General features: G+C 40.4%; 45 protein-coding genes, 2 rRNA genes and 1 riboswitch (2 of these 48 cut by a window edge). Of the genes, 42 read left to right on the top strand and 5 right to left on the bottom strand.

From position 1 onward, the window contains the following. On the top strand, positions 1-2,476 hold the 3' portion of the coding sequence (locus tag IGI79_RS13100) for a QWxxN domain (protein ID WP_438846053.1). It extends 5,426 nt beyond the left edge of the window; 2,476 of the gene's 7,902 nt are visible here — the last part of the coding sequence; its start codon lies beyond the left edge, outside the window; its stop codon occupies positions 2,474-2,476. A 308-nt stretch (positions 2,477-2,784) separates the two neighbouring features. On the opposite strand, the gene proC is transcribed toward IGI79_RS13100, so the two are convergent. Then, complete coding sequence (gene proC, locus IGI79_RS13095) at positions 2,785-3,579, bottom strand: pyrroline-5-carboxylate reductase (protein ID WP_019722362.1); 795 nt, start codon at positions 3,577-3,579, stop codon at positions 2,785-2,787. Between the two features lie 432 nt (positions 3,580-4,011). Between proC and mprF the strand changes: the two genes are divergently transcribed. From mprF to thiT, 9 genes are all read left to right on the top strand, one after another. Next, on the top strand, positions 4,012-6,582 hold the full coding sequence (gene mprF / locus IGI79_RS13090; protein WP_104775976.1) for a bifunctional lysylphosphatidylglycerol flippase/synthetase MprF: 2,571 nt from the start codon (positions 4,012-4,014) through the stop codon (positions 6,580-6,582). A 112-nt stretch (positions 6,583-6,694) separates the two neighbouring features. After that, positions 6,695-7,543: a 4-(cytidine 5'-diphospho)-2-C-methyl-D-erythritol kinase gene (ispE, locus tag IGI79_RS13085; RefSeq protein ID WP_438846052.1), complete on the top strand. Its 849-nt coding sequence runs from the start codon at positions 6,695-6,697 to the stop codon at positions 7,541-7,543. Positions 7,544-8,077: 534 nt separating this feature from the next. Continuing rightward, positions 8,078-9,016, top strand: a complete 939-nt coding sequence (locus IGI79_RS13080) for a metal ABC transporter substrate-binding protein (RefSeq protein WP_104775974.1) — start codon at positions 8,078-8,080, stop codon at positions 9,014-9,016. 18 nt (positions 9,017-9,034) lie between these two features. Beyond that, positions 9,035-9,715: a metal ABC transporter ATP-binding protein gene (locus IGI79_RS13075; RefSeq protein WP_010734086.1), complete on the top strand. Its 681-nt coding sequence runs from the start codon at positions 9,035-9,037 to the stop codon at positions 9,713-9,715. Further along, entirely contained in the window at positions 9,688-10,509 is an 822-nt protein-coding gene (locus tag IGI79_RS13070) for a metal ABC transporter permease (RefSeq protein WP_019722358.1), read from the top strand. The genes IGI79_RS13075 and IGI79_RS13070 overlap by 28 nt, the downstream gene beginning before the upstream one ends. A 175-nt stretch (positions 10,510-10,684) precedes the next feature. Further along, entirely contained in the window at positions 10,685-11,503 is an 819-nt protein-coding gene (gene purR, locus IGI79_RS13065) for a pur operon repressor (protein ID WP_010734088.1), read from the top strand. Positions 11,504-11,659: 156 nt separating this feature from the next. Next, entirely contained in the window at positions 11,660-13,033 is a 1,374-nt protein-coding gene (gene glmU, locus IGI79_RS13060; RefSeq protein WP_065095615.1) for a bifunctional UDP-N-acetylglucosamine diphosphorylase/glucosamine-1-phosphate N-acetyltransferase GlmU, read from the top strand. 89 nt (positions 13,034-13,122) lie between these two features. After that, positions 13,123-14,091: a ribose-phosphate diphosphokinase gene (locus IGI79_RS13055; protein ID WP_019722356.1), complete on the top strand. Its 969-nt coding sequence runs from the start codon at positions 13,123-13,125 to the stop codon at positions 14,089-14,091. 23 nt (positions 14,092-14,114) lie between these two features. Continuing rightward, positions 14,115-14,217: riboswitch (TPP riboswitch) on the top strand. Between the two features lie 83 nt (positions 14,218-14,300). Then, entirely contained in the window at positions 14,301-14,885 is a 585-nt protein-coding gene (thiT, locus tag IGI79_RS13050) for an energy-coupled thiamine transporter ThiT (protein ID WP_010734091.1), read from the top strand. Between the two features lie 54 nt (positions 14,886-14,939). Here the strand turns inward: thiT and IGI79_RS13045 are convergent, their stop codons facing one another. Continuing rightward, on the bottom strand, positions 14,940-15,716 hold the full coding sequence (locus tag IGI79_RS13045; protein WP_010734092.1) for a hypothetical protein: 777 nt from the start codon (positions 15,714-15,716) through the stop codon (positions 14,940-14,942). A 232-nt stretch (positions 15,717-15,948) separates the two neighbouring features. Between IGI79_RS13045 and IGI79_RS13040 the strand changes: the two genes are divergently transcribed. From IGI79_RS13040 to IGI79_RS12960, 17 genes are all read left to right on the top strand, one after another. Then, positions 15,949-17,640: a patatin-like phospholipase family protein gene (locus IGI79_RS13040; protein WP_438846051.1), complete on the top strand. Its 1,692-nt coding sequence runs from the start codon at positions 15,949-15,951 to the stop codon at positions 17,638-17,640. Further along, on the top strand, positions 17,610-17,828 hold the full coding sequence (locus IGI79_RS13035) for a YdbC family protein (RefSeq protein WP_019722353.1): 219 nt from the start codon (positions 17,610-17,612) through the stop codon (positions 17,826-17,828). Before IGI79_RS13040 ends, IGI79_RS13035 begins: the two co-directional genes overlap by 31 nt. Positions 17,829-17,846: 18 nt before the next feature. After that, positions 17,847-18,737 (top strand): YicC/YloC family endoribonuclease, encoded by an 891-nt coding sequence (locus tag IGI79_RS13030; RefSeq protein ID WP_019722352.1) that lies wholly within the window; start codon positions 17,847-17,849, stop codon positions 18,735-18,737. A 257-nt stretch (positions 18,738-18,994) separates the two neighbouring features. Continuing rightward, positions 18,995-19,609, top strand: a complete 615-nt coding sequence (gmk, locus tag IGI79_RS13025) for a guanylate kinase (RefSeq protein ID WP_153830575.1) — start codon at positions 18,995-18,997, stop codon at positions 19,607-19,609. A 4-nt stretch (positions 19,610-19,613) separates the two neighbouring features. Next, on the top strand, positions 19,614-19,919 hold the full coding sequence (gene rpoZ, locus IGI79_RS13020) for a DNA-directed RNA polymerase subunit omega (protein WP_010734097.1): 306 nt from the start codon (positions 19,614-19,616) through the stop codon (positions 19,917-19,919). A gap of 190 nt (positions 19,920-20,109) precedes the next feature. Further along, on the top strand, positions 20,110-22,518 hold the full coding sequence (priA, locus tag IGI79_RS13015; protein WP_438846050.1) for a primosomal protein N': 2,409 nt from the start codon (positions 20,110-20,112) through the stop codon (positions 22,516-22,518). A 13-nt stretch (positions 22,519-22,531) separates the two neighbouring features. Next, on the top strand, positions 22,532-23,023 hold the full coding sequence (gene def / locus IGI79_RS13010) for a peptide deformylase (RefSeq protein WP_019722350.1): 492 nt from the start codon (positions 22,532-22,534) through the stop codon (positions 23,021-23,023). Further along, positions 23,016-23,960 (top strand): methionyl-tRNA formyltransferase, encoded by a 945-nt coding sequence (gene fmt / locus IGI79_RS13005; RefSeq protein ID WP_438846049.1) that lies wholly within the window; start codon positions 23,016-23,018, stop codon positions 23,958-23,960. The genes def and fmt overlap by 8 nt, the downstream gene beginning before the upstream one ends. Next, positions 23,960-25,318 (top strand): 16S rRNA (cytosine(967)-C(5))-methyltransferase RsmB, encoded by a 1,359-nt coding sequence (rsmB, locus tag IGI79_RS13000; RefSeq protein ID WP_065095609.1) that lies wholly within the window; start codon positions 23,960-23,962, stop codon positions 25,316-25,318. Before fmt ends, rsmB begins: the two co-directional genes overlap by 1 nt. A gap of 12 nt (positions 25,319-25,330) precedes the next feature. Further along, positions 25,331-26,071, top strand: coding sequence for a Stp1/IreP family PP2C-type Ser/Thr phosphatase (locus tag IGI79_RS12995; RefSeq protein ID WP_010734102.1), 741 nt, complete (start codon positions 25,331-25,333; stop codon positions 26,069-26,071). Next, complete coding sequence (gene pknB / locus IGI79_RS12990) at positions 26,068-28,116, top strand: Stk1 family PASTA domain-containing Ser/Thr kinase (RefSeq protein WP_071866548.1); 2,049 nt, start codon at positions 26,068-26,070, stop codon at positions 28,114-28,116. The genes IGI79_RS12995 and pknB overlap by 4 nt, the downstream gene beginning before the upstream one ends. A 149-nt stretch (positions 28,117-28,265) precedes the next feature. Continuing rightward, complete coding sequence (rsgA, locus tag IGI79_RS12985; RefSeq protein ID WP_195273632.1) at positions 28,266-29,165, top strand: ribosome small subunit-dependent GTPase A; 900 nt, start codon at positions 28,266-28,268, stop codon at positions 29,163-29,165. A gap of 12 nt (positions 29,166-29,177) precedes the next feature. Beyond that, on the top strand, positions 29,178-29,828 hold the full coding sequence (gene rpe / locus IGI79_RS12980) for a ribulose-phosphate 3-epimerase (protein ID WP_195273575.1): 651 nt from the start codon (positions 29,178-29,180) through the stop codon (positions 29,826-29,828). Then, complete coding sequence (locus IGI79_RS12975) at positions 29,828-30,466, top strand: thiamine diphosphokinase (RefSeq protein WP_019722344.1); 639 nt, start codon at positions 29,828-29,830, stop codon at positions 30,464-30,466. Before rpe ends, IGI79_RS12975 begins: the two co-directional genes overlap by 1 nt. A gap of 159 nt (positions 30,467-30,625) precedes the next feature. Continuing rightward, positions 30,626-31,480 carry a rod shape-determining protein MreC gene (gene mreC, locus IGI79_RS12970; RefSeq protein ID WP_010734107.1) on the top strand — a complete coding sequence of 285 codons (855 nt, stop codon included), beginning with the start codon at positions 30,626-30,628 and terminating at the stop codon, positions 31,478-31,480. Between the two features lie 3 nt (positions 31,481-31,483). Further along, complete coding sequence (mreD, locus tag IGI79_RS12965) at positions 31,484-32,008, top strand: rod shape-determining protein MreD (RefSeq protein ID WP_065096081.1); 525 nt, start codon at positions 31,484-31,486, stop codon at positions 32,006-32,008. Between the two features lie 362 nt (positions 32,009-32,370). Further along, positions 32,371-33,861: a C40 family peptidase gene (locus IGI79_RS12960; protein ID WP_438846048.1), complete on the top strand. Its 1,491-nt coding sequence runs from the start codon at positions 32,371-32,373 to the stop codon at positions 33,859-33,861. 123 nt (positions 33,862-33,984) lie between these two features. Here the strand turns inward: IGI79_RS12960 and IGI79_RS12955 are convergent, their stop codons facing one another. Continuing rightward, positions 33,985-35,784 carry a M3 family oligoendopeptidase gene (locus tag IGI79_RS12955; RefSeq protein ID WP_438846047.1) on the bottom strand — a complete coding sequence of 600 codons (1,800 nt, stop codon included), beginning with the start codon at positions 35,782-35,784 and terminating at the stop codon, positions 33,985-33,987. Positions 35,785-35,906: 122 nt separating this feature from the next. Between IGI79_RS12955 and IGI79_RS12950 the strand changes: the two genes are divergently transcribed. Further along, entirely contained in the window at positions 35,907-36,413 is a 507-nt protein-coding gene (locus IGI79_RS12950; RefSeq protein ID WP_019722340.1) for a VanZ family protein, read from the top strand. A gap of 48 nt (positions 36,414-36,461) precedes the next feature. Here the strand turns inward: IGI79_RS12950 and IGI79_RS12945 are convergent, their stop codons facing one another. Continuing rightward, positions 36,462-37,862: a L,D-transpeptidase family protein gene (locus IGI79_RS12945; RefSeq protein WP_062806046.1), complete on the bottom strand. Its 1,401-nt coding sequence runs from the start codon at positions 37,860-37,862 to the stop codon at positions 36,462-36,464. Between the two features lie 296 nt (positions 37,863-38,158). Beyond that, positions 38,159-39,133, bottom strand: coding sequence for an L-lactate dehydrogenase (locus IGI79_RS12940; RefSeq protein WP_019722338.1), 975 nt, complete (start codon positions 39,131-39,133; stop codon positions 38,159-38,161). Between the two features lie 346 nt (positions 39,134-39,479). Here IGI79_RS12940 and pth point away from each other — a divergent pair, with 346 nt between their 5' ends. The 14 genes from pth to IGI79_RS12870 all read left to right on the top strand — a co-directional run. Beyond that, positions 39,480-40,040 carry an aminoacyl-tRNA hydrolase gene (gene pth / locus IGI79_RS12935; protein ID WP_010734115.1) on the top strand — a complete coding sequence of 187 codons (561 nt, stop codon included), beginning with the start codon at positions 39,480-39,482 and terminating at the stop codon, positions 40,038-40,040. 17 nt (positions 40,041-40,057) lie between these two features. Next, the gene (gene mfd, locus IGI79_RS12930; RefSeq protein WP_438846046.1) at positions 40,058-43,579 is read left to right on the top strand and encodes a transcription-repair coupling factor; all 3,522 of its coding nucleotides are present in this window, start codon (positions 40,058-40,060) and stop codon (positions 43,577-43,579) included. Positions 43,580-43,594: 15 nt separating this feature from the next. Further along, positions 43,595-45,193, top strand: a complete 1,599-nt coding sequence (locus IGI79_RS12925) for a putative polysaccharide biosynthesis protein (RefSeq protein ID WP_023520496.1) — start codon at positions 43,595-43,597, stop codon at positions 45,191-45,193. A gap of 9 nt (positions 45,194-45,202) precedes the next feature. Next, positions 45,203-45,478, top strand: coding sequence for an RNA-binding S4 domain-containing protein (locus IGI79_RS12920; protein WP_019722335.1), 276 nt, complete (start codon positions 45,203-45,205; stop codon positions 45,476-45,478). A gap of 63 nt (positions 45,479-45,541) precedes the next feature. Continuing rightward, entirely contained in the window at positions 45,542-45,967 is a 426-nt protein-coding gene (locus IGI79_RS12915; RefSeq protein ID WP_010734119.1) for an FtsB family cell division protein, read from the top strand. A 45-nt stretch (positions 45,968-46,012) separates the two neighbouring features. After that, a complete protein-coding gene (locus tag IGI79_RS12910; RefSeq protein WP_010734120.1) occupies positions 46,013-46,483 on the top strand; it encodes a S1 domain-containing RNA-binding protein in 471 nt (156 codons plus the stop codon). A 78-nt stretch (positions 46,484-46,561) separates the two neighbouring features. Further along, a complete protein-coding gene (tilS, locus tag IGI79_RS12905; RefSeq protein ID WP_065096075.1) occupies positions 46,562-47,992 on the top strand; it encodes a tRNA lysidine(34) synthetase TilS in 1,431 nt (476 codons plus the stop codon). After that, complete coding sequence (gene hpt / locus IGI79_RS12900) at positions 47,992-48,537, top strand: hypoxanthine phosphoribosyltransferase (RefSeq protein WP_010734122.1); 546 nt, start codon at positions 47,992-47,994, stop codon at positions 48,535-48,537. Before tilS ends, hpt begins: the two co-directional genes overlap by 1 nt. Positions 48,538-48,627: 90 nt before the next feature. Further along, positions 48,628-50,724: an ATP-dependent zinc metalloprotease FtsH gene (ftsH, locus tag IGI79_RS12895; protein ID WP_438846045.1), complete on the top strand. Its 2,097-nt coding sequence runs from the start codon at positions 48,628-48,630 to the stop codon at positions 50,722-50,724. Between the two features lie 152 nt (positions 50,725-50,876). Continuing rightward, positions 50,877-51,764, top strand: coding sequence for an Hsp33 family molecular chaperone HslO (gene hslO / locus IGI79_RS12890; RefSeq protein WP_271553418.1), 888 nt, complete (start codon positions 50,877-50,879; stop codon positions 51,762-51,764). Next, entirely contained in the window at positions 51,765-52,763 is a 999-nt protein-coding gene (gene dusB, locus IGI79_RS12885; RefSeq protein WP_104871691.1) for a tRNA dihydrouridine synthase DusB, read from the top strand. 115 nt (positions 52,764-52,878) lie between these two features. Continuing rightward, positions 52,879-54,375, top strand: a complete 1,497-nt coding sequence (gene lysS, locus IGI79_RS12880; protein WP_104871690.1) for a lysine--tRNA ligase — start codon at positions 52,879-52,881, stop codon at positions 54,373-54,375. A 914-nt stretch (positions 54,376-55,289) separates the two neighbouring features. Then, positions 55,290-56,850 (top strand): 16S ribosomal RNA (locus tag IGI79_RS12875). 344 nt (positions 56,851-57,194) lie between these two features. Beyond that, positions 57,195-57,671, top strand: a 23S ribosomal RNA gene (locus tag IGI79_RS12870) (it continues 2,438 nt past the right edge of the window). The 16S and 23S rRNA genes sit together here, the layout of an rRNA operon.

The raw sequence follows: 57,671 nt of genomic DNA, 5'->3' as shown, positions 1-57,671 counted from the left end.
CAGACACAAATATTTGATTAATCGAGTTTCAATGAAGATTCCTAACAGAGACGTAGCTGTAGAAGAACTAAATTTAAATCCTAAAGCTTATGGGGAGGCAACTACTTTAACGGTTACTGGGGAAGGAGATTTTCGCCATACCCTCATTGAAATGAATAAGAAACTAGTGCCTGTTAGAATCAGTACAATTGAGAACCATGGTGTCCGTTATGATGTATATGATCGAGGAGCGCTACATCCGGTAAACTTTAATGGGGTAGAGTGGTATTTTGAAGCAGAAACTAGTCCAAGTGTTTCGCTAGCAGTACGTGAAAAGGTAGGAAAGGAACTAGATCAGTATGAGTCATTACTGACTCCGACTACGCTATCGCCACCGGATGAGAATGGTTTGATGTGGAATTCTGCTGGGCGATCTTATATCAGAATCAAAGAACAATACCTTCCATTAGTTCTGTTGGACAAAGAAACGAATCGTTACCATTTGGTGAAAAAAAATTTCCTTTCACCAATGACCGTGTTACGTTTGGACACAAATAATGGTGTTTTTCGTTTTGAAACGTCTTTAGAGAAATCACATGAAAAATATCCAGGGACTGTCCAACATCATGGACCTAATTCTTCACAAGCAGGTACATCTAAAAAAGAGAATGTAGGTTCAGTTCCTGGAGGGGCAGTTACGCAGAGGCGTGAGAATTCATGGTATCCGCCGTATAATACCCTTCCAGTATCCCCCAATCGATGGTGGGGTTGGTATAGCATGCTGAATGCAATCGAGTATTCGCCGTTACATGGGATTTCAAGGTTAGAAGATGAATCAGTTCCGATTAAACCGTTGGATAATTTTGTCTCAGAACCACAAAGAATTGTCTTTATTGACGAGGAGAAAGCACAAAAATCGATTGCTGATGCTATCACCAAAGTATTGTCTTTGCAACCAGGGGATCAGTTTCGCGTTTTTTCCGGTTTAGATATAAGTAAAGTGCCGGAATCACTTAGACCGTTTATAGAGAAACTCCCACAAGAATTCGAGAACGCCACAGAAAATTTCAGAATCGTCAAAGATGTGTGTTTAGAATTACTAAAAGTAGATAAAATCGCAGAAACAGCCGAAGGTCAATACTTAATAAAATTCCTTGATATACCACCTTCTTTTCAACAAGAGAAGATTTTAAAGGAATCAGTAGAGAGGCTCCTTTCGATCGCAACAAAAGGCGAACAATTTTTGCGTCAAACAGCAGACTGGGGATTTGAAAATATTTGGATCGTTTCGACTGATTTTGTTCTAGATGAGAAGACACATGCCTATTATTCCATTAGTAATGATGATCCGAAAGCTTATGCCTTTGTATTGAAAGAAGATGCCGAGTGTCGCATCATTATTGTAGCGGATGCCTTCCATAAAAGACCAGAGATTTTACCAGGAATCCAAATGACAGCACCCCCAGAGATAACGATTACGCATGAAACCACACACATTGTTTCAGGAACATATGATGTTGTTAAATATGGGCTAACGCCTATTGGATTTTTGCCGAGTGGTCAAAATGTGAAAGATGATTTTCTTGCACGATACGCAGAATATTTTGAACATCCTAATTTTGATCAATTTGTTACAGCGGTAGCAAAACATCAAAATGCCCCTCGGTTATCTAAAAAAACTGTTATCAAAGCATTTCAAAAAGACCCTTTATTATTTACTAACTTCAAATTGACGGATGCTCAATTGCTTGCAACGATTATAAGAGATTTTGCCAATCAAAATGGGTTCTATAACCAACCGCGTGTCAAAAGAGAAACAAAGGAAGAGGGACTGGGAGATGGCAAGCTATTCACTGTGTTAGCAATGATGGAAACAGGTAATTTCTTTGTTTTAGAACAAACTAAAGATTTAGAAAAAAAGCAAGAATTGTCTGAAATGACGCCGTCAGGAGCTACTCAAACAAGGGATGAAGTAGCGGATTTTGCAAAGATTATAAGTCAAGGCAAAAAGATTAATAAAGCGACCAATGCGACAGCAACTTACCAGAATTCCAACGATGATTTTTCAATTGTACCACCAGATAAAAATTTAGAAAGGAAACAAGCAGTACCAAAAATGCCGGCAGAAGCATCTACTCAAAAAAGAGATAAAGCGGCAGATTTTGCAAGGATCATGAGAGGGGTTGAGCATAAAAATCAGTCCCACGGTCAACCCCGCGTCAAAAGAGAGATAAAAGAAGAAGGATTGGGAGATGGTAAGCTGTTTAGTGGTGCAACGACGATGAAAACAGGTGGTTTTTTAGTGATTGAACAAGATAAACGTTTAGAAAAGAAACAAGCAATACCAAAAATGTCGACAGAAGCACCTGCTCAAACAAGAGATGGAGCGGTAGATTTTGCAAAGATCATAAGTCATGGCAAAAAGGTTAGTAAAGAGACCAACGCGACAATCACTTACCAGCAGTCTATCGTGAAGGGAAAACAGGTTAGTCTGTAAAACGAACAGTAAAGGGCACTAGCCAAAAAAAGATAGCACAGAGATAAAGTATAATTTTACTACTGTAAGTATCAGCTAAAATATGAAGAATGACCTCTTCGATCACTAAGACAGTAAGCATAAAAATGTGCAGTCTTATTTTCGAAGAGGTTATTTCTGTTCTAAATGTTTATTGGGAGTAAGAGTGTATTTCTCTTGCTTTAGATACTAAGAAAAGTAGATGATAAAGAAGAATCGTTTAACTGTTATAGTGACATTCGTCACCCAACTATAGAAGAGGGACAATGAATGTCAATAGTTTGAAAATTCTACAACATCTCTAAATCTTTTTCGATCGTTTTGGTAATCCCTGTGATGATCGCGGGGATAAACCCAGCTTCTTCTAATGCGACGACACCAGCAACTGTCGTTCCGCCTGGAGAAGATACTTGATCAACTAATTCCCAAGGGTTTTCATCGCTTGCTAGAAACTTTTGACAGGAACCTAAAATCGCTTTGGCTGCAATTTCTGTTGCTGTTTTTTTAGGTAGTCCATGTAAAACACCTGCACGTCCCATTGCATCAATCAACATATAAATAAAAGCAGGGGAGCTTCCAGCTAATCCGATAAATGTACTGAAATCATCTTCTGCTAAAGGATAAACACTACCAATCGCTTCAAAGATTTGTGTCGCTTGTGTCAACTGTTCATTTGTTGCTGCTTGGTTTTTGCAGATTGCAGAAACACCCGCGCCAACACTTACGTTGACATTGGGCATCACACGAATGATAGCAGCTTCTGGATCAAGTGCTTGTTCTAGTGTTGCAAGCGATTTTCCTGAAGCAATTGAGATAAACAACTGTTGTTTACGATGGTCGCGTAATTCATTTAACACCTGTTCGATGATTTTTGGTTTCACTGCCAAAACAACGATTTCTGCTTTTTCAGCAATCTCTTGATTGGTTTGACAAGCATTGACCCCAACTTTACCAGCAAAGCGTTGGGCATTTTCATAATGACCGCTTGAAACAAAAATATCTTCTTTAGCCACTAGATTATTTGCTAAGATACCGTGAATAATTGCTTGTGCCATATTTCCTGTACCGATAAATCCGATTTTCATATAATCCTCTCCTTTGATTTTTAGCATAGCTTTCTTTCTCATAATCTGCAAGTCGAGAGACGAACCAAATTTCCAGCTTACTACTCAGGTCAAAGCGCTTCTTTCACGACCTTGATAAACGGTGTTCAAGGAGCAACACTTCGGACATAAGCCAAAAAAATCAAAAATGAAACAACCATTTTCAATTTTTATGTCTTATGCCTTTGTGCTGAACGCCCCTTTCACAACCATGATAAACGGTGTTCAAGAAGCTGACCTTCAACACTAAGCTGAAAAATCAAAAAATATGAGGAGCTATTTTCCGATTTCCCAGCTTACTGCTCAGGTCAAAGCGCTTCTTTCACAACCTAATGCCCAAAGTGGAAAAATCAATGTAAATAAGATAACATGAATGTATATGTTTAGAAAGTCTACAGGTGAGGAAGGGTGCCGGTGAAAAATAAATTACAGATCATGATCCAGTGGGTGAAAGCACACCAGTTGATTTTAAAACTGATTTTCTTTGGATCGATCCTTGTTTTTGTGGCAAATCAAGTCGCAAACATTGCCCATGGAATGAGTTGGCAAGATGTCTGGCACACGATGGAACAACAAAGTCATGTCACGTTAGCATGGATGATTTTAGCAGGTTTGATTGGTGTGATGCCGATGTTACTTTATGATTGGGTAACGATTCGAGTATTGGAAAAACAAGGCAAGCCCAAAATGAGTCGTAAAGACTTTTTGTTATCTGCATGGATCACGAATACGATCAATAACTTGGCAGGATTCGGAGGGATTGTCGGAGCAAGCTTGCGCGCCAGTTTTTATGGCAAGCACACGAATCGAAAGATGGTGTTGGCGACAGTATCTAAGGTTGCTTTGTTTCTATTGACTGGTCTTTCTATTTGGTCATTAGTGACATTCATCAATGTATTCTTTCTTCAAACAGATAGTGTATTTCGCAGTTATTGGATTTGGTTATTTGGTGGTAGCTTTTTGGCACCGCTTATCTTTTTGTTTGCATACTTGAAACGTAAAACACTATTTGTAGAATTTTATCCCAAAGGCTTGCTTGGCTTATTCCTAGCTTCCTTTGGACAATGGACCGGTGCCTTAGTAGTTTTTTTGTTGATTGGGCGCTTGATGGCTGTAGATATTTCTGTATGGTCCTTGTACCCTATGTTTATCATTGCCACATTGATTGGGATGTTGACGATGGTACCAGGTGGTGTAGGCACATTTGATGTGCTGATGATCTTAGGAATGAGTCAACTTGGCGTGCGGCAAGATGTTGCACTTGTTTGGTTGCTTTATTATCGTTTGTTCTATTATGTTCTACCATTTCTTTCAGGGATTGTTTTATTTTTGACACACACAGGTGTCAAAATCAATCGATTTTTAGATAATATTCCCCGACTATTTTTTCAAAAAATTGCTCATTTGGTGTTAGTGTGTGCCGTTTATTTTGCGGGAATCATGATGGTCTTACTTTCAACGATCACGAATCTTTCGACTGTCAGTCGCTTGTTTCAAATACTCTTACCCTTTTCGTTTGATTTTTTAGATCAGTCATTGAATCTGCTGGTTGGGTTCTTATTGTTAGGACTAGCTAGAGCTTTAGCGATGAAAGTCAAAAAAGCATTTATTCCTACGATTGCTTTACTCGCTTTTGGCATCATCAATACTGTGATGCGCACCTTATCATGGGAATTGATTGTTGTATACCTTTTGATTTTATTAGCGGTGTGGTTATCCCGAAAAGAGTTTTATCGTGAAAAGTTCGTCTATTCTTGGGGAGCAATCATATTTGATGCGTGTTTGTTTGGCTTTTTATTTATTGTTTATGCAATCGCAGGCTATCACCGTGGAAGTTTTTGGGTAGGTGATTTAACTGCGAATCGCTTTATTCTCTTTCCATCTGAGGATGTTTGGTTTTCAGGACTGATTGGTTTAGGGATCTCATTACTTGCGTTAGTTGCATTGTACCAATATTTAGCTTCAGAGACAGGGTTTGGTGAACCTCTGGATCAAATGCGTTTAAATCGCCTTTTGGCTGCCTATGGTGGAACGGCAGCTAGTCATTATCTGCACTTACCTGGATATACTTATTTTTATTATCAGGAAAATGATCAAGATAAAGTAGTGTTTGGTTACCAAATCAAAGGGAATAAATGTTTTGTTCTTGGTGATCCGATTGGTGATCCAACGAAGATACGTACAGCTACGCATGAGTTTTTGAAAAAAGCCGATTGTTTTGGCTATGAGTTAGCTTTTTATAAAGTATCCGAAAGTTATGTCGTCATGCTTCACGAAGCGGGTTTTCACTTTGCAAAAGTTGGCGAAGCAGCAATTACTGATCTTTCTTCAGATGGGCTACACTGGCGCACAAAGCAGATCGAATTGCAACGTTTGACGAATGAGGGCTACCATTTTACCTGGTATGACCAATTACCTGAAGAGTTGCTCGAACCGATCCAAGAAGTTTCGCAAAAATGGTTGGATGGTTCTCGTGAGAAGCATTTCTCTGTTGGTTATTTTGAGAAAGAGTATCTCTTGATGAGTGGTATTGGTATTGTTCGGAAAGAGCAGAAAATCGTTGGGTTTATTACATCTCAACCAATCAATGACCGCCAAGCGGGGTATGATTTATTGCGGTATCTACCGAACCAGCCGAATAGTCTAGGTGATTACTTACTTGCAAATCTACTGGATGTCTATCGCAAAAATGGGTATGCAGAAGCAAATCTGGGACTGGCTCCACTTGCAAATGTCGGAGAAACTGATTTCTCGTTCTTACAAGAAAAAGTGATGAGGATCATCTTTAATTACGGGAATTTCTTTTACTCATTCCAATTAGCTTACGAAGAAAAACAACGGTATGTTACTCATTGGGAGGGCCGTTATTTTGCGTATATGAAAGGAAGTAGTTTTACTTTAGCCACATGGCAGCTTTTCTTATTGATTGGCAAAGGGAAAGAAAAAGGAACAAGTCTAGCAGAAGAAGTTCTGACAGAATTGTAAAAATGATTGTAAAGCTGTGAGGAAAGTGTTTACGCATGTTGGTGGAAGCTATACTTTTATTTTCCCCTATGATAGAATACTTTCGACTTAGACTTTTCGAATGGGTGAGAGGATGGAATTGATTGAAAAAGCACCAGCGAAGATAAACTTAGGGTTGGATGTGTTATATAAAAGACCAGATGGGTATCATGAGTTGGAAATGGTGATGTCAAGTGTAGATTTAGCTGATCACTTGTTCTTTGAAGAGCTATCGGAAAATCGGATCATTGTTGAAACGAATAAAGCATTTTTGCCGGTAGATCAGCGTAACAATGTGTATCAAGCAGCTTTGTTGTTGAAAAAGAAATATCAAATCAAAAAAGGCGTAAAAATCGTTGTGAAAAAAAATATTCCTGTCGCTGCTGGCCTAGGTGGTGGAAGTACAGATTGTGCTGCCGCGTTGCGTGGAATCAATCGGTTATGGGAGTTAGGCTGTAGCTTAGAAGAACTAGCAGAGATCGGCTTGGAAGTGGGGACAGATGTTCCTTACTGTGTTTATGGCCAAACAGCTTACGTAGGCGGAAAGGGAGAAATCGTCCAATTGTTGCCAGCGATGCCCTCTTGCTGGATCATTTTGGTAAAACCTAAAATGAGTGTTTCGACACGAACTGTTTTTCGAGAAATCGATACGCAAAAAATCCAACATCAAGATATTCCTGGGTTGGCTGATGCGCTTCGACAACAAGATTATCAAAAAATGTTGACGAAAATGGGGAATAGTCTTGAAGATGTGACAGGAAAACGCCATCCGGTCATTTATCAAATCAAAGAGCGAATGATCAAATATGGTGCAGACGCGGCCCTGATGAGTGGTAGTGGACCAACTGTTTTTGCCCTTTGTCAACACTATTCCAGAGCCCAACGCGTCTACAATGGATTAAAAGGTTTTTGTGAGGAAGTTTATCTTGTCCGAACGCTATAAATGGATGAAAGAGACATGATGTCATGACGGAAGCAGTCAGCTTCGAAAAATAAGCGGTAAAAGAGGTCGGAATAGAATTGTTTAGCCTCGAGAAATAAGGCGCCATCCACGAAAATTGTTTTTCAAATTTTTGTGGATGGCGCCTTATTTTCGAAGAGGTTACTTCTGTTTCTGCTGTTTATTCAGTTTTAGGAGATGTGAGAGGACTAACATTCCAGACATCTTTCCCGCTGATTTCGTTTTAGAAGATGAAGGATCGTTACCTTCTTTTTTGTTATCAATCTCAACCAATCGTTCATTGTTCTCGGGACATAAAATAATAGTGTGGGACAGCCACTTTTTGACCAAAGTTGAAAGAAAACGATTACGTTCGTTGTTGATATGACGGGCAATTCATTTGTTTTCCGATTTACATGGTAAGTTTGCATTTAAATCAGAAAATCAGGTTAAACTATTGACTGTTTTTTTTTAATTTGGTACATTAATCCTCGTTGATAAATCGTAATATTACGATTTGTTTTGAAAGGAGCATATATGAAGAAATATTTATTAGCCGCATCTTTAGCAATAGGAGCTTTCCTATTTACAGCGTGTGGACAGACAACCCAAGAATCGGCACAAGATGAGTTGAACGTTGTCGCAACGTTTTACCCGATGTATGAATTTACGAAAGAAGTCGTTGGTGATACTGGGAAGGTCGAATTATTGATCCCCGCAGGAACGGAACCCCATGATTTTGAGCCAAGTGCCAAACAAAGTGCAACCATTGCGGATGCAGATGTTTTTGTTTATAACAGCTCAGATATGGAATTTTTTGTTGACTCATTGAAAGATACGGTCGATACCGATCAAACGTTGATGATCGAAGCCGCTAAGGGGATTGAACGTCTAGAGTCACAAGAAGAGCATGAAGAAGAGCACGAAGAATCAGAAGGACATCAGCATGATCATGCCTATGACCCTCATGTTTGGTTAGATCCAACATTAGCGATCCAAGAAGTACAGACGATTGCTACAGAGCTCGGCAAGAAATATCCAGATAAGAAAGATACATTTGACCAAAATGCCGCAGCTTATATCAAAAAATTAGAAGCATTGGATCAGAATTATACAGAAGCATTAAAAGGTGCAACCAATCGAACGTTTGTGACGCAACATGCTGCCTTTGCTTATTTAGCAAATCGCTATGACCTAAAACAAGTAGCCATCTCAGGAGTTTCACCGGATCAAGAGCCTACGCCTAGTCGATTGGCTGAATTGAAAGATTTTGTCGATCAAAATAAAATCGAAGTCATCTATTTTGAAGAAAATGCGTCATCTAAAGTAGCTGAAACATTATCAAAAGAAACAGGCGTAAAACTGGAAGTACTCAACCCCCTTGAGAGTTTGACGAATGAACAAATCGAAGCGGGTGAAACCTACATTTCTACCATGGAGAAAAACCTAGAGGCATTAAAAGAAAGCATAAAGTAAAGGAAGGGAGTCCTCTATGTGCGTTATATCGAAATAGCTGATCTTACTTTCTATTATGATGAAGAACCTGTGTTAGAAGGTGTTTCTTATCATGTAGATGCCGGTGAATTTGTGATTTTGACTGGTGAAAACGGGGCGGCAAAATCTACATTGATCAAAGCTTCTTTGGGGTTATTGAAACCCTCTAAAGGGACCATCAAAATTGCAGGAAAAAATCAGGACGGAGACAAATTAAGTATCGGGTACATTCCCCAACAAGTTTCTTCCTTTAATGCGGGTTTTCCTAGTACAGTCTTAGAATTAGTACGTTCTGGCAGATATCCGAGAGGTCGTTGGTTCAAACGGTTAAGCGAAAAAGACCATGAGCATGTCAAGCGTGCCTTAGAATCTGTTGGTATGTGGGATATGCGTCATCGCCGGATCGGTGAGCTGTCTGGTGGTCAAAAGCAACGAATCAGTTTAGCACGTATTTTTGCGACTGATCCAGATTTATTTGTACTTGATGAACCAACTACTGGAATGGATGAAGAATCACGAAATGAATTTTATCGTTTATTGCGCCATAGCGCACACGACCATGGGAAAGCTGTATTGATGATCACTCATGATCACGAAGACATCAAACAATATGCGGATCGACAAATCCGTTTAGTGAGAAAGGAGGATTCTCAATGGCGTTGCTTTCATATGAATTCATGAGGCGGGCATTTCTTGCTGCGATCTTTATTGCAGGAATCGCACCGATGTTAGGAGTATTCTTAGTGATACGTCGGCAATCGTTGATGGCAGATACACTTTCTCATGTTTCTTTAGCAGGGGTAGCCTTAGGATTTTTCCTCAATCTCAATCCAACGATGACCACAATGGTGGTAGTCGTTATCGCTGCAATCATTTTAGAATACCTACGTTCGATGTATCGTACGTATTCAGAGATTTCCATTGCGATCTTAATGGCAGGAGGACTTGCGCTTGCATTAGTTTTGATGAATTTGAGTGGGGGTAATTCTGCCACGAGCATCCAATCTTATTTATTTGGATCGATTGTGACGATCACTTGGCCACAAGTTCTATTCCTAGGTATTTTGTTTGCAGTGATCGGTCTTTTGTTTTTCTTATTCAAACGTCCGATGTACGTGTTGACCTTTGATGAAGACACCGCTCATGTCGATGGACTGCCGGTTCGTTGGATGTCAATGATGTTCAATATTATTACTGGGGTAGCAATCGCTGTCATGATTCCGATAGCAGGCGCGTTGCTGATTTCTGCTATTATGGTTTTACCAGCAGCAATCGGGATGCGTTTAGGGAAAAGCTTCAATATCGTCATATTGATCAGTATCATCGTTGGTTTTATTGGTATGCTTTCTGGGTTAACTAGTTCGTTCTACTTGGATACACCGCCAGGGGCAACTATCACATTAGTATTTATCTTTTTATTCTTATTAGTCAACTTGAGTAAACGTATTTTATTAGGAATTAGAAGGAAAAAATAGACCACTATTTTTAAAACAGGTAGTTATTTGAGACAAACAAATGTCTTAAATAGTTACCTGTTTTTTTATAAATACCGAACTATTTTCTTAATTTTGGATAAAATGCTCGAATTTTCCCGAAAAAACTTATATAATGAAACACGATAAAATTTGTTGGAAAAAGGAGCTGGAATTTTTGAAAGTACGTCGCAGTGAGCGTCTTGTCGATATGACACAGTATTTATTAGATCATCCGCATGAATTGATTTCATTAACAAGCTTTGCCGAACGTTATGAATCTGCTAAATCTTCGATCAGTGAAGATTTGGGAATCATCAAAAAAACATTTAAAGAAAGAGGTTACGGAACGCTTGAAACAATCCCTGGTGCAGCCGGAGGTGTTCTATTCATTCCGGAGATTTCCTACGAAGAAGCAAAGAAATATGTTGAATCGCTAGCTGAGCGCTTGTCTGAACAAGACCGTTTACTCCCTGGAGGCTATGTTTACTTATCTGATCTATTAGGAGAACCTGAGCTATTACGTCAAGTAGGGAAAATCATTGCCTCAAAATATTTAGGAGAAAAAATCGATGCTGTAATGACTGTAGCCACAAAAGGGGTGCCAATCGCTCAAGCCGTTTCCTATTACTTGAACGCACCGTTTGTCATCGTTCGTCGTGACTCTAAGATCACAGAAGGTTCTACAGTGAGTGTGAACTATGTTTCAGGTTCATCTGAACGGATCGAAAAAATGGAACTATCAAAAAGAAGTTTGAAACGTGGTTCTCGCGTGCTTGTCGTCGATGACTTTATGAAAGGCGGCGGAACAGTGAACGGAATGAAGAGCTTGATTGAAGAATTTGAATCTGAGCTTGTCGGTATCACTGTGTTTGCGGAGTCAAAATTCAACGGACATCGCGCAATCAATGACTACACGTCGCTACTTTACGTCAAAGATGTGGATACAAAAACGAAAAATATCACTGTAGTACCAGGCAACTATTTCGAAGAATAAAACAACGAACATAGCGGTGCTATGGAAAAAGAAGAGGCGATGGATGATGTCTCTTCTTTTTTGTGTGGTCTAATTGCTAAAATGAACGTTTAGTTGAAAAAAAAGAGCGACTGGGCTAAACTAAAAATAATAAATCGTAATTTAGGAGTGACACATTTGGATGCACGTTATGCAATCATATTAGCCGCGGGTAAAGGTACTCGCATGAAATCAAAACTATACAAGGTCCTACACCCTGTTTCTGGGAAACCGATGGTCGAACATATCATCAACCGTGTAAGTGAGACAAACCCTGATCAAATCGTGACGATCGTTGGTCACGGTGCAGAGAAAGTCAAAGCTCAGCTAGGTGAGCGCAGCGAGTATGCGCTACAGGCTGAACAACTTGGGACGGGTCATGCGGTACTACAAGCAGCCTCATTTTTAGCAGGTAAGGAAGGCACGACGTTAGTCATCAGTGGTGACACCCCTTTATTGACAACTGAGACGTTGAACAACTTGTTTGAATACCATCAAGGGAAAAATGCAAGTGCTACGATTTTGACTGCACAAGCAGAAGATCCGACAGGTTATGGCAGAATCATTCGTGACCATGTAGGAATCGTTGAAAAAATCGTTGAGCAAAAAGACGCTTCGCCAGAAGAAGCGTTAGTTCAAGAAATCAATACAGGAACTTACTGTTTCGATAACAAAGCGTTATTTGAAGCATTAAATAAAGTAGGAACAGACAATGCACAAGGCGAGTATTATTTAACAGACATCGTTGAGATCCTAAAAGATGCTGGAAATCCAGTTGCTGCGTATCAGACGGAAGATTTCGATGAGTGTATGGGTGTCAATGATCGTATGGCACTAGCAAAAGCAAACGAGTTGATGCGCCAAAGAATCAACAAAAAACATATGGTCAATGGCGTTAGCTTTGTTGATCCTGCAACTACGTATATTGATGCAGATGTTGTGATTGGTTCAGATACAGTGATCGAAGCGGGCGTTCAGATCCAAGGAGAAACAGAAATTGGTGAAGATTGTTTTATTGGTGCACATTCACGTATTGTTGATAGCAAGATCGGTGACCAAGTAGTCATCGAAAACTCAGTGATCGAACACAGTGTGGTCAAAAGTAAAGCAGATGTAGGACCGTATGCCCATTTACGTCCAAAAGCAGAAATTGCAGAAGGCGTCCATATCGGCAACTTTGTAGAAGTGAAAAATGCAAAAATAGGCAAAAACACAAAAGTTGGTCACTTGACGTATGTCGGGGATGCAACACTAGGTGAAGAAATCAATGTGGGGTGTGGTGTCGTCTTTGTCAATTATGACGGAAAAGCAAAACATCATACAACAGTCGGTGACCATAGTTTTATTGGGTCAAATGCGAATCTTGTGGCGCCAGTAGACGTGGCAGAGAATACATGTATCGCTGCTGGTTCGACAATCACTAACGATGTTCCTGAACATGCGATGGCAATCGCACGCGCTAGACAAGTCAATAAAGAAGGATACGCGAAGAAACTCCCATATTCAAATTGATACTTTTTGCAAAATCACTTGATTTATTCGGCAAATATGACTAGTATTTATTAGGTAGTAGAGTTGTGAAAAAGAAAGCGGAGGTCCTCATGTCCAAACATTACTTTGATCCAAGATTAAAAATATTTGCATTAAACTCAAATCGTCCATTGGCAGAAAAAATTGCTGCAGCTGTTGGGGTTGAATTAGGAAAATCATCGGTCACTCAATTTAGTGATGGTGAGATCCAAGTCAATATCGAAGAAAGTATCCGTGGTTCACACGTATACGTTATTCAATCAACAAGTAGTCCGGTAAATGATAACCTGATGGAACTGTTGATCATGATCGATGCATTGAAGCGTGCAAGTGCCAAAACGATCAACGTTGTAATGCCGTATTACGGCTACGCACGTCAAGACCGTAAAGCGCGCGCGCGTGAACCAATCACTGCAAAATTAGTGGCAAATATGATCCAAAAAGCTGGAGCAACAAGAATGTTGACACTTGACTTGCACGCAGTCCAAATCCAAGGTTTCTTTGATATTCCGGTCGACCATTTGATGGGCGCACCACTGATTGCGAATTACTTCTTAGAAAAAGGGATTCAAGGCGATGATGTTGTCGTTGTTTCACCTGACCATGGTGGTGTTACTCGTGCACGTAAATTGGCTGAATTTTTAAAAGCACCAATTGCAATCATCGATAAACGCCGTCCAAAAGCAAACGTGGCAGAAGTGATGAATATCATTGGTCAAGTAGAAGGCAAAACGTGTGTCTTGATCGATGACATGATCGATACAGCTGGAACGATCACATTGGCTGCTAATGCCTTGAAAGAAGCTGGAGCAGTGAGCGTTTATGCTTCATGTACACATCCTGTGTTGTCAGGACCTGCTTTACAAAGAATCGAAGACTCTGCAATCGAGCGCTTAGTTGTAACGGATTCAATCTATTTGCCAGAAGATCGCAAAATTGATAAGATTGACGAAGTAAGCGTTGGTGGCTTGATGGGTGACGCAATCAAACGTATCCATGAAAACAAACCAGTTAGTCCTTTGTTTGAAACAAAAAGATAAAGGAAAATAAAAACTAAATAATTACAATCACAAAGGGGAGTCCATTTTGGGCTGAGACTGAATATATTCTAAACCCTTCGTACCTGTTTCGGTTATGCGAGCGTAGGAATTGTGAATGAATAGCTAGTGTGAAAGCACGAAGCTGTTTGTAAAAAAACAAACTTGCTTCCTCCTTTGTGATGTCCAATTATAAAGGAGGAAGCTTTTTTATGAATAAGAATCATCGTGTCTGGATCGAGGGAACGATCGTCGCAGCATTATCTTTAGTGTTGTCGATGATTCCTCTACAAATAGGTAGTAGTTTTGAAATCTCACTCGGGCAAATCCCTTTAACTTTATTTGCCTTGAGAAGGGGTTGGAAAGCTGGTATGGGATCGGCTTTTCTATGGGGAATCCTTCATTTTCCCATGGGGACTGTCTATTACTTGAGTGTCATCCAAGTGTTGATCGAGTATCCGATCGCGTTTACGTTTGCTGGCGTTGCAGGAATTTTTTCGCAAAGAATGCAACAGAGTTATCTGCAAGGCAATCGTAAGAAAATGGCCTCAACGATTATTTTAGCGACATTCGTTGGTGTGACTGCCAGATATTTCTGGCATTTTGTCGCTGGGGTTGCTTTTTGGGGAAGTTTCGCACTATGGGGAATGAATCCATGGTTGTTCTCTTTAGTCATGAATGGCGCTAGTGGGTTAGCTACGGGGATTGTTACAACTATTGTCCTATTAGGTATTGAACAGACCGTTCCTTCTTTATTTGTAGGCGAAGGGTTGCAGGTACGTAAAAGTAAAAATTAAAAAAAAGCGTAAAGGCAGCTGACCTTTACGCTTTTTTAGTGGAGTTGACTGTCATTATACAAATGTGTTGTAGACAAAATCAGAAACGTTGCCGTCTAGTTGCCAACGTTGTTGAGTGGCATGATAGACGAGAACAGCTACCGGTTTTTCTTCCAAGTAACGTGTTCCTTTTAATTTCCAAACGTAATCTTCAATGACATAAATCGGGATCTCATACTTGTCATCGACCAAACCTGCTTGATCAAACGAAAAAATGATTCCTTCTTGCATCAAATTACGCATCTTTTTCAGTATCTCCACACTGATTTTTTCAACAGGGATCTCTTTTCGAAAGAATGATTTTTTTTCGTTGATTTTTCCCGCCAAGATCGTGCTTAACTTGTTGGCAAAAATCCGATAAAATTCATCTAAATAACGATAATAGGTTCTACCTAGATGATCGCTCAAATCAAAATAAACAAAGTTATTTTGTAATTTATAGAAAAAAGGTGAATGGAGATGTGTTTTCATATGACCAAAATAAAGCAACTCTGAGATTTCTAAAGGGCTTAATTCTTTTAACATCGTCAAATCCGTAAAATCGATCCATTTAAGATCCGTACTGTTGTTACGGCTGCGAACGGTTTGGAAAAATCTTTGGATATTCTCAGTTCCACGAATGACCTTCAAGCCTGTGTGTGATTCATATTCTCCAGCAGATGCGGAAGGGTCCAACAAAAGTAGATTTTGAGGAAAATGCACGATGCTATTTGAAAAATCATTGATCGTCAGCCCTTTGGTCAAAACGGCGTTACTAGTTGTATCGATATGTACATATACTGAATCACTCATCATGCTCCTCCTCCCCTGTATCTCATCCCTTTCATTTTACAACATTTACTGAAAAAAAGCTTGTTTCTTTTATTTTAAAATTCGATTACAAAGCAACTTTTTTTTATGAATAAACGATGAACATAGAGTAAAAATTTATATATATATAACACTGCTATCAGATGACTATTCACCCCCACCCTTTTTTTCTGATTACTGATATAATAAAAGAAAAAGAGAATCCGAGGTGTCTATGAAAGTTCAAAAAGTCTATTGGTCGGAACGTTATCAGCAGAATCGAGTGCAGCAGGCAAAACAACTTTTTAGTTTTTTTACTACACATCAAGAAAGCCGGCAACATTTTTGGCAACAGGCAAAAAAACAACAGGCATGGAAGATCGTATCGAAAAGACTGAACATTTACTTTACTGCAGAAATAACGAATGAAAAATTGATCTATACCAACGTGTTGATTGAAGAAGAATATTGGCAGTGGTCCGATATTTTCCTATTGCTAGAAAGTACGGTTCGTTATTTTTTCAAAAAATACGGACTCGTCCGCTTTGATCATTCAATCTCACCGAACATGATCGACCTTTTCCACCGAAGTGGTTATTTGGGAACGCAATCGTTTGAGAAGGAAATATCCTATCATACCGGTCTTGTCTTAGGCGGAGGAGGGGCGCATGGTGCTTATCAAATAGGTGTTTGGAAAGCATTGAAAGAAGAAAATCTAGAGATTTCACTCGTTACTGGTACTTCTGTAGGTGCGCTAAATGGGGCTTTGGTCGTTCAGGATCAACTAGCACAAGCCATTGACTTGTGGCAGGAACTGTCAACCAATCAAGTATTGGCTTTACCAGAGGTTGCCTTATCAGAAGATTTGAGGCAACGTTATATCCAAGAAGCCAGCTTGATGACACGTCGTGCAGTAGTCGAAGGAGGAACCTCGATTGCACCGTTGGAAGCATTACTAGAGCAATACCTAGATGCGGAAAAAATCAAATGTACAGAAAAACCGCAACTCTATACAATCGCAACTAAAATCCCAGAATTTCAAGAAACAGTTACAAGGATCCAAGCATTAGCACCAACAGAAATCGCCGATTGGGTCCTCGCCTCTGCTTCTTTTTATCCTGCCATGGCTTATCGTCAGATCGACGGATCAAAATATGTTGATGGGGGCTATCGAAATAACGTGCCAGTAGATGTTGCTATCCAACAAGGTGCAACCGAAGTCTTGATTGTCGATGTCCAAGGACCTGGGGTGGCAAAAAAATACAAGGAACCTGATGCTTTGGTGACCTGGAAATGTTGTTCAAACTGGTCTTTAGGTGGTTTCTTAGTTTTTGAGCGACAAAGAAACCAATTGAACATCCAATTAGGTTATTTAGAGGCTAAAAAATGTTTAGGGATCTATCAAGGAAACTGGTATACGTTTGAAACAGCAAAGCCAGCTGAACGTTATTGGCGACGTTTCTTACGTTTCTTAGTCGAAACACTTGATTTAGACGTATCCTTTTTTTACAAAGAAAAATTCTGGCGGGACTTGCGTAATGTATATAAAGACAGGGTCACAAGTGAAACATGCGGATTGGCGATGCTTGAGCTACTAGCGAGACAAAAATTGATCTTACCGAATAAAGTGTATACCGTCGAAGAGATCTTGCCGATCATTTGCCAAGAAAGTAAAATCGATGAAGCATTTTTAAAAAAGGTTGGTCAATTAAATGCCAGCGAATGGTTGAAGTTTCGAAAACTGGAACGAAATGCTAAAATACACGTAATGAAGGAACACGCGATCTACCAATACGTGAAAGAAAAAAAGAATGATCGCTTACAACGACAACTCAATGCAGATACAGTAGAAACTTTGATGTATCTCTATCTTTATCATCTAAAGGAGGAACAAAAATGGCACAAGAATTCTCATATGAGATCGTAGAAGAAATTGCAGTTTTATCTGAAAACAATAAGGGATGGCGCAAAGAATTGAACTTAGTGAGTTGGAATGGCAGACCACCAAAATTTGACTTGCGGGATTGGGCACCGGACCATGAAAAAATGGGTAAGGGACTAACATTAACGAACGAAGAGTTTGAAGAGTTACAAAAAGCAATTAAAAATATGTAAAAGAAAGGACTCTGTCGCATGAAGAGCATGACTGGCTTTGGCAATGCCATCCGCGAAAAAAAGAACTATCAACTTGAAATCGAGATCAAAAGCGTCAATCAACGGTTTTTAGATATCCAGATACGTAGCCCTAAAGTATTAGGCTTTGTTGAGAATGAATTGAGACAATTGATCAAAACGAAGTTAAGTCGAGGACGTGTCGATGTCTTTATTAATTTAACATACTTGGGTGAACAAGATAAAAAAGTGACGATCAATTGGCAACTGATCGATACGCTCTATACACAGATGACTACCGGTATTAAAGAAAGGTATGGCGAAGCGAACGCATTGTCGATCGGTAAACTGATCGAACGTTTTGCACTAAACGAAGAGTTTGTGACAATTGCTGAAGCAACGGAAGAGGATCAAGACTTACTTGCACAATTAGCGAAAGAAACGATGCAAACAGCACTTCGTTCAATCGAAGAAAGTCGGAGTATAGAAGGCCAAGCCTTGGCGAACGTATTACTTCAACAAACCGCAGAATTAAAACAAAATATTGCTGGATTAGCTAACTTTGTCGAGATTTATGAGCAAGAATTTCAGACGAGATACCAAGAAAAATTAGAAGCTTTTCTTGGTGCAGAAGTTGAGCGAGATCGTTTATTGACCGAAATAGCGATTCTTTTAGAGCGTGGCGATATCCATGAAGAAATCGACCGTTTAATCATCCATACGCAGAAATTGGAAGAGCTACTTGAAGCAGATTACCCCATCGGTAGAGAACTAGATTTCCTTTTACAAGAGATGAATCGCGAAATCAATACGATCGGCTCAAAATCAAGCGCGATCGAAATCAAGAACCATGTCGTTCAGTCCAAAACGATTTTAGAAAAAATCCGTGAGCAAATCCAAAATATTGAATAAGTGTCCAGCCTGTCTAATTGATGCCCTGTCCGTTAGGCAGGCTTATTTCCGAAGAGGTTACTCCTGTTCCCGCCGTTTATTCGTTTTTTAGGTATCCAACAAAAGTGATTTTTACTTTTGTCTCGGACTCTTTAGTGGGAAGTAGACTAGCTTTTTCTAGGTTTTCTAGCTATAATAAAAAAATAGCCTTGAAAGTTGCAAGAAAAAAGTGCAAAATAAGCAATAGTATAAAAAAGACTAGTTGAAAGGACGTCGTCATGTCAGAGCGTGGATTATTAATCGTGTTGTCTGGTCCATCCGGTGTGGGAAAAGGCACAGTGCGAAAAGCAATTTTTGAGAGTGAGGATAATGATTTCCAATATTCGATTTCGATGACGACACGCAAGATGCGTGAAGGAGAAGTTGAAGGAGTCGACTACTATTTCCGAAGCCACGAAGAATTTGAACAAATGATCGCTAAAGGCGAAATGTTGGAATATGCAGAATATGTCGGGAATTATTATGGTACACCACTATCGTATGTCAACAAAACCTTAGACGAAGGAAAAGACGTTTTTCTTGAAATTGAAGTCCAAGGTGCACAACAAGTAAAAGAAAAAGTACCTGACGGCGTATTTATTTTCCTGACGCCCCCAGATTTAGCAGAATTGAAATCACGAATCGTTGGGCGTGGGACAGATGCAGATGAAGTAATCGAAGAACGAATGAAAGTCGCTAAGGAAGAAATTGAGATGATGGCACTGTATGACTATGCTGTTGTCAATGATGAAGTTCCATTAGCGGTCAACCGAATCAAAGATATTATTGCAAGTGAACATTTCCGTGTCGATCGTGTCATCGGAAAATATATCAAAATGTTAAAGGAGATGTAGTCTTATGATGTTAAAACCTTCAATCGACTCATTATTAGATCGCGTGAATTCAAAATATTCTCTAGTGATCTTAGCAAGTAAACGCGCACATGAATTAGACGCAAAAGCACAACCAACAATGGATTCATTTGATTCTGTCAAAAGTGTTGGACAAGCTTTAGAAGAAATCGAAGCAGGAAATGTGATCAGTGATCCACATCCTGAATTAAAACGTGAACGTCTACGTATGGAAGACGAAGAACGTCGTGCGCAAAAAGACCGTGCACAACAAGAATTAGAGTCTCGTATCCGTGACGAGCAAAAACTATAAAATCAACTCACTATTCAGCTTATGGATAGCAAAAGATTTGAGCTTGGGAAATGTTCCTAGGCTCTTTTTTTTCCTGCGTTAATTTTTTGTTAGGATTTGGCAGAAAGTAAGACAAAACAAGGAATCTCTAGTAAAATAGGCAAGAGCCATTTTGTGTTTAAAACCAAGATGAAGAAAGGAGAAGGAGTCCATGACTGTTATTGCGGATGTGATTGTCGATGTACCAACTATGCAAACCGACCAAGCATTCACCTACTTGGTTCCTTCTGAAATGGAAGCGGCTATCCAAGTCGGTATGCGTGTAGCGATACCATTTGGAAACGGCAATCGCCAAGTCCAAGGCTTTGTGATGGCGTTGACAGCCAACGAGCAACCTCTAAAAAAAGAATTAAAGCCAATCCTTCAATTACTTGACCTGGCACCTGTTGTCAATCAAGAGTTGATGAGGTTAGCAGACTATATGAAAACCATTACGTATGCTTTTAAAATCACCTGTTTACAAACGATGCTACCAAGTGTCATGAAAGCAGAATACGATAAGCTCATTTACCCAGTGACCGATGAACCAGAAGTCGTTGCATTTTTCGCAGGTAGACAAGAGATTTCTTGGAAGGAAGCGGAAGAAACTGGGATCTTACCGCAATTGATCCGTTGGCGTAAAAACAAGCTAGTTGATATCCGTTACGAAGTCCATACAAAAAACAAAGTGAAAACGATCCGTGTCGTTCACTCTCTTTTGTCAAAAGGACAACTCGATGAAGCTTGGGGCACCTTGAGGCAAAATGCGAAAAAACAAAAAGAATTACTTCTTTATTTGTCAGAAATGGAAAAACCAATGCCTATTGCTTATTTCAAAGAAAAAGGAGTCAGTTCTGCCGTATTGAATCATGGTAGAGATAAAGGGTGGTTGCGTATCGAAGAAGTCGAAAGTTATCGTGACCCTTATAAAGATCGGGTATTTGAACGAACGACTGCCTTACAATTGAATGAAGAACAGCAATCGGCGGTTCAGCAGATCATTGAAGCCTGTCATCAGGAAAAAAATGAAACCTTTTTACTTGAAGGAATTACTGGTAGTGGGAAAACGGAAGTCTACCTTCAAGCCATTGCTGATGTATTGGCAGAGAAGAAGACAGCAATCATGTTGGTTCCTGAAATCGCATTGACCCCTCAGATGGTCGAACGTTTTAAAGGGCGCTTTGGAGAATCCGTCGCAGTTTTACATAGTGGCTTATCTCAAGGTGAGAAATATGATGAATGGCGTAAAATCGAGCGCAATGAAGCGCAGGTCGTCGTCGGTGCACGTTCAGCGATCTTTGCCCCACTAGAGAACATTGGGTTGATCATCATTGATGAAGAGCATGAATCGAGCTATAAGCAAGATGAAGCCCCGCGTTACCATGCCAGAGATTTAGCTATATGGCGTGGGAATTACCATCATTGCCCGATCGTTTTGGGGAGCGCGACACCTTCCCTCGAATCAAGAGCCCGTGCACAAAAAGGGGTCTATCGCATGTTGCATTTGAGTCAGCGTGCGAAAATGAGTGCGCAATTACCGGAGATCGAAGTCGTCGATATGCGTGAAGAATTCGAAAAGAATCAGACATCGACGTTCTCTCAATTATTACAAGAAAAAATCCAAGATCGATTAGAAAAAAAAGAACAGACAGTTCTTCTATTGAATCGACGAGGGTATTCTTCCTTTGTGATGTGCCGAGATTGTGGCTTTGTCTTGCCTTGCCCAAATTGCGATATCTCATTGACTCTCCATATGGATTCTCGCTCGATGCGTTGCCATTATTGTGGACATGAAGAAGCGATCCCGCATCGTTGTCCAAATTGTGGGGAAAACAAGATCCGGTATTATGGAACGGGAACACAAAAAGTGGAAGAAGAGTTAAAAGCACTTTATCCTCAAGCAAGAATCTTGCGGATGGATGTGGATACCACCAGAAAAAAAGGCGCGCATGAACGAATCTTACAAAAATTTGGGGACAAACAAGCGGATATTCTACTAGGAACGCAGATGATCGCAAAAGGGTTAGATTTTCCTGATGTGACCTTAGTCGGCGTCCTAAATGCAGACACTTCGTTGAACCTGCCAGATTTTCGTTCTAGTGAACATACCTTCCAATTATTGACACAAGTCTCCGGAAGGGCAGGAAGAGCCGAAAAAGCTGGGGAAGTCGTGATCCAAACATTTAATCCGAATCACTATGCGGTAACTTTAGCAAAGGAACAAAATTATGAACGCTTTTATCAACAAGAAATGAATGTACGCCATCGTGGAGGCTATCCGCCTTATTACTTCACTGTGAAAATCACGACGAGTCATCCAGAAGAACAAGTCGCAGCCAAAAAAATCTTTCAGATCGCCAGTCATTTAAAACAAGTATTAGGAACGAACAGCCTTCTGTTAGGTCCGGTACCTAGCACCGTTTTACGTGTGAAAAATCGCTATTACTATCAGCTGATCATCAAATATAAACATGAACCAGAACTGCCTAACGTCCTGAAAGAAATTTTGGATCAAAGTCAAAAAGAACAGCGACAAAATCTATTTGTTGCGATCGACAACGAGCCGCTACATTTTATTTAAGAAAGGAAACACTATGCGTTATCCAATAATGATCCACCCAAATAAAAAATTGAATCGAAAAGCCCAACCAATCGATATGATCACTGATGAGACCATCGTCTTGTTAGATAACTTGTATGAAACAATGGTGGCAAATGACGGCGTCGGCATCGCCGCGCCGCAAGTCGGCAAAAATCAACGGATCGCTATTGTTGAAGTCGATGAAGGGGATAAGTTTGAACTCATCAATCCTGAGATCATCGAGGCAAAAGGAGAAAGCATCGATGTGGAAGGTTGCTTAAGTATTCCGCATGTCTACGGTACAGTCAAACGTGCAGATGAAGTAACAGTTCGATATTATGATCGTGACGGAGAGGAAATCGAAGTTACCGCGTTTGGCTATCTTGCACGTGCCTTTCAACATGAGATCGATCACTTAGATGGGATTTTATTTATCGATAAAATGATCGAACAAATCCCCGAAGAAAAACTCGAAGAATACATGGAGGAACATTTAGATGACTAAAATCGTATTTATGGGAACCCCAGCATTTTCAGTTCCTGTACTAGAAGGGCTGATCGACCAAGGGTATGAGATCGTCGCTGTCGTGACACAACCTGATCGACCAGTGGGAAGAAAAAAAATCATTACCCCAACACCTGTGAAAGTAGCGGCGTTGAAGTACGATCTTCTTGTGCTACAGCCAGAAAAAATCACGGGTTCTCCAGAAATGCAAACAATCATTGATTTGCAACCAGATGTGCTGGTAACAGCAGCGTTTGGTCAATTCTTACCGGAGAAACTATTGCAAGTTCCAACACATGGAGCAATCAATGTTCATGCCTCTTTACTACCAAAATATCGTGGCGGTGCGCCAGTCCATTATTCCATTATCAACGGGGAAAAAGAGACAGGTGTAACGATCATGGAGATGATCAAGAAAATGGATGCGGGTGGTATTTTCTCACAAGCAAGCCTACCAATCACTAAACAAGATGATGTCGGAACGATGTTTGAAAAACTTAGTCTGTTAGGAAAAGAATTATTGCTTGAAACACTACCAAAAATCATTTCTGGTGAATTGACACCTACGCCTCAAAATGAGGACAAAGCAACGTTTTCACCGAATATCACACGTGAACAAGAAGCAATCAATTGGGAAAAAACAGCAGAAGAAATCGACTGCCAAGTTCGTGGCATGCGTCCATGGCCCATTGCTTTTACAACCTATGAAGGAACACGCTGGAAGCTTTGGGCAGTAGATGTGTTGGCAGATGAGACGACATCTGAAACACCAGGGACTATCATCCATAAAGATAAAAAACAATTATGGGTAGCTTGTGGGGAACAGACGGTATTATCGATCAAAGAACTACAACCTGCCGGTAAAGCAAAACAACTAATACAAGAATTCCTAAATGGCAGTGGACAACAAGTCGCTGTAGGACAGCAGGTGAAATAATGGCGAAAATACCAAAAAAAATGAAACGTTCGGTTCGCTTTATGGCGTTGATGACATTAGAGCGTGTCAACAAAGGTGGAGCATACTCCAATCTATTGTTGAATGAGATGATCAACCAAGGCGATCTTAACCAAAAAGATATCGGTCTGTTTACAGAACTAGTGTATGGAACGATCAGTCGCCATCGTTTGATTGCATTTTATGTTGCGCCATTGATTGCAAATGCAAAAAAAGTGGATGACTGGGTCAAAACTTTGCTGTATTTGTCTGTCTATCAACTCGAATTTTTAGATAAAGTACCTGATCATGCAATTTTGAATGAAGCAGTAGAAATTGCAAAAATCAAAGGTAACCCCGGCACAGGGAAATTTGTGAATGGCGTATTAAGAAATTATTTACGTCAAGGAAAACCTGATCTGGAAACTATCACAGATGAAGTCGAACGTTTAGCCGTTAAATTAAGTCTGCCGAATTGGCTGACACAGCGCTTGATTGACCAAATCGGCTACGAGGAAACAGAAAAGTTAGGTCTTTCATTGTATCAACCAAGTCATGTGAGTGGCCGTATTGATACCCGTAAACTTTCGCGTGAACAAGCACTGGATCAATTGAAAGAAGAAGGTCTAGATGTAAAAGCAAGTCCAATAAGCCCATATGGTGTGATTGCTGAAAAGGGCAGACTTGCCTCTACGACACTTTTTCACGATGGCTTGATGACGATCCAAGATGAAAGCTCGATGCTTGTTGCACCAGCGATGCAGATTGAGCCAGAACATCATGTACTAGATGCCTGCGCTGCCCCTGGTGGCAAAACGACCCATATCGCCACGTTCCTTGATCCAACTTGTGGAGGAGAAGTCGTGGCTCTAGATGTCCATGACCACAAAGTAAAACTAGTGGAAGAGAACGCTCGCCGATTAGGAGTTGCCAACGCAGTGTTCGCACAAAAAATGGATGCACGTGAAGTCAAAGAACAGTTTGAAGCAGAACAATTTGACCGTATTTTAGTAGATGCTCCATGTTCCGGTTTTGGCTTGTTACGCCGAAAACCAGATATTCGTTATAAAAATAATGAAAAAGAATTAGCCAATTTACCGGCTATCCAACTAGCTATTTTGGAAAGTGTGGCTACGGCTCTTAAACCTTCAGGAATATTGACCTACAGTACTTGTACGATTTTGAAAGAAGAGAATCAAGAAGTTGTTTCAGCGTTTTTACAACGACATCCTGATTTTGAGAAGATTGATGTTTTAGTTGATCCTGTGCTACAATCATCAATCAAGGATAAGATGTTGACGTTGTATCCACATCAATCTTATACAGATGGCTTTTTCATTTGTTGTTTGCGCAAAAAGTAATGAGGTGAAAGTATGCAGATTGAATATCAATCAGATGTAGGAAGAAGACGTAATACGAATCAAGATTATGTCAGTGTATTTGAAAACCAAGTCGGTCTCACGCTGGCGGTTTTAGCAGATGGCATGGGTGGGCACCGCGCAGGCGATATTGCTAGTCAAATGGCCGTCACAAATTTAGGGAAAGCCTGGGAAGAGCAAGCGTTACTTGATGACGAAAAAATCGCGCAGTGGTTTATCCAAGCGATCCAAGAAGAAAACCGCGCGATTCATCAATTAGGACAAGAACAGCTTGAATATAACGGAATGGGAACAACGATCGTAGCAGCTGCCCTATCAGAGGAACGTTTCACGATTGCCAATGTTGGCGATAGTCGTGCGTATTTGCTTCGCGATAATCGGATCATTCGCTTGACGGAAGACCATTCTTTAGTAAATGAATTAGTCAAATCTGGTGAAATCAGCGAAGAAATGGCCGTCAATCATCCACGTAAGAATATCTTGACTCGATCTGTCGGCATGCCAGGATCATTAGAAGTCGATGTTGCAACGTATCTTTGGCAACTCCAAGATCGTTTGCTTCTATGTTCGGATGGTTTGACGAATATGCTGTCAGAAGAAACGATCGGTACGATCATCAATCAAGAAGGATCATTATCAGAAAAAGTAACGCAATTAGTGGATCAAGCAAATGAAGCTGGCGGAGCAGATAATATCAGCGTTCTTCTTATTGAATACAAGGAGGATGTTGCATGATTGAGCCAGGAAGAAAATTAAATGGTCGTTACCAAATTACCGGTAACATCGGTAGTGGCGGTATGGCAAATGTCTTTTTAGCCCATGACTTGATTTTAGATCGAGATGTTGCAATCAAAGTCCTACGCTTTGATTTCCAAAATGATCAAACGGCGATCCGTCGTTTTCAACGAGAAGCATTAGCGGCAACCGAATTAGTTCATCCAAATATCGTCAGTGTTTATGATGTCGGTGAAGAAGATAACATGCAGTACTTAGTTATGGAATATGTAAAGGGAATGGATTTAAAACGTTATATCCAAACGCACTATCCGATTCCTTATGAAACAGCAGTAAACATCATGCAACAAATCTTGTCTGCGATTTCTTTAGCACATAGCCATCAAATCATCCACCGAGATCTAAAACCACAAAATGTCTTGATCGATAATGAAGGTGTTGTGAAAATCACCGATTTTGGTATTGCGATTGCTTTATCGGAAACATCGATCACCCAAACGAATACGATGCTTGGTTCGGTTCACTACCTTTCACCAGAACAAGCAAGAGGTAGTATGGCGACAAAACAATCAGATATCTATGCGTTAGGGATCATTTTATACGAAATGCTGACAGGGAGCGTTCCTTTTGATGGGGAATCAGCTGTCACCATTGCACTGAAACATTTTCAGGATGACTTGCCTTCAATCAAAGAGTTAGATCCAGGGGCACCTCAGTCATTGGAGAATGTGGTCTTGAAAGCAACAGCCAAAGAACCTGTCGACCGGTATAAAACGGCAGAAGAAATGGCAGATGACCTAGCAACGGTGTTGTCGTTAGAACGAGCAAACGAAGAAAAATGGCAACCCCAGGCGATGGACAACGAAACAAGAGTATTGACACCACTGACGGCAGAAACACCGATGCCAGATTCCTTTAAGTCAATGCCTCTTCCCGAAGAGAAACCAGCGGAAGAATTACCAGATCCCGAAGAAACAATGCCAGATGTAAAGACTAAAAAAAGAAAAAAATGGTGGATCATTTTGCTGGTCTTGCTTGCTTTGTTAGGAATTGGGACAGCGATTTTATTTGCTTCAGGTGGACGAGGAGAAGTAACGGTTCCCGATGTTTCGGGTCAATCCGAAGCTTCAGCAAGAGAAGCTTTGACACAAGCAAAATTAAAGGTAGCAACGAACACTGAAGAAATTGCTGACGATACGATTGAGAAAGGAAATGTGGTCAAAACAGATCCAGCCTCAGGAACAACAGTGAAACAAAATCGTGAAGTCACGCTTTATATCAGTACAGGTAAGAAGAAAATCCAACTCGATGATTTTACGGGTATGTCTTACGATGAAGCCCGCAAGCAGCTACTGGATTTAGGTTTCTCTTCAAGTAGAATCAAAAAAGAAGAAGAATTTAGTGATGAGGTCACTAGTGGAAATATCATCTCACAATCAGAAGATGAAGGAACAGAAGTCGATCCCACATCAGATACGATTACTTTTACTGTTAGTAAAGGAAGTCAGCCGACGATGAGCGATTACACCGGACAAAACTATGAAACAGTTCTTAGTATTTTGAGAACGAATGGCTATACGAATATCAGTGCAACGAATGATTATAGTGATACGGTCCCAGCCGGTGCAATCATCAGTCAGTCACCAAGTTTTGGGGAACCATTGACGGATGCGACATTTATTAGTTTCGTGGTGAGTAAAGGACCAGATGCGAAGACACTGAATGACATTTCTGGTTATACGAAAAGTGATGCGCAAAGTTACTTATCTGGTATCGGTGCCGACTACATTGGTCATGAAACGTATGAGTTTTCAGATACAGTAGAAAAAGACAAAGTGATCCGTACAGATCCAGGAGTAGGTGCATCGATCACATCAGGAACGATCGTCAATGTGATTTACTCAAAAGGACCAGACCCAGCGAAAGCATCATCAAGTTCTGAAAAAGATTCTTCCAGCAGTTCTTCTAGCAGTTCAAGCAGTAGTTCAAGTTCCGAAACAACTAGTAGTAGTACCACTACACCGTCCTCGACGGATAGTGACTAGTAGACAGAATTAAACGAACTAAAACGACAATGAAAAAATAGATCTGAGAATTCAAAATGTCGGCGGCATTTGAGGAAATTCTTAGGTCTATTTTTTGGTGATTTCTCCTAACTTCTGCTGTCCTATGGTAAAATATACTAAAAATGGAGGTGGGTTTCATTAAAGGGCAAATCAGAAAAGCAATAAGTGGATTTTATTACGTATATAAAGATGGAGAGACCTATCAGACACGAGGTCGAGGGAATTTTCGTAATCGAAAGATCACGCCCCTTGTTGGCGATCAAGTCATATTTGAAAGTGAAAACAAGACCGATGGCTATCTACTAGAAGTTTTACCACGTAAAAATCAATTAGTACGACCACCAGTAGCAAATGTTGATTTAGGAGTTGTTGTGACGAGTTTGATCGAACCAACATTCTCTTATAATCTACTCGACCGTTTTTTAGTCATGTTGGAATATGAATCGATTGAGCCAGTGATCTATTTGACGAAAACGGATTTAGCTGTCGATTCTACAAAAATAAAAGAAATTAAAGAGACTTACGAAAAAATCGGCTATCCAGTGATCGTCCCTCGCACACAGGGTGATACGGATGAATTAGTTCGCTATTTTCCAGAAAGACTGACTGTTTTCATGGGACAGTCAGGTGCAGGTAAATCGACATTGCTCAACCAAATCTCACCAGAACTTGAGTTAGAAACAGGTGAAATATCTGATTCTTTGGGACGTGGACGTCACACGACAAGACATGTCGAGTTATTACCACTCTATGATGGATTGGTTGCCGATACACCAGGTTTCAGTTCTATTGATTTCTTAGTCATCGAACCTGTCGAGTTATCCAAACAATTCCCTGAATTTGTCGATGCTTCTGTAGACTGTCGCTTTAGAGAGTGTATGCACGTAAAAGAGCCAGATTGTGAAGTCAAACGAAGAGTAGCGGCAAAAGAAATTGCACAGACTCGCTATGACAACTACTTGCAATTTTTGCAAGAAGTTGAAAACCGTAAACCGATGTACAACAAAAAAGAAACTAGAAGAAAGTAGGAGGGTATTTTTATGAAAATAGCACCATCGATTTTAAGCGCAGATTTCGCCAATCTCCAAGCAGACATTGAACGAGTAGAAAAAGGTGGAGCAGACTATATCCATGTGGACGTAATGGACGGCCAATTCGTTCCCAACATTACATTCGGATCGAATGTAGTGCAAGCAATCCGTCCGGTCACAAAACTACCGTTAGACGTTCATTTGATGATCATCAATCCTGAAAATTATATTACTGATTTTGCAAAAGCAGGTTCAGATATCATTACGGTCCATGTGGAATCGACACCACATATCCATCGTGCGATCCAGATGATCAAAGATTTAGATGTCAAAGCAGGGGTCGTTATCAATCCTGGTACACCGATCGAAATGATCAAGCATGTTTTGCCTTTAGTTGATCAAGTGTTAGTGATGACAGTCAATCCAGGCTTTGGCGGACAAAGCTTTATTACAGAAACAGTGGATAAAATCGCAGAGTTAGCGGAATTACGCAAGGTGAACGATTGGACCTATCAAATCGAAGTGGATGGTGGAATCGTTCCAGAAACTGCAAAAATTTGTCGTGAAGCAGGTGCAGACGTATTTGTGGCAGGCTCCTATGTCTATAGTGCAGAAGATCCAGCAGCTCAAATCGATCAATTGAAAAAGGCATTAGGCTAATGGAAGTATTACTTGTTGCAGGCGGATCACCAGAAAATTGGCCAGACTTGTCACAGCAATCATTTGATCGATACGTGGGCATCGACCGTGGGGCACTCTATTTGCTTGAAAAAGGCTATTCGTTAGATCTAGCAATCGGTGATTTTGATTCATTGTCTTCCTCAGAATATCAACGAGTATCCGATAAAGCTGTCGAAGTACACCAAGCGCCAGCAGAGAAAGACGATACGGACACTCAGCTAGGTTTAGCAAAGACATTCGAACACTTTCCAGAAGCAATCGTGACACTGATCGGTGCAACTGGTGGAAGATTAGATCATTTATTAGCTAATCTATGGTTAGCATTAGAACCACGGTTTCAACCTTTTATACGACAGATCCAAATACAAGACAAACAAAACGTGATCACTTACTATCTACCAGGAGCTTACGAGATAAAAAAAATTCCTGAAATGAAGTATTTAGCTTACTGTTGTTTGACACCTGTTAGTCAATTGACATTATCTGACAGCAAATATCAACTATCAAACGAGGAAGTATCTCGTCCAACTTCTTATGCAAGCAATGAATTTGTCACTGACAAAGCATCCTTCAGCTTCTCTGAAGGAATCATTTCAGTCATCCAAAGTAAAGATTGATGGATCGGTTCAGGACAAAGTAGCAAAAGAAATGAAGCGGAAAAATGACAGTTTAAATTATTTGCTAAAAAAAGCTTAAAAGAAGGGTCGAGCCTTTTGTTTCCCCTTATTTAATGATAAAATTACAGGTAAGAGTCTAATTTAATTCGAGGTGTCTTTGTGAAGAAGTTCAATCCTAATAAAAATATCATTATTACCTTAGTCATCGTTATTATTGTAGTAACGGTCCTAAGTGTGACAGCTGCCCAGCGAGCGAATGAAGGAAAGCCCAATTTCTTCCAATCTATTGTGAACGACAGTGTCTCTTTTGTCGATCGGACGATTTCTGCTCCGGTCAAATGGGTCCAAAATGGCGTGGATTCAGTACATCATCTTTTCACCACCTATTCAGAAAATGAACGGTTAAAAGAAAAAATCGACAGCTATGATGAGATAGCTCAAAAAAACAAGAACATGCAAAAAGAAATCGATGCACTAAAAAGCGAACTCGATTTAAGCCAAACGTTGACGAGTTATGAAAGAGTCACAGCAAATGTGATCACTCGTTCACCTGACTCATGGCAAGATCTATTAGTCGTCGATAAAGGATCAAATGATGGAATCGAAGTCAATATGGCAGTCATGGCGCAAAAAGGTTTAGTCGGACGTGTCATTGAAGTCAATGCCACTTCTTCTAAAGTAGAATTGCTGACTTCATCAAACGTAAGTTCCAACCATTTCCCTGTCCGCGTATCTTCTGGAAACGGAGAATCTTTCGGTTTACTCAAGAATTATGACGAAAAGTTACAAGCGCTAGTTGTGACACAGCTAACAGGTGACAGTGAAATCAAAGAGGGCGATGTAGTACAAACATCAGGTCTTGGAGGCAACTCGCCAGCAGATCTACAAATCGGTACAGTCATCAAAACAAAACCAGATAGTTATGGGCTAGATCGCGAAGTCTATGTCAAACCTTATGCGGATATGTATGATCTCCCAGTAGTAACGATCATCAAACGTCTTGTGGAGGAATAGTCCATGCTGAAAAAAGAGAAAATGACCATTTATTTGCCGATCCTCCTGTTCTTACTCATGTTGATCGATGGGCACTTTACCCGAATGATGATCAGGTGGTCAAGCGGTGACTACATGGCAAGTGCGCATCTTTTGATATTGGTTTTACTATTTTGCAGTTTGAGTTTTTCCAAACGCTACTTATTGATCACGACATTAGTTTTAGGTATTATCTTTGATTCTTACTATATTGGTGTGATTGGTATTTACGCAGTTGCTTTACCTTTATTAGTATTTATCATGTATGGGATGAAATCGGTCATCCATGTAAATATTTTTACTGAGTTTTTTAGCCTCATCATTTTCATCACAGGCTATGAGTTGTTTACATTGATCGTACAAATGGTATTCAAACTTGCGAGTGTAGATAGTACGTACTTTATCACTAAATATTTAGGCCCAACATTATTATTGAATATGGTATTGTTCGCTCTACTTGTATTCCCATTAAAGAAGCTATTCAAAGAAGGTCGGGACAGAAGTGTTTAGTCTCGAGAAATAAGGTGCCATCCACGAAAATTGTTTTTCAAATTTTTGTGGATGGCGCCTTATTGCCGAAGAAGTTAATTCTGTTCCCTCCATTTAATCTGTTTAAGGTGGTGCGAGAGGCCCAATGTCTCAGGCTTTTTTTATTTAATTTAAAACGGGTATTATTTAATTATTGAAAAATGTATTATGAAAATAACCATGTCATCTTACATTTCTGTCATTATAATCAGTTGTTTTGAAATGTTTTTGTAACATAACTATTATCTCATTGACATACAGCTATGGTACAATTTTGTTATCGTTAAGAAAGACTTAAATATTTTTAGATATTTATTAAATTAAGCCAGTCGGAGGAATGAAGAGTGAAAAAGAGTTTAATATCAGCAGTAATGGTAAGTTCAATGGCCTTGACTGCCGTAGCATCACCGATCGCAGCCGCGGCGGAAGATTTTGATTCTCAAATACAACAACAAGATCAAAAAATTGCGGAATTACAAAACCAACAAGCAAGTGCCCAATCTCAAATCGAGGCATTAGAAGGTCAAGTCGCTGACATCAATACAAAAGCTGAAACTTTATTAGCTAATCAAGCAACACTACGTCAAGAGTCTTCTCAATTGACACAAGAAATTGCTGATCTACAAGAACGTATCGAAAAACGTGAAGCAACGATCCAAGAGCAAGCACGTGAAACACAAGTTAAAGGTACAAGCTCTAACTACATCGATGCAGTATTGAATGCTGAGTCATTCTCAGATGCTATCGGACGCGTTCAAGCAATGTCATCAATTGTACGTGCGAACCAAGACTTAGTGAAACAACAAAAAGAAGACAAACAGGCAGTTGAAGATAAAAAAGCTGAAAATGAAGCGAAGCTACAAGAGTTAGCAGAAAACCAAGCGGCTTTAGAATCACAAAAAGGCGACTTACTATCAAAACAAGCTGATTTAAATGTCCTAAAAACTACTTTAGCGGCTGAACAAGCAACAGCAGAAGATAAAAAAGAAGACTTGAACCGCCAAAAAGCAGAAGCTGAAGCAGAGCAAGCACGTATTCGTGAACAAGCTCGTTTAGCAGAGCAAGCGCGTCAACAAGCAGCACAAGAACAAGCTGAAAGAGAAGCACGTGAACAAGCAGCAGCAGTTGCCGCTGCAGCACAAGAGCAAGAACAAGCTTCTTCTTCATCAGTACAAGAATCAACAGAAGTTTCTGAATCAGCTACTTCAGAATCATCATCAAGTGCTGAATCTTCAACAGAACAATCTTCAGTTCCTGAATCATCTACATCAACAGAAGATTCAACAACTGAAAGCAGTGTACCAGAATCTTCAACAGAAGAATCTACTACTACACCATCTGTTCCAGAAACAACAACACCATCAACGCCGGAGCCAACAACTCCATCAACACCGGAGCCATCAACACCTGCAACACCAGCTCCATCAACGCCGGAGCCATCAACACCGGCACCATCAATTCCAGCGCCAACGGCTCCATCTACTAATGGAGCAGCGATTGTAGCTGAAGCGATGAAATACATTGGGACTCCTTATGTATGGGGTGGAAAAGATCCAAGTGGATTTGACTGTTCTGGATTTACACGCTATGTGTACCTACAAGTAACTGGTCGTGACATCGGTGGTTGGACTGTACCTCAAGAATCAGCAGGAGCTAGAATCTCAGTTTCTCAAGCAAAAGCTGGAGACTTATTATTCTGGGGAGCAGCTGGTGGCACTTACCACGTAGCAATTTCTTTAGGTGGCGGACAATACATCCATGCACCACAACCGGGCGAAAGTGTTAAAATTGGCTCAGTTCAATGGTATGCACCTGACTTTGCTGTAAGTATGTAATTTATGAAGAACTAACTCTAAAGTGAGTTAGTTCTTTTTTTACGAAACTGAAAAGGATCGAACAAACAGTTTTTGGTAACTGTCTGTTCGATCCTTTAAAATTTTCTTGCTTAGAAAGCATGATCAAATAAATTCTTCCGTCAATTCTATGAAGTTTTGGATATCTTCTAAGACCATGTTGATACCTGCTTGCCAAAAATCTGGTTTCGTTAAGTCTACACCTAAGTGTTTTTGAGCCAATTCTTCCGTTGTCATCGAAGCAGTATCGCGTAGTAAGTCGATATACTCTTGTTCAAAACTTGAACCTTGCTCGTTAGCATAGGCGTAAATACCTAAACTGAACAGGTAACCAAAGGTATAAGGGAAATTATAAAACGGTACATCATCAATAAAGAAATGTAGTTTTGCTGCCCAGAAATAAGGATGATAAGTAGATAATGCATTTGCATATCCTTCTTTTTGCGCTTCGATCATCATATCAGTGATCTCTTGTTCTGCCACTAGTCCTTTTTGTCGAGCAGTATAGAATTGATTTTCAAAGATAAAACGAGAATGGATATTCATGAACATAGCCAGAGCATTTTGTAGTTTCGTATCCAATAAATTGATTTTTTCTTCTTTTGTTGATGCCGCTTTAAGTGTTGCATCAGCTACGATCAATTCTGCAAAGGTACTTGCTGTTTCAGCAACATTCATCGCGTATTCACGATTCAACGCTGGAAGATCCCACATCGTACTACTATGGAAAGCGTGACCTAACTCATGGGCTAAAGTAGCGACTTCGTTGACTGAATTACTATAAGTCATGAAGATTCTAGATTCTTGTGTTTCAGGCAATTCGGTACAGTAACCACCAGGTCGTTTGCCAGGACGATCTTCTGCTTCAATCCAACTTTTGTTAAAAGCGTCTTGAGCAAATTCCGCCATTTTAGGACTGAATTTATTGAAATTCTCAATGATAAATGCTGCCGCTTCATCAAAGGTAAAGGTTTTTTCTTTCATATCACCTAGAATGATCGGTGCATCTTGGTCTTGCCATTCCATTTTTTCTTTACCGAAAAGATTGGCTTTTCTTGTTAAGTAATCGACAAGGGGTTGTTTATTTTTTTGGATCGTCTCCCACATTACATCTAATGTTTCTTTTTTCAAGCGATTATATTCTAAAGGCTTTTGTAAGAAATCTGTTGTACCGTGTAGTTTATAGGTGGATAGACGGAACCCATCTAAATGATTCAAAGTGTCTGTAAATAAAGGTGCTTTTTCTTGCCAAGCAGTTTCCCAAGCTGTAAATAATTGTTTGCGGACTTCTGGATCAGGATCACCCATCATTTTATTGAATGCTTGACCAACAGATAATTCAATGATTTCTCCCTCTTGTTCAAATGGTACAGTCACGCTAGCGACAATCGTATCATAATGACTACTCCAGGCATTCAAACCATCCAAAGATAATGTATTGATAATGTGCTCCTCGTTTTCAGATAACAAGCGTGCGCCATCGCGACGAATTTCGTTCATGCGAAAAGCAATCGGAGCTAATTGATCTTGAGCACTCAAGTGTGTCCATTCATTGTCAGATATTTCTGCAAATTTTTTCGATAAGATCGTATCTGCTGCTTGCCAACGTGGTAATGAAGCATAGAGTTTACCAGACAAAATCTTTGCATCGGAATCTTTTACATTAGCAGATAATAAAGCAGTAATATAACTATTACATTGGCTGAAGCCGTTGGTTACTTTTTCTTGAAGTGCCAAAATCGTCACAAGAGAATCGATATCTTCAGATGAAAATGACCATTGATTGATTTGTTCGTAATATGTTTCTATTTGTCGTTCTAATTGAGCCAAACGTTCATTTAATTCAGTTGAAGCACTTCCTCCAGGAAAGATAGAATCTAAATCCCAGTTAAGCGAATAAGTCATCAAAAAACCCCTCTCATATTTATGGTACTATCTCTAGTATAGCATTTAAAGAAGGAATAAGTCTTGGAGAAATTATTGTTGTTTTATGAAAAAAAAGCTATCATAGAAAGAAGAGGTGACTTATGGAGTTTTTAAAAAAACAAAGAAAAAATGGAAATTTTTATTTAGTGTTTGCATTAATGATCATGGCTATTTTATTTTATAGCTCCTCGCAAACCTATGGACAACAATCGCAACTTTCAAGAATTGATGCGTGGTTCCCAAATCAACCCTTTAAAGAAGCATTATCAGGTATCCAGTTTACTTATGGAGAAAGTGTTATCAGTATCGACCATTCTGGATACAGCAAATTCATTGAATTCTTTTTAAGAAAAGGCGCCCATTTTGGTACCTATTTTCTATTAGGAGGTAGTCTGTATCTAGGTGTATTCCCGAAAATGAAAATCTGGTGGTTAACGGGGGTTCTTGCTTGGTTATCTGCGACAGGATACGCCGGTCTAGATGAGTTCCATCAAATGTTGACAGGCGATCGTTCACCGATGTTCGAAGATGTCATGCTTGATTCGATGGGGGCATTGACTGCAGTTGTTATATGTATTTTATTTACTTTTATAAAGAAGAGGAAGTAAAAAAGAGAGCACAGTTGCGTGTCTGCAACTGTGCTCTAGTAGTTACGATTAAAAAATCAAAACAGGCGTACCTTTTTCAACCATTCCAAATAATTCTTTCATGACACCTGGTGGCGTATTGACACAACCATGAGAACCGCGAGTTCGCCATAAGTCGCCGCCATATTCTGGTTGCCAATCCGAATCGTGGATACCGATACCTGTCCAATCGACTGGCATCCAATAGTTCACTGGACTTTCATATGGTGTACCATCATCGTTCGTTCCTCTTAATACAGCATTTTCTTCTTTATTCCAGACATAAAAGACACCAGGAGGAGTAGGGGTAGAAGGTTTTCCTGAAACGATATCTGTTTCAAGTGCTACTTTCCCATCTTTGTAGAACCACATATGTTGATTCTCTAAATCGACTTCGATATACGTATCCTCAATCAATGGGTGGTCGGCAGTTGTACTACCTTGAACAATTGGTGAACGTGTGAAATCTTGTCCTGCTAAAATCGCTTCTGTTAAAGCTGTTACTTCGCTATCTGTTTGGATCGTCCAACTGAACGTGCCAGCAGGAACAGTTACTTCGCCACGTTTGGTACTTTTGAATTTAGTATCATTCGTACTTGTATTGTATTTTTCGCCAAGTTCACTAACATATTGACGAACTTTTTCTGAATCAAGCGCAGGTTTTCCATCTTCATAGGTGAGCCATTCAACGATGAGTGAAGAAGGGATCGTCACTGTTTCACCATTGATACTGTAAGTTCCTTTTACTTTAGCGATATTATTCATTGTCGTTAATTGCTCAGTCAACTTTTTATCTGTAGATGTGACCGTTGGTTCTTTTTGGAACTCAGTCAGATCAATGGTATCTTTTCCATCATTGACAACAGTTGTCAATTCCTTCGTAACGGCTTCGACATCGACCGTGTTCCCTTTCACTTCAGGCTTGATTTTAAATGAGTCACCAGACTTTTCAATCGTTGCATCGGCAGTTGGCGTACGGTCTTTATTCAATTCAGTCAATTCCGTAGACAATGTCTCGATCGTTTGATCCAGTTGTTCCCGTTCCGCACTTAATGGATCGATTTCTTGTTTTTCGGCCGCAGCTACATAGTTCATTCCCCAAGTCCAAGCATTTTGGTTTTTCAAGATGGAAGCTAGATCAGTTGAAAAATCCTTTTTATAACCAAGATCGGACTTTGCAATTTCTTTCCAAACCGTTCCGTTTTCTTTGATTGAAATCGTCTTATTGGAATAAGCTTCTTTTAGCTTGTCATTTGCTTGGTCGATCGTCAGGTTACTTACATTGATCGAATTGACTTCCGTTTTAGGAAGAAAACGATTCGTGTAATATGTACTACGGTAGGTGTAAAAGCCGATTAATACTAGAATCACACCGAGAACAGAAAGCAAACCAATACGCATTGATTTTTTTCGATGAGAAGATCTTGTCATATCTGCAACTCCTTAATAATAATAGTTATAGGGTGTAACGACTCTATCATAGCATAATTTACAGTAAAAGACGAAATGATGTCCCTCTTTATATAAAAATTAACATACTGCTTAGAAAAATAACGATAGTTAGGCAAGGATTTTATATACAGAAGTGTATAAAAAACAGGAAATCCTAGAAAATGGAAGGTCGATTTTCAGGATTCCCTGTGAAGATGAGGTTGTTTTCGAAGACATTACTTCTGGAACAACGTGTATTCTTTTTTAGTGAGAACGATAGCGTCTCAAGTAATTAATTATTCAGCATCCAATTTAGCAAAAGCTTCATCTAAGATATCTTTTAATTGTTTTGCTGAAGCGGCCATACGATCTTGTTCGCTGTCGCTTAATGGAATTTCAATGACTTTTTGGATACCTTGACGGTTGATGACAGCAGGTGCACCGATATAGATATCGTTTAGTCCATATTCACCATTCATATAAACAGATAATGGAAGAACTGCATTTTCATCGTCTAAGATCGCGCGAGTGATACGTGCTAAAGCTACAGCGATACCGTAGAATGTTGCGCCTTTTTTCTCGATGATCGTATAAGCAGCGTCACGTACACCGAAGAATAAGTTGACCATTGCTTCTTCATCCACGTCTGGATTATTTTTCACCCATTCATAGATTTGTAAACCAGCAACATTGGCATGTGACCAAACTGGGAACTCAGAATCTCCATGTTCACCTAAAATATACGCATGGACGTTACGTGCATCAACGTCAACTAATTCAGCAAGTGCTTGACGGAAACGAGCAGAGTCAAGTGAAGTTCCTGAACCGATTACGCGCTCTTTAGGGAAACCTGAGAATTTCCAAGTAGAGTAAGTTAAAATATCAACTGGGTTAGCAGCAACTAAGAAAATACCATTGAAACCTGAGTCAACGATTTGTGTAACAACTTCGCGGTTGATTTTTAAGTTTTTATTTACTAGATCTAAACGTGTTTCACCTGGTTTTTGTGGTGCGCCAGCTGTGATAACGACTAAGTCTGCATCATGTGCATCTGCATAAGAAGCTGAGTAGATTTTTTTAGGTGAAGTAAATGCTAGAGCGTGTGATAAGTCGATCGCATCTCCTTCAGTTTTTGCTGTATTGATATCGATGATACCAACTTCTTGAGCGATATTTTGTGTAACTAAAGCGAAGGCATAGCTAGAACCTACAGCACCGTCTCCAACAAGTATTACTTTTTGATGATCTTTTTTTTCTGCGTTTGCAGTCATTTATATCAATCCTTCCATTGATTTGTTTTTCCCATGCCTATGCTAACATGGAAAAAGCTTGCTGTCACGCTATTTGGTTACAAAATATAACAGATAACAAGGTTGTACCATATGTAAAAGCTTACATGTGCGTTATTTCACTATTTAGCAAAACCAATGATTTCATTAGTTTTGAATTATAATTTTAATCATTTTTTCATTTATTAAGTTTCTCTTTTTAGCTGTAACAAAGGATTGTGTGTTATACTAATAGGAGCTAAAATAATAAAAAAATCGAGTCAAAGACTGGACCGCCTATGAGCAGTCCAGCCTTTTGTGCTGTTTATAAGATTGGATGAGCGCAGAAATGAAAATGATCGTAGGGCTTGGAAACCCAGGAACGAAATATGAACATACAAAGCATAACGTTGGATTTATGGTGGTGGATCGTTTGGCTGAAAAACACCAAGCGACCTTTAAGAAAAACACATTTGAAGCAGAAGTAGCTGAATTTTTCCATAAAGGTGAGAAAATTTTATTAGTCAAACCCCAAACATTTATGAATGAATCTGGCCGAGCGGTTGGTCCATTGATGACTTACTTTGGGATTTATCCAGAAGAGTTGGTGGTTGTTTATGATGACCTAGATTTAGCAATCGGTAAAATCCGTTTACGACAAAAAGGAAGTGCAGGCGGACATAATGGGATCAAGAGTATCATCTCTCATTTGGATAGTACGATCTTTGATCGAATAAAAGTTGGTATTGGTCGACCAGAAGGTAAAAAAACAGTCGTCCAACATGTTCTCAGTCCCTTTAGTAAAGAGACGCAACCCTTGATCGAACAAAGCATCGATCAATCAGTCGCTGCTGTTGAATTTCTATTGGATGGCCATTCCTTTATAGATACAATGAATCAATTTAATTAAGAAAGGAGAATGAAACGATGGATATGATCCAATTGATTGGCAAAGATGCTCAAGTGGCTGAATGGTCCATGAATCTTGAACAACGGATGTCTAGACAGTTGATTACAGGTTTAGCTGGATCTGCTAAGACGTTGTTGTTTGCACATGCGTTTAAAAAACTGGATAAAAATCTGATTATCCTGATGCCGAATTTATATTACGTCAACCAATTGGCAGAGGATCTGCAACACGTTCTGCCAGCTGAAAGTATCCACTTATTTCCAGTAGATGAAGTGCTTTCCGCAGAAATGGCTTTTTCTTCTCCTGAAGCTCGGGCTGAACGTGTAGCGACGTTGAATCGTTTGCAACAAGATGAGCCAGGAATCTATCTTCTTCCAGTGGCAGCATTACACAAACGTCTTCCTGATAAAGAAACATGGAGCAATGCCCAATTACATTGGCAGATTGGCGACGAGATCGCCGTGGACTCATTACCGCAACAACTCGTCTTGATGGGCTATGAGCGGACAGAGATGGTCGCAAAACCTGGAGAATTTAGTATGCGAGGGAGTATTGTCGATATCTATCCTTTGACATTTGAATACCCTGTTCGTGTGGAATTATTTGATGTCGAAATTGATTCCATGAGATACTTCGAAGCTGATACGCAACGATCGATTGAAAAGATTGAAGAAGTGTGGTTGCCACCAACAAGTGAACAAATTTATTCTCAAGAGAATCTGCTTGACGGTATCAACAAAATAGAAAACCTCTTAGAAAAGAAATTAGCAACGACCACAGAACCTACTGAACGACAATTTTTGCATGACTATTTCGGTCAGTTGATCTCGGAGTGGCAACGTAATATCCCGACAGACCAAGCGAAGTTTTATGCGGATCTTTTGTATCCTGAACATTTATCGATTTTGGATTATTTTCCCCAAGATAGCTTGCTGATCGTGGACGATTACCAACGAATCATGGAAACGAATCGCGAAATGGAGAGAGAAGCAGCGGAATGGCATACACAAAAAATCAGTGAGTTACGCGTATTCTCTGAACAACAATTTGTGGCAGATGTACATGGGATCATCCAAAAAGAAAAATTTGCAACCACTTTTTTCTCTTTATTCCAAAAAGGAATGGGGAATCTCAGGTTTCAAGCACTTTACCAGTTCCAGTACCGCACGATGCAACAGTTCTTTGGACAGATGCCGCTATTGAAAACTGAAATGGATCGTTGGCGCAAACAAGAGCAGACAGTCGTCATCTTCATTCCAACGAAAGAACGTATCCGTAAGGCGGAACAAATGTTGCGTGACGAAGACATATTAGTGGTAGAAACAGAAGCAGACCAACTGATCAAAGGACAAGTCCAATTAGTCGAAGGCGCATTGATGACAGGTTTTGAGTTGCCGCAAGAAAAAATCGTAACGATCACGGAAAAAGAGATTTTTCAAAAGACAACAAAAAAACAGACACGTCGTCAAACGGTAACGAATGCAGAACGACTAAAAAGCTACAACGAATTAAAAGCTGGAGATTACGTTGTCCATGCGAATCATGGGATCGGGAAATATATCGGTATGGAAACCTTAGAGGTCGACGGTGTCCACCAAGATTATATGACGATCATTTATCAAAATGATGATAAGCTATTTATTCCTGTCACGCAGTTGAATTTGATCCAAAAATATGTAGCTTCGGAATCGAAAACACCACGAATCAACAAACTCGGTGGTAGTGAATGGACGAAAACGAAACGTAAGATCTCCTCAAAAATCGAAGATATTGCGGATGACTTGATCCAATTGTATGCGGTCAGAGAAGCAGAAAAAGGATACGCATTTGGTCCGGATGACTCTTATCAAAAAGAATTTGAGAATGCTTTTCCATATTCGGAAACAGATGACCAACTCCGAAGTGCGGCGGAAATCAAACGAGATATGGAAAAAGAAAAACCAATGGATCGTTTACTTGTGGGGGACGTCGGCTATGGGAAAACAGAAGTTGCGCTACGTGCCGCTTTTAAAGCAGTCAAAGAAAGTAAACAAGTGGCATTTCTTGTGCCGACAACAATCTTGGCGCAACAACATTACGAAACGATGTTGGAACGTTTTGAGGGATTCCCAGTGAATGTTGGTTTGCTGAGTCGTTTCCGAACAAAGAAACAACAAAAAGAAACGATCGAAGAATTACGCACAGGACAACTAGATATTGTTGTGGGTACTCATCGTGTATTGTCAAAAGATATTGAATTTAGTGATTTAGGACTATTGATCGTTGATGAAGAACAACGTTTCGGTGTAAAACACAAAGAACGTTTGAAACAATTGCGTGCGCAAGTGGATGTGCTGACTTTGACAGCGACACCTATTCCGCGAACGCTGCATATGTCGATGCTAGGCGTACGGGATCTATCGGTGATTGAAACGCCACCGGCGAATCGGTATCCGATCCAAACATATGTGATGGAAAAAAATCCAGGTGCGATCCGAGAAGCGATTCAGCGAGAGATGGGACGTGGGGGACAAGTTTTCTACTTATATAATCGTGTAGAAACGATTGAACGTAAAGTAGAAGAAATCCAAGCATTAGTTCCCGAAGCGAGAATCGCCTATGCACATGGACAGATGACGGAAGTCCAACTGGAAAACACATTATTCGACTTTATCGAGGGACAGTATGATGTCTTAGTGACGACGACGATCATCGAAACTGGTGTGGATATTCCAAATGCAAACACACTCTTCGTAGAAAATGCCGATTATATGGGACTCTCTACGCTTTACCAATTACGAGGACGTGTCGGACGAAGCAATCGTGTCGCTTATGCTTATTTTATGTACGAACAGCAAAAAATCCTTAATGAAGTCAGCGAAAAGCGTCTTCAAGCAATCAAAGACTTTACGGAATTGGGTTCAGGATTTAAAATCGCGATGCGAGATTTATCGATCCGTGGTGCTGGTAACTTGCTAGGGGCACAACAACATGGATTTATCGATGCTGTTGGTTTTGATATGTACTCTCAAATGTTGAGTGAGGCAGTCGCTCGTAAACAAGGTAAAAATCAGCAAACAGAAAAAACTTCTGTGGAGATCGATCTAGGCGTTGATGCCTATCTACCAGAAAGTTATGTGTCAGATCAACGCCAAAAAATCGAAATCTATAAACGGATTCGCGAATTGGATTCACAAGAGATGTTGGAAGAATTAGAAGCAGATCTACTGGATCGTTTTGGTGAATATCCTGAAGAAGTCGCGCATTTGTTGACGATTGGACAAATCAAAATGGATGGCGATCGTGCATTGCTAGAGATGATTCGTAAGCAACAACAAACCATCGTGTTCAAGTTGAGCAAAGTGGGAACAAAACGCTACACGGTTGAACAATTATTTGAAGCGCTGACTGCCACAAAATTAAAAGCAGGACTTGGTGTGGAAAAAGAACAAATGATGATTCGTTTGACCTTGCCACCTCAAACAACGACTGCTGTTTGGTTGCAAGAAATCCAACAATTTGTCAAAGCATTGCGCGAACAGAAATATGCGACTGCATAGGAAGGGGCTGAACCTTTGGATCATAAAGAAATGCGTCAAGTGATGCATGGTGCCTTTGTGTTGACGCTTGCCTCCTTTATAGCAAAAGTCCTCAGCGCACTCTATCGGATTCCATTGCAAAACTTAGTGGGCGATGAAGGTTTTTATGTTTATCAACAAGTTTATCCTATTTATGGTATTGCGATGACACTCGCTTTGTCGGGGCTACCCCAGTTTATCTCTAAATATGTAGCAGAAAAAAAAGACCCTTTCGAACAAAGACAAGCATTGAAAAATCTTTATCCCCTTGTTTTTTGGTCAGGCTTTTTACTCTGGCTCTTCGTATTTTCATTTAGTCACTGGATCGCTCTCATGATGGGTGATCAACAACTGATGCCGTTGATTCGGATCGTCTCCTTCACGTTTTTGTTGATGCCAGGACTATCTTATTATCGTGGGAATTTTCAAGGTCGATTTTTAATGGAGCCCACAGCGGTTTCGCAAGTCGTGGAACAAATTGTTCGTGTAGCAATCATTGTTTTTAGCGCAATTGCCTTTAAGCGATTAGGCTGGACAGTCTATCAAACAGGCACAGCGGCAATGAGTGGCGCAGTATTTGGTGGCGTATGTGCATATGGTGTACTGTACTATTATGAACAAAAAATCCATGGTGGTGCATTGAGCTTCCGCCACTTTCCGATTTTAAGAAGGCCAGCGAAATCACTCGTGCGCCGTTTCTTGATTGAAGGGGGATTAGTCTCCATTTATAGTGGTCTATTGATCTTCTTCCAATTGATTGATTCTTTTTTTGTTAAGAATGCGTTACAAATCTATGGTTTATCCGAGCAAGCTTCTAAAATAGCTAAAGGAGTATATGATCGTGGGCAACCGTTAGTTCAATTAGGATTAGTTATTGCTACAGCTTTAAGTGCTACGTTCTTACCCGCGTTGACACGCTACCTAACGAGTGCAGTCAAAGGACAATTTTATTCCACAGCAAAAATTTACTTGCGTCTGACGACTGCATTGGCATTGGCAGCTTCAGTAGGATTAGCTGTATTGTTGCCTTATATCAATTACGCATTGTTTAAAGATTATGCTGGGAATATGACACTAGTTCTATTTGTTTTTTCCATTGGACTAACTGCAATTATTCAAGCGTACCAAAGCATTGCTCAAAGTAAAAACTCTTTCCGCCCCTCACTAAAGGGTGCTGGTTGGGGCTTGCTTGCTAAAGCTTTAGCTACCCCCCTTCTCACGAGTTATTTAGGGACAGTCGGTGCTAGTTTATCGACATTACTTGGACTATCAGTGACTTTATGGTATTTTGTCCGTACTGAAACTCCAGCAATCAATAGTTTTTGGCACGAACGAAAATTTGGTAAGAAATTGATCCAATGTTTAGGTTGGATGGTCTTAGCGTTGTTTGTGTATTATGGCTTCTTAAACTTATTGTTTGGTCCAGTGAGCCATCGCTCGACTGCTCTTTTTGCCAGCCTAGGCGGTGTCATTATAGGCGTAGTCACATTTGTATATGCAGTGATCTGGACAAAATTATTTACGATCCGGGAATGGCTGTTACTGCCATTTGGTAAGAAAATCTTACGTTTGAAAAAAATAAAAAAAGAAAAGTGAGGACATGAGATGCGACTAGATAAATTTTTAAAAATCTCGCGAATCATCAAGCGCCGATCTGTCGCTAAGGAAGTGGCGGATAAAGGACGAATCAAAATCAATGGCAAACTAGCGAAATCTTCCAGTGATGTCAAGGTTGGAGACCAATTGGACATCCAATTTGGCAACAAGACGATGGAAATCAAGGTAGCAGAGTTGCATGAGTCAACAAAAAAAGAAGATGCACAAAAAATGTATGAAGTCTTGTCAGAAACACGAGTACAAAACACAAGCGAAATAGATTAGACAAGCATTCAGGATGTTGGTATAATAAAGAATGACAATCAAAAAAGATTGGAGCGAATACAGGTGGCAAACAAAAGCAATAAAATCGCTGCACTAGACACAGAGTATGCAAAGAAAAAATATGTCGAATTTCAACAACAACAACGCCAATTGATTTTTCGTAGACGCAGGTTAGCAGCCATCTTTTTAGGTGCTTTGGTCATTTTCGCTGTAATAGGTTTCCAAATTTTTAATGATATGCAACGAATGAATCATTTAAATGAATTAAAAGTCGAAGCAGATACAGAGTTACAACAAATCAATAAAGATGTAGACCAACTCACAGAAGACGTGAAATTGCTTAAAGATGAAGATTACGTAGCAAAACTTGCTAGAAGCAAATTTTTCTATTCAAAAGAAGGGGAGCAAGTCTACCCGATACTTGAATCTACGACAGATAATTCAGCAGACACCGATGAACAAACAACGAGTTCAACAACTGCCCAATAAGCAGTAATATAAAAAAGGGAAATAATTAGGAGGAACATTTTTTTTATGTCAATCGAGGTAGGAGCAAAACTGCAAGGAAAAGTTTCAGGAATCACAAATTTTGGCGCATTTATTGATTTAGGAGCTGGCAAAACAGGGTTAGTTCATATCAGTGAAGTATCAAACGGTTATATCAAGGATATTCATGATGTATTGAGCGTTGGTGATGAGGTAACAGTCAAAGTCATTACAGTCAATGATGATGGAAAAATCGGTTTATCTATCCGCAAAGCACAAGAGCAACCAGTAGAAACTAATGATGAAAATCGTCAAAAGAGATATCCACAAAAAGAAACTCGAGATAATCGAGGACGCGCACCGCAGAAAAAATCTTTTTCTCGCAGCCAACCTTCCAATACAAAAGAAGACTTCGATTCATTGATGAGCTCATTTTTAAAAGATAGCGATGATCGATTGACTTCCTTAAAACGCAACACAGAAGGAAAACGCGGAGGACGTGGCGGTCGCCGTAGCTAAGCTAAGCGAAATTGAAGGGCAGGCAATTGTCACAGACTTTTGTCCGCTCTTTTTATTTTGTAAAAGGATGTGACTCCAATGGATAAGGAAGCAAGCCAGTTTAAACAGGCATTTATAAAAAGAGGATTACGCCGAGGCTATTTGTCTGAAGAGGCGAAAATAGTAGTTGCTGTTTCCGGTGGCGTAGATTCTATGGTTTTACTCGATTGCTTAATGACCGCCCAAAAACAAGTTGGCTTTCGGTTAGGTGTTGTTCATATCGATCATCGATTACGGAGCGTTTCTGCGGATGAAGCAGCATATCTTTCTGACTTTTGCGAAAAAAAAGATCTTCCTTTCTACTTAGAAGTATGGGAGAATCCAGCGGAACAAGGAATTGAAACGGCTGCTCGAGCTTTTCGGTATGAGAAATTTGATGAGATCGTACGAGATTATCATTATGATACATTGATGACGGCGCATCATGGCGATGATCAAATGGAAACGATTCTGATGAAAATCATTCGTGGCGGCCAGTTAGGTACGTATGCGGGAATCAAGGAAACGCAACCTTTTGCTGGTGGACGACTCATTCGTCCGTTGTTGTCATTTAGTAAAGAGCAATTGTATGCGTATGCGGAAGCAGAAGATTTACCTTTTTTCGAGGATCATACCAATCAGGAATTGGTCGTCCAACGTAATCGACTTCGTCATTTAGTCGTCCCACAATTGAAAAAAGAAAATACACAGACAATGGCTCATTTCCAAAAATTCTCACAACAAATCCAATGGGCAGAGCAATTTATCCGAAAAAGTACGCAACAGATGATCACAGATCATCTCACGTATGGAGAAGAGCGCTTATCTATTCCTTGGAAGGTGATCGAGAATTTGGAATCATTTGAACGTTACTTCTTTTTTTACACGTTCTTTGATCACGTTTTTCCAGTTACGAAAGTGACGATCAAAGAAAAACAGATCGATACGTTGTTACAACAATGTGAACAACCCGCAGGACAATGGCAGGTTGATCTGGGCAAACGCTGGGTGATCGAACGTTCCTATGAAGTACTTTATCTTTATAAAAGAAAAAAGGAACGATCAACTAATCACCAAGATACTCCGTTAGAAATCATACCGAATCAATCCATTCAGTTAGGAGAGTCGGAATGGTTAGGCATCTACACACCCGACCAACTTCCAGATTGGGAACTGGATGAAACAGGTAAAATCTTCACTCATGATCTATGGTTATCAGCCGAACAATCGCTTTGGGTCGATCGGCGAAAACCGGGAGATCGTATTCAATTGACGGAGACATTGAACAAAAAAGTGTCAAGATATTTTATCGATAAAAAAATATCTATTGCACAACGAACAAATTCATGGGTTATTATAGATGAAGGGAGAAATCTATGGAGTCTAGTCCCTTTTGTCCATTCTTATTTGAGTATTGGTGTAGAAACTGATAAAATACACTACATACTTCTTTACAAATATCAAAAAGAAGCAATTGGAAGGAGAACCTGATGTTAGAAAAAGATATCGAGAGAGTATTGATCACGCAAGAAGAGATACAAGTTCGTTGTAAAGAACTAGGAAAAGAGTTAACTGAAAATTATCAAGATAAAAATCCGTTGGTTGTTGGTGTATTGAAAGGTGCTGTCCCATTTATGGCAGACATTATCCGTTCGATCGATGCTTACCTAGAATTGGATTTTATGGATGTTTCAAGTTACGGTAACGCAACTGTTTCATCAGGTGAAGTGAAAATCGTAAAAGACTTGGATACGAATGTGGAAGGCCGTGATTTATTGATCGTCGAAGACATCATTGATAGCGGAAGAACACTTGCTTATTTAGTCGATCTATTTAAATACCGTAAAGCAAACTCAGTTAAAATCGTGACACTTCTTGATAAGCCCGAAGGCAGAGTCGTAGATATCGAAGCGGATTACATTGGTTTCAATGTGCCAAACGAGTTTGTGGTAGGTTACGGATTAGATTATGCAGAAGCCTATCGAAATCTTCCATACATCGGTGTACTAAAACCGAGCGTTTATCAATCAAATTAATCATCTATCTTTCATAAATTATGTTACAATAGTATGGTCAGGATTGATAAAAGATTTATCAAGTAAAAATAACGCATAGGGAGGACAACTATGAACAAAAAAAACAATGGCATGATGAAAAATGCCTTGTATTATGTCCTCGTAATCTTAGCGATGGTAATGGTCGTCTACTTTATTTTTGGTAACAATGGCCAACGGTCGTCAGATATCGAGTACTCAAAATTCACTGAACAATTACAAGAAGGCAAAATCAAAAACTTTGAGGTACAACCTGCTAATGGTGTGTATAAGATCTCAGGTGAATACAAAGAACAACAGACAGTTGCAAATAGTGGCGGTCTATCGATTCTAGGTACTACTGAGACATCAACGACGCACTTCACTACGATCATTTTGCCAAACGATACAACATTGAGCCAAGTCACAGAGTTGGCAAAAGACAACAACGTAGCAACTACGATCAGAGAAGAATCAAGTAGCGGCGTATGGGTATCACTCCTATTAAGCTTCTTGCCAATCGTGATCATCGTCTTCTTCTTCTATATGATGATGGGACAACAAGGTGGCGGCGGAGGCGGCGGAGGCCGTGTCATGAACTTTGGGAAATCCAAAGCAAAAGAAGCCGACAAAAAAGCCAATCGTGTTCGCTTCTCTGATGTAGCGGGTGCGGAAGAAGAAAAACAAGAACTTGTCGAAGTCGTTGAGTTTCTAAAAGATCCAAGACGCTTCATTGAATTAGGCGCACGTATCCCAGCCGGAGTTCTCTTAGAAGGACCTCCAGGAACAGGTAAGACGTTGCTTGCCAAAGCAGTTGCTGGTGAAGCTGGCGTACCATTCTACTCAATTTCAGGTTCAGACTTTGTGGAAATGTTTGTTGGGGTCGGTGCAAGCCGAGTTCGAGACTTATTTGAAACCGCGAAAAAGAATGCTCCAGCAATCATCTTTATTGATGAAATCGATGCTGTCGGTCGTCAACGTGGCGCTGGTATGGGTGGTGGACACGATGAACGTGAACAAACACTGAACCAATTGCTTGTTGAAATGGATGGATTTGATGGCAACGAAGGCGTGATCGTGATTGCAGCGACAAACCGTTCAGACGTATTAGATCCAGCCTTACTCCGTCCAGGACGTTTTGACCGTCAAATTTTAGTCGGTCGTCCAGACGTCAAAGGTCGTGAAGCGATTTTACGAGTTCACGCAAGAAATAAACCAATTGCTGACGATGTTGATTTAAAAGTCGTGGCACAACAAACACCAGGTTTTGCTGGTGCGGATTTAGAAAATGTCTTAAACGAAGCAGCGTTAGTAGCTGCTCGTCGAAACAAGAAAAAAATCGATGCTTCTGATATCGATGAAGCAGAAGACCGCGTGATTGCTGGACCAGCGAAGAAAGACCGTGTCATCAGCAAACGCGAACGCGAAATGGTCGCTTACCATGAAGCAGGTCATACGATCGTTGGGCTTGTCTTGAGTCGTGCCCGTGTCGTTCACAAAGTAACGATCATCCCACGTGGACGTGCCGGTGGATATATGATCGCTTTACCAAAAGAAGATCAATTCTTAATGACAAAAGAAGATATGTTTGAACAAATCGTTGGTTTGCTAGGTGGACGTACCGCAGAAGAAATCATCTTCAACGTTCAATCTACTGGTGCATCAAATGACTTTGAACAAGCAACTGCACTAGCAAGAAGCATGGTTACAGAGTATGGGATGAGTGATCGTTTAGGTCCTGTCCAATATGAAGGAAACCACCAAGTATTCGTAGGACGTGACTATGGTCAAACGAAAGCATACTCTGAACAAGTTGCTTTTGAAATCGACCAAGAAGTACGTAAGATCTTGATGGAAGCACATCAAAAAGCACATGAAATCATCGAAGCACACCGTGCGCAACACAAACTGATCGCAGAAAAACTGCTTGAATTTGAAACATTGGATGCCAAAGCAATCAAATCTCTCTTTGAACAAGGTGTAATGCCTGAAGGAGCAGAATCGGCAGACTTCCCTAGTGAAAAAGAAGCACAAACGTTTGAAGAAGCAAAACGTGCACTAGAAGAAAAAGATGCGGAAAAACAAGCAGAAGAAAAACATGAGTTTGATGAAGCGAAAAAAGAGTTGAATGATGAAGATCAATCGACTTCAACGGATGAACAAAATCATTCAGATGATCAAAATAGATAAAGAAAGAAGCTGTGACGGAAGTCGCAGCTCTTTTTTTGTGTCTAGAAATTAAAAAAGAAACGTAGAATTTACAAATTCAAAAGTTGAAAAATTTGGAAGTTACTAGTATGATTCACTATGAGTTTTAAAATCGGGAAATGAGGTACATACAAATGGAAGATTATTTAGTAAAGGCATTAGCCAATGACGGATTTGTTCGAGCATATGCTGTTCGTGCAACCAATACTGTCGCAGAGGCACAACAACGTCACGATACATGGCATACATCATCCGCAGCATTAGGTCGCGCATTAGTTGGTAGTCTGCTTCTAGGTGCGACAGTTAAAGGTGAAGATAAATTAACAGTACGCATCCAAGGAGATGGTCCTGCGGGTGGGATCGTTGTTGATTCGAATGGTAAAGGTGATGTCAAAGGATATATCAAAAATCCACACCTAAGTTTACCATTGAATGCAGAAGGAAAAATCGATGTACGTGGGGCAGTAGGAACACAAGGCATGTTTAGTGTGACAAAAGATCTAGGGTTAAAAGAACCTTTTTCAGGGCAGACGCCGATTGTATCTGGTGAACTAGCTGAAGATTTTACGTACTATTTAGCAATTTCAGAACAAATCCCCTCAGCTGTAGGACTAAGTGTCTTAGTCAATACGGACGATAGCATCAAAACAGCGGGTGGTTTTATGATCCAGATCATGCCAGGAGCAGATGAAGAAACGATTACGAAAATCGAAGAGCAGTTAAAAACAACGCCGCGTATCTCTACCCTCTTAGACGAAGGATTGACACCTGAAGAAATCTTGCAAGGATTATTAGGAACAGACGAATTGCAAGTATTGGAAAAAATGCCTGTACAGTTCAAGTGTGATTGTTCGAAAGAAAAATTTGGCGAAGCAATCATCGCATTAGGTGCAGCCGAAATCCAAGCAATGATCGATGAGGACCATGGGGCAGAAGCAGTTTGCTCGTTTTGTAATAGTAAATATACCTACACAGAAGATGACCTAGCAGCATTGAAGGCAGAAGCCTTAGGAGGATTATAAGTGGATCACACATGGAAAATCGGGAATGTTGAAATTCCGAATCGCGTTGTTGTGGCACCTATGGCAGGGATCACGAACGCCGCATTTCGCGTAACCGTCAAAGAGTTTGGTGCAGGCATGGTCGTTTGTGAGATGATCAGTGACCAAGGTATCCATTTCCGCAACAAAAAAACATTGGAGATGTTGCATATCGACGAAACAGAACACCCATTAAGCTTGCAAATATTTGGTGGGAACAAAGATACATTAGTAGAAGCTGCACAGTTTGTTGAGAAGCATACTACTGCAGATATCATTGATATCAATATGGGATGTCCAGTCAATAAAATCATCAAAGCTGAAGCAGGTGCAAAATGGTTATTAGACCCTGATAAAGTCTATGAAATGGTTCATGCAGTCGCATCGGCAGTTGACGTACCAGTTACTGTGAAAATGCGTATTGGTTGGGATGAAGAGCATGTTTTTGCTGTCGAAAATGCATTAGCCGCTCAAGCAGCCGGTGCCGGTGCAGTAGCCATGCACGGGCGTACTCGTGTGCAAATGTATGAAGGCAAAGCCAATTGGGAAGTATTGAAGGAAGTCAAAAAACATCTAACGATTCCTTTTATGGGTAATGGAGACGTCAAAACGCCAGAAGATGCAAAACGCATGTTGGAATACGTGGGTGCCGATGGTGTCATGATTGGCCGAGCAGCTTTAGGGAATCCGTGGATGATCCACCGCACACAACATTATTTGGAAACTGGAGAGCTGATTCCGGAACCAACCGCACGTGAAAAAATCGCTACTGCGAAATTACATCTAGAACGTTTAGTTGATTTAAAAGGAGAAACGATCGCTTGTCGTGAGTTTCGGACACACGCTTCCTACTATCTAAAAGGTGTCTCCCGGGCAGCAAAGATCAAATTAGCAATCAATAAGACTGAAAAACAGCATGAAATCAATGAATTGCTTGACCAATTGGTTGAAAAAAGCGAAAAATTATCGCTTCAATCTTAGGAAGTTATTCTAAGTTTTTTGCGAAATTCAAGCCGAAACACTAAGTTCGGCTTGCTTTTTTTGCGTTTCATTGGCATTATAAGGAAGAGAATAAGATGAGAATGGAGGAACTTTTGTGACTGAGGAACAACAAAATCAATTAGAAGATTTAAACGATCAAATGATTGTTCGTCGTGAGAAAATGGAGCAATTGAGAGAAAATGGGATCGATCCATTTGGTAAGCGATTTGAGCGTACACATAATTCACAAGAATTGCACGAATTATTTGATCCACGTACAAAAGAAGAATTGGCGGAAATGGCATTGACTGCTAGTGTTGCTGGCCGTATGATGACACGCCGTGGGAAAGGTAAAGCTGGTTTTGCCCATCTCCAAGACAGAGAAGGTCAGATCCAAATCTACGTCCGCAAAGACCGAGTAGGCGAAGAAGCTTATGAAGTATTCAAACATGCTGACCTAGGAGATTTCTTTGGCGTAACTGGAGAAATCATGAAAACTGATACAGGTGAGGTATCGATCAAAGCCTCTGAAATCGTCATCTTATCAAAAGCACTTCGTCCATTACCAGATAAATACCATGGATTGACGAACATCGAACAACGTTACAGACAGCGTTACCTAGATTTAGTAAGTAATAGAGAAAGTTTTGACCGCTTCATGAAACGCAGCCAAATCATCAGTGAGATTCGTCGTTATTTAGATGGAAATGGCTATATCGAAGTTGAAACACCTGTCTTGCACAATGAAGCCGGTGGGGCAGCAGCACGTCCTTTCATCACACATCACAATGCGTTAGATATGGATCTATATCTACGTATCGCGTTAGAACTTCATTTGAAACGTCTGATCGTTGGTGGTATGGAAAAAGTTTATGAGATCGGCCGTGTATTCCGTAACGAAGGAATCGATACAACGCACAACCCTGAGTTCACGATGCTTGAAGCATACACTGCATACACTGATTTCCAAGATGTGATGAACTTGACAGAAGGTATCATCCGTAATGCAGCTGAAAAAGTATTAGGAACAGCTAAAATCACTTACGCAGGACAAGCAGTAGACTTAGAAAGTGATTTCAAACGTGTACACATGGTTGACGCAATCAAAGAACATACTGGTGTTGATTTCTGGAAAGAAATGACCTTAGAAGAAGCGCTAGCAATTGCAAAAGAACATCAAGTTGAAGTGACAGAAGCGATGGGTGTTGGTCACGTCATCAATGAATTCTTTGAAGCATTCGTGGAAGAAACATTAGTACAACCAACATTTGTCTATGGACATCCAGTTGAAGTTTCTCCATTAGCGAAGAAAAACCCAGAAGATCCACGTTTTACTGACCGTTTTGAATTGTTCATCACAGGGAAAGAATTTGCGAATGCCTTTACTGAGCTGAACGATCCAATCGATCAAAGAGAACGTTTTGAAGCGCAAGAAAAAGAACGCGAGCTTGGAAATGACGAAGCTCATGGATTAGATGAAGACTTCTTAGAAGCACTAGAATATGGTATGCCACCAACTGGCGGACTAGGTATCGGAATCGACCGTCTAGTCATGCTATTGACTGATGCTCAATCGATCCGTGACGTATTACTATTCCCAACTATGCGTTAACACTAAGACTTAATTAGAAACAGCCTATTCAACAAATCAAACCGACAATAGCCAGAAATGATTTTTATTTCTAGCTGCTGTCGGTTTATTTTTTAGAGAAAAAATGAGATAACTTTGCTTGAAATCTGGTTCTATATTTAAGACTTTATTGAAACTAATTTTTAAGTAAATGCGTATCAATGAACGATTTCAGAGAAAGTTATGGCAAGGGATAAGATAGATATAAAAAAGAAAACGGAACCATTAGAAATGGGTCTGCTTTATAGAAGTTTCAGCAAAGTTGCAATAGCGAATGATTTATATAGATAAAGGTTTTCAATCTCTTTATACCATGTAAAAAGCGAACGTTTATATCGCTTTTTATTATATTAATCGTATAACTAAAAAACTTGAAAAAACACAAAAAAATTCGTTGACCAATAAGATTTTAGTTGGTATATTATTATTTGTTCAAAAGTTAAGTTTCATAACTTCTGAATGATCATAAAAAAGTTCTTGACGTGTGGGACAACACATGATAAGATAACCAAGTCGCTTGTGAACGACAATAGATAAACGTTGATTTCACAAAGAAAAAAACAAAATTAACTGTTGACAAATAACAAACGATGAGTTATGATGAGTGAGTTGCTAAAACAGCCTCGTGAAAAACGAGTTCAAAAAAACTTTTAAAAAATAGTTGACAATCATTCGAGAGTTTGCTAAGATATAAAAGTTGCTACGGCAATCACAAATGATAAGTTGAGGCAGTTGTGTTTCAATTATCACGTAGACCTTTGAAAACTGAACAAAGTAAGACAAACCAAATGTGTAGGGCGTCTTGATTCAATTCAAGACAACAAACATTTTTAACAAGCAAGCAATATGCTAGCAAACAAATTGAGCTTAACAATCGCAAGATTGTTCTAACTTTTATTTATGAGAGTTTGATCCTGGCTCAGGACGAACGCTGGCGGCGTGCCTAATACATGCAAGTCGAACGCTTCTTTTCCCACCGGAGCTTGCTCCACCGGGAAAAGAGGAGTGGCGAACGGGTGAGTAACACGTGGGTAACCTGCCCATCAGAAGGGGATAACACTTGGAAACAGGTGCTAATACCGTATAACAATCGAAACCGCATGGTTTCGTTTTGAAAGGCGCTTTACGGTGCCGCTGATGGATGGACCCGCGGTGCATTAGCTAGTTGGTGAGGTAACGGCTCACCAAGGCCACGATGCATAGCCGACCTGAGAGGGTGATCGGCCACATTGGGACTGAGACACGGCCCAAACTCCTACGGGAGGCAGCAGTAGGGAATCTTCGGCAATGGACGAAAGTCTGACCGAGCAACGCCGCGTGAGTGAAGAAGGTTTTCGGATCGTAAAACTCTGTTGTTAGAGAAGAACAAGGGTGAGAGTAACTGTTCACCCCTTGACGGTATCTAACCAGAAAGCCACGGCTAACTACGTGCCAGCAGCCGCGGTAATACGTAGGTGGCAAGCGTTGTCCGGATTTATTGGGCGTAAAGCGAGCGCAGGCGGTTTCTTAAGTCTGATGTGAAAGCCCCCGGCTCAACCGGGGAGGGTCATTGGAAACTGGGAGACTTGAGTGCAGAAGAGGAGAGTGGAATTCCATGTGTAGCGGTGAAATGCGTAGATATATGGAGGAACACCAGTGGCGAAGGCGGCTCTCTGGTCTGTAACTGACGCTGAGGCTCGAAAGCGTGGGGAGCAAACAGGATTAGATACCCTGGTAGTCCACGCCGTAAACGATGAGTGCTAAGTGTTGGAGGGTTTCCGCCCTTCAGTGCTGCAGCTAACGCATTAAGCACTCCGCCTGGGGAGTACGACCGCAAGGTTGAAACTCAAAGGAATTGACGGGGGCCCGCACAAGCGGTGGAGCATGTGGTTTAATTCGAAGCAACGCGAAGAACCTTACCAGGTCTTGACATCCTTTGACCACTCTAGAGATAGAGCTTCCCCTTCGGGGGCAAAGTGACAGGTGGTGCATGGTTGTCGTCAGCTCGTGTCGTGAGATGTTGGGTTAAGTCCCGCAACGAGCGCAACCCTTATTGTTAGTTGCCATCATTTAGTTGGGCACTCTAGCAAGACTGCCGGTGACAAACCGGAGGAAGGTGGGGATGACGTCAAATCATCATGCCCCTTATGACCTGGGCTACACACGTGCTACAATGGGAAGTACAACGAGTCGCGAAGTCGCGAGGCTAAGCTAATCTCTTAAAGCTTCTCTCAGTTCGGATTGTAGGCTGCAACTCGCCTACATGAAGCCGGAATCGCTAGTAATCGCGGATCAGCACGCCGCGGTGAATACGTTCCCGGGCCTTGTACACACCGCCCGTCACACCACGAGAGTTTGTAACACCCGAAGTCGGTGAGGTAACCTTTTTGGAGCCAGCCGCCTAAGGTGGGATAGATGATTGGGGTGAAGTCGTAACAAGGTAGCCGTATCGGAAGGTGCGGCTGGATCACCTCCTTTCTAAGGAATATTACGGAGACTACACACGTTTGTCGATACTTTGTTCAGTTTTGAGAGGTCTACTCTCAAAATTTTGTTCATTGAAAACTGGATATTGAAGTAAAAATGTAAGTAATACAAACCGAGAACACCGCGTTGAATTTGAAAGCTAAACAAATCGTTTAGCCTTAAGCAAAATAGGCGGCCAGAAGTGAAAGCTTGCTTTCACGGATTGGACGATCTTTTTGTCGAAGAGGCTGATTTGTGTGCTGGATAGAGTTTTTTAATAAGTTCAATTGCTTATTTTTCTTGATTGGACTTCTATCGCTAGAAGAAAGATCAAAACCCAACCGTAAGGTTGATAAGGTTAAGTGAATAAGGGCGCACGGTGGATGCCTTGGCACTAGGAGCCGATGAAGGACGGGACTAACACCGATATGCTTTGGGGAGCTGTACGTAAGCTATGATCCAGAGATTTCCGAATGGGGGAACCCAGCATCTTTTATAGGATGTTACGTATACGTGAATACATAGCGTATACGAGGTAGACGCAGAGAACTGAAACATCTAAGTACCTGCAGGAAGAGAAAGAAAATTCGATTCCCTGAGTAGCGGCGAGCGAAACGGGAAAAGCCCAAACCAATGAGCTTGCTCATTGGGGTTGTAGGACTCCGATATGGTAGTTCTTTCAGATAGTCGAATGACTTGGAAAAGTCAGTCAGAGAGGGTGAAAGCCCCGTAGATGAAATTTGGAAGGCACCTAGGAGGATCCTGAGTACGGCGGAACACGAGGAATTCCGTCGGAATCCGGGAGGACCATCTCCCAAGGCTAAATACTCCCT

The organism is Enterococcus sp. AZ084, from assembly GCF_051714905.1.
Taxonomy (GTDB): domain Bacteria; phylum Bacillota; class Bacilli; order Lactobacillales; family Enterococcaceae; genus Enterococcus_B; species Enterococcus_B pernyi.
Note: the sequence above shows the minus strand (reverse complement) of the source record. Positions and strands in the feature narration are given on the sequence as shown.

What these genes read in the sequence shown, in the direction of transcription:
- proC (WP_019722362.1), bottom strand. Translation starts at nt 3,579, where the DNA reads ATGAAAATCGGATTTATCGGTACAGGAAATATGGCACAAGCAATTATT.
- ispE (WP_438846052.1), top strand. Translation starts at nt 6,695, where the DNA reads ATGGAATTGATTGAAAAAGCACCAGCGAAGATAAACTTAGGGTTGGAT.
- IGI79_RS13080 (WP_104775974.1), top strand. Translation starts at nt 8,078, where the DNA reads ATGAAGAAATATTTATTAGCCGCATCTTTAGCAATAGGAGCTTTCCTA.
- IGI79_RS13070 (WP_019722358.1), top strand. Translation starts at nt 9,688, where the DNA reads ATGGCGTTGCTTTCATATGAATTCATGAGGCGGGCATTTCTTGCTGCG.
- IGI79_RS13055 (WP_019722356.1), top strand. Translation starts at nt 13,123, where the DNA reads ATGTCCAAACATTACTTTGATCCAAGATTAAAAATATTTGCATTAAAC.
- thiT (WP_010734091.1), top strand. Translation starts at nt 14,301, where the DNA reads ATGAATAAGAATCATCGTGTCTGGATCGAGGGAACGATCGTCGCAGCA.
- IGI79_RS13045 (WP_010734092.1), bottom strand. Translation starts at nt 15,716, where the DNA reads ATGAGTGATTCAGTATATGTACATATCGATACAACTAGTAACGCCGTT.
- IGI79_RS13040 (WP_438846051.1), top strand. Translation starts at nt 15,949, where the DNA reads ATGAAAGTTCAAAAAGTCTATTGGTCGGAACGTTATCAGCAGAATCGA.
- IGI79_RS13035 (WP_019722353.1), top strand. Translation starts at nt 17,610, where the DNA reads ATGGCACAAGAATTCTCATATGAGATCGTAGAAGAAATTGCAGTTTTA.
- IGI79_RS13030 (WP_019722352.1), top strand. Translation starts at nt 17,847, where the DNA reads ATGAAGAGCATGACTGGCTTTGGCAATGCCATCCGCGAAAAAAAGAAC.
- gmk (WP_153830575.1), top strand. Translation starts at nt 18,995, where the DNA reads ATGTCAGAGCGTGGATTATTAATCGTGTTGTCTGGTCCATCCGGTGTG.
- rpoZ (WP_010734097.1), top strand. Translation starts at nt 19,614, where the DNA reads ATGATGTTAAAACCTTCAATCGACTCATTATTAGATCGCGTGAATTCA.
- priA (WP_438846050.1), top strand. Translation starts at nt 20,110, where the DNA reads ATGACTGTTATTGCGGATGTGATTGTCGATGTACCAACTATGCAAACC.
- def (WP_019722350.1), top strand. Translation starts at nt 22,532, where the DNA reads ATGCGTTATCCAATAATGATCCACCCAAATAAAAAATTGAATCGAAAA.
- fmt (WP_438846049.1), top strand. Translation starts at nt 23,016, where the DNA reads ATGACTAAAATCGTATTTATGGGAACCCCAGCATTTTCAGTTCCTGTA.
- rsmB (WP_065095609.1), top strand. Translation starts at nt 23,960, where the DNA reads ATGGCGAAAATACCAAAAAAAATGAAACGTTCGGTTCGCTTTATGGCG.
- IGI79_RS12995 (WP_010734102.1), top strand. Translation starts at nt 25,331, where the DNA reads ATGCAGATTGAATATCAATCAGATGTAGGAAGAAGACGTAATACGAAT.
- pknB (WP_071866548.1), top strand. Translation starts at nt 26,068, where the DNA reads ATGATTGAGCCAGGAAGAAAATTAAATGGTCGTTACCAAATTACCGGT.
- rpe (WP_195273575.1), top strand. Translation starts at nt 29,178, where the DNA reads ATGAAAATAGCACCATCGATTTTAAGCGCAGATTTCGCCAATCTCCAA.
- IGI79_RS12975 (WP_019722344.1), top strand. Translation starts at nt 29,828, where the DNA reads ATGGAAGTATTACTTGTTGCAGGCGGATCACCAGAAAATTGGCCAGAC.
- mreD (WP_065096081.1), top strand. Translation starts at nt 31,484, where the DNA reads ATGCTGAAAAAAGAGAAAATGACCATTTATTTGCCGATCCTCCTGTTC.
- IGI79_RS12955 (WP_438846047.1), bottom strand. Translation starts at nt 35,784, where the DNA reads ATGACTTATTCGCTTAACTGGGATTTAGATTCTATCTTTCCTGGAGGA.
- IGI79_RS12950 (WP_019722340.1), top strand. Translation starts at nt 35,907, where the DNA reads ATGGAGTTTTTAAAAAAACAAAGAAAAAATGGAAATTTTTATTTAGTG.
- IGI79_RS12945 (WP_062806046.1), bottom strand. Translation starts at nt 37,862, where the DNA reads ATGACAAGATCTTCTCATCGAAAAAAATCAATGCGTATTGGTTTGCTT.
- IGI79_RS12940 (WP_019722338.1), bottom strand. Translation starts at nt 39,133, where the DNA reads ATGACTGCAAACGCAGAAAAAAAAGATCATCAAAAAGTAATACTTGTT.
- pth (WP_010734115.1), top strand. Translation starts at nt 39,480, where the DNA reads ATGAAAATGATCGTAGGGCTTGGAAACCCAGGAACGAAATATGAACAT.
- mfd (WP_438846046.1), top strand. Translation starts at nt 40,058, where the DNA reads ATGGATATGATCCAATTGATTGGCAAAGATGCTCAAGTGGCTGAATGG.
- IGI79_RS12920 (WP_019722335.1), top strand. Translation starts at nt 45,203, where the DNA reads ATGCGACTAGATAAATTTTTAAAAATCTCGCGAATCATCAAGCGCCGA.
- IGI79_RS12910 (WP_010734120.1), top strand. Translation starts at nt 46,013, where the DNA reads ATGTCAATCGAGGTAGGAGCAAAACTGCAAGGAAAAGTTTCAGGAATC.
- tilS (WP_065096075.1), top strand. Translation starts at nt 46,562, where the DNA reads ATGGATAAGGAAGCAAGCCAGTTTAAACAGGCATTTATAAAAAGAGGA.
- hpt (WP_010734122.1), top strand. Translation starts at nt 47,992, where the DNA reads ATGTTAGAAAAAGATATCGAGAGAGTATTGATCACGCAAGAAGAGATA.
- ftsH (WP_438846045.1), top strand. Translation starts at nt 48,628, where the DNA reads ATGAACAAAAAAAACAATGGCATGATGAAAAATGCCTTGTATTATGTC.
- hslO (WP_271553418.1), top strand. Translation starts at nt 50,877, where the DNA reads ATGGAAGATTATTTAGTAAAGGCATTAGCCAATGACGGATTTGTTCGA.